The organism is Streptomyces sp. NPDC091271, from assembly GCF_044757505.1.
Classification (GTDB): Bacteria; Actinomycetota; Actinomycetes; order Streptomycetales; family Streptomycetaceae; genus Streptomyces.
The window spans coordinates 54,990-110,485 of sequence record NZ_JBIVVD010000002.1 but is presented as its reverse complement, the minus strand read 5'-3'; the positions used below and the strand labels follow the sequence as shown (position 1 = coordinate 110,485).

At 69.3% G+C, this 55,496-nt stretch carries 55 protein-coding genes and 3 pseudogenes (1 of these 58 only partly in view); 35 read left to right on the top strand and 23 right to left on the bottom strand.

What is annotated here, in order from left to right; genetic code table 11:
* Positions 1–22: 22 nt before the first annotated feature.
* Positions 23–913 (bottom strand): TIGR03620 family F420-dependent LLM class oxidoreductase, encoded by an 891-nt coding sequence (locus tag ACIQM3_RS07910; RefSeq protein ID WP_401620367.1) that lies wholly within the window; start codon positions 911–913, stop codon positions 23–25.
* A 217-nt stretch (positions 914–1,130) separates the two neighbouring features.
* Between ACIQM3_RS07910 and ACIQM3_RS07905 the strand changes: the two genes are divergently transcribed.
* Complete coding sequence (locus ACIQM3_RS07905; protein ID WP_401620363.1) at positions 1,131–2,204, top strand: glycerophosphodiester phosphodiesterase family protein; 1,074 nt, start codon at positions 1,131–1,133, stop codon at positions 2,202–2,204.
* Positions 2,205–2,228: 24 nt separating this feature from the next.
* On the opposite strand, the gene ACIQM3_RS07900 is transcribed toward ACIQM3_RS07905, so the two are convergent.
* Both ACIQM3_RS07900 and ACIQM3_RS07895 read right to left on the bottom strand, forming a co-directional pair.
* Entirely contained in the window at positions 2,229–3,461 is a 1,233-nt protein-coding gene (locus tag ACIQM3_RS07900) for an MFS transporter (RefSeq protein ID WP_401620360.1), read from the bottom strand.
* A gap of 344 nt (positions 3,462–3,805) precedes the next feature.
* Positions 3,806–4,414 carry a hypothetical protein gene (locus ACIQM3_RS07895; RefSeq protein WP_401620357.1) on the bottom strand — a complete coding sequence of 203 codons (609 nt, stop codon included), beginning with the start codon at positions 4,412–4,414 and terminating at the stop codon, positions 3,806–3,808.
* Between the two features lie 517 nt (positions 4,415–4,931).
* Between ACIQM3_RS07895 and ACIQM3_RS07890 the strand changes: the two genes are divergently transcribed.
* The 5 genes from ACIQM3_RS07890 to ACIQM3_RS07870 all read left to right on the top strand — a co-directional run bounded on the left by ACIQM3_RS07890 (position 4,932) and on the right by ACIQM3_RS07870 (position 8,606).
* Positions 4,932–5,135, top strand: coding sequence for a cold-shock protein (locus ACIQM3_RS07890; protein ID WP_031096051.1), 204 nt, complete (start codon positions 4,932–4,934; stop codon positions 5,133–5,135).
* Between the two features lie 109 nt (positions 5,136–5,244).
* On the top strand, positions 5,245–6,570 hold the full coding sequence (locus ACIQM3_RS07885; protein ID WP_401620353.1) for a geranylgeranyl reductase family protein: 1,326 nt from the start codon (positions 5,245–5,247) through the stop codon (positions 6,568–6,570).
* Between the two features lie 62 nt (positions 6,571–6,632).
* Entirely contained in the window at positions 6,633–6,941 is a 309-nt protein-coding gene (locus ACIQM3_RS07880) for a hypothetical protein (protein WP_362930869.1), read from the top strand.
* Positions 6,942–7,109: 168 nt separating this feature from the next.
* Positions 7,110–7,712, top strand: coding sequence for a chorismate mutase (locus ACIQM3_RS07875; RefSeq protein WP_401620350.1), 603 nt, complete (start codon positions 7,110–7,112; stop codon positions 7,710–7,712).
* A gap of 687 nt (positions 7,713–8,399) precedes the next feature.
* A complete protein-coding gene (locus tag ACIQM3_RS07870) occupies positions 8,400–8,606 on the top strand; it encodes a hypothetical protein (RefSeq protein WP_401620347.1) in 207 nt (68 codons plus the stop codon).
* A gap of 60 nt (positions 8,607–8,666) precedes the next feature.
* Here ACIQM3_RS07870 and ACIQM3_RS07865 read toward each other — a convergent pair whose 3' ends face one another.
* Both ACIQM3_RS07865 and ACIQM3_RS07860 read right to left on the bottom strand, forming a co-directional pair.
* Positions 8,667–8,981: a nuclear transport factor 2 family protein gene (locus ACIQM3_RS07865; protein ID WP_401620344.1), complete on the bottom strand. Its 315-nt coding sequence runs from the start codon at positions 8,979–8,981 to the stop codon at positions 8,667–8,669.
* A 91-nt stretch (positions 8,982–9,072) separates the two neighbouring features.
* The gene (locus ACIQM3_RS07860) at positions 9,073–9,984 is read right to left on the bottom strand and encodes a LysR substrate-binding domain-containing protein (RefSeq protein ID WP_401620342.1); all 912 of its coding nucleotides are present in this window, start codon (positions 9,982–9,984) and stop codon (positions 9,073–9,075) included.
* Between the two features lie 146 nt (positions 9,985–10,130).
* On the opposite strand from ACIQM3_RS07860, the gene ACIQM3_RS07855 reads away from it, so the two are divergent.
* Positions 10,131–11,141: an aldo/keto reductase gene (locus tag ACIQM3_RS07855; RefSeq protein WP_401620339.1), complete on the top strand. Its 1,011-nt coding sequence runs from the start codon at positions 10,131–10,133 to the stop codon at positions 11,139–11,141.
* 46 nt (positions 11,142–11,187) lie between these two features.
* Positions 11,188–11,604, top strand: a complete 417-nt coding sequence (locus tag ACIQM3_RS07850; protein ID WP_401620336.1) for an SRPBCC family protein — start codon at positions 11,188–11,190, stop codon at positions 11,602–11,604.
* 23 nt (positions 11,605–11,627) lie between these two features.
* Here the strand turns inward: ACIQM3_RS07850 and ACIQM3_RS07845 are convergent, their stop codons facing one another.
* Positions 11,628–12,923 carry an SGNH/GDSL hydrolase family protein gene (locus tag ACIQM3_RS07845; protein WP_401620334.1) on the bottom strand — a complete coding sequence of 432 codons (1,296 nt, stop codon included), beginning with the start codon at positions 12,921–12,923 and terminating at the stop codon, positions 11,628–11,630.
* 253 nt (positions 12,924–13,176) lie between these two features.
* Here ACIQM3_RS07845 and ACIQM3_RS07840 point away from each other — a divergent pair, with 253 nt between their 5' ends.
* On the top strand, positions 13,177–14,100 hold the full coding sequence (locus ACIQM3_RS07840; protein WP_401620332.1) for an SDR family oxidoreductase: 924 nt from the start codon (positions 13,177–13,179) through the stop codon (positions 14,098–14,100).
* A gap of 1 nt (position 14,101) precedes the next feature.
* The gene (locus tag ACIQM3_RS07835; RefSeq protein ID WP_401620330.1) at positions 14,102–14,968 is read left to right on the top strand and encodes a MaoC/PaaZ C-terminal domain-containing protein; all 867 of its coding nucleotides are present in this window, start codon (positions 14,102–14,104) and stop codon (positions 14,966–14,968) included.
* 75 nt (positions 14,969–15,043) lie between these two features.
* Here ACIQM3_RS07835 and ACIQM3_RS07830 read toward each other — a convergent pair whose 3' ends face one another.
* Both ACIQM3_RS07830 and ACIQM3_RS07825 read right to left on the bottom strand, forming a co-directional pair.
* Positions 15,044–15,835, bottom strand: coding sequence for a thioesterase family protein (locus ACIQM3_RS07830; protein ID WP_401620327.1), 792 nt, complete (start codon positions 15,833–15,835; stop codon positions 15,044–15,046).
* A 31-nt stretch (positions 15,836–15,866) separates the two neighbouring features.
* Complete coding sequence (locus tag ACIQM3_RS07825) at positions 15,867–16,505, bottom strand: TetR/AcrR family transcriptional regulator (protein WP_401620324.1); 639 nt, start codon at positions 16,503–16,505, stop codon at positions 15,867–15,869.
* 282 nt (positions 16,506–16,787) lie between these two features.
* On the opposite strand from ACIQM3_RS07825, the gene ACIQM3_RS07820 reads away from it, so the two are divergent.
* The 5 genes from ACIQM3_RS07820 (at position 16,788) to ACIQM3_RS07800 (ending at position 23,119) form a co-directional block, all read left to right on the top strand.
* Entirely contained in the window at positions 16,788–17,960 is a 1,173-nt protein-coding gene (locus ACIQM3_RS07820) for an acyl-CoA dehydrogenase family protein (RefSeq protein WP_401620321.1), read from the top strand.
* On the top strand, positions 17,957–19,111 hold the full coding sequence (locus ACIQM3_RS07815; RefSeq protein WP_401620318.1) for an acetyl-CoA acetyltransferase: 1,155 nt from the start codon (positions 17,957–17,959) through the stop codon (positions 19,109–19,111). The genes ACIQM3_RS07820 and ACIQM3_RS07815 overlap by 4 nt, the downstream gene beginning before the upstream one ends.
* 5 nt (positions 19,112–19,116) lie before the next feature.
* Positions 19,117–19,515, top strand: coding sequence for a Zn-ribbon domain-containing OB-fold protein (locus tag ACIQM3_RS07810; protein WP_401620315.1), 399 nt, complete (start codon positions 19,117–19,119; stop codon positions 19,513–19,515).
* The gene (locus ACIQM3_RS07805) at positions 19,512–21,638 is read left to right on the top strand and encodes an acetate--CoA ligase family protein (protein ID WP_401620312.1); all 2,127 of its coding nucleotides are present in this window, start codon (positions 19,512–19,514) and stop codon (positions 21,636–21,638) included. Before ACIQM3_RS07810 ends, ACIQM3_RS07805 begins: the two co-directional genes overlap by 4 nt.
* Positions 21,639–21,790: 152 nt before the next feature.
* On the top strand, positions 21,791–23,119 hold the full coding sequence (locus ACIQM3_RS07800; protein ID WP_401620309.1) for an MFS transporter: 1,329 nt from the start codon (positions 21,791–21,793) through the stop codon (positions 23,117–23,119).
* Here the strand turns inward: ACIQM3_RS07800 and ACIQM3_RS07795 are convergent.
* Both ACIQM3_RS07795 and ACIQM3_RS07790 read right to left on the bottom strand, forming a co-directional pair.
* Positions 23,094–24,620, bottom strand: a complete 1,527-nt coding sequence (locus ACIQM3_RS07795; RefSeq protein WP_401620306.1) for an MFS transporter — start codon at positions 24,618–24,620, stop codon at positions 23,094–23,096. The genes ACIQM3_RS07800 and ACIQM3_RS07795 overlap by 26 nt on opposite strands.
* A 147-nt stretch (positions 24,621–24,767) precedes the next feature.
* Entirely contained in the window at positions 24,768–26,147 is a 1,380-nt protein-coding gene (locus ACIQM3_RS07790; protein ID WP_401620304.1) for a cytochrome P450, read from the bottom strand.
* Positions 26,148–26,446: 299 nt separating this feature from the next.
* Here ACIQM3_RS07790 and ACIQM3_RS07785 point away from each other — a divergent pair, with 299 nt between their 5' ends.
* The 3 genes from ACIQM3_RS07785 to ACIQM3_RS07775 are packed head-to-tail and all read left to right on the top strand — an operon-like array spanning position 26,447 to position 28,847.
* Positions 26,447–26,971, top strand: a complete 525-nt coding sequence (locus ACIQM3_RS07785; RefSeq protein WP_401620302.1) for a hypothetical protein — start codon at positions 26,447–26,449, stop codon at positions 26,969–26,971.
* Positions 26,972–26,973: 2 nt separating this feature from the next.
* A complete protein-coding gene (locus tag ACIQM3_RS07780; RefSeq protein ID WP_401620299.1) occupies positions 26,974–28,185 on the top strand; it encodes a sensor histidine kinase in 1,212 nt (403 codons plus the stop codon).
* Positions 28,182–28,847 carry a response regulator gene (locus ACIQM3_RS07775; protein ID WP_401620297.1) on the top strand — a complete coding sequence of 222 codons (666 nt, stop codon included), beginning with the start codon at positions 28,182–28,184 and terminating at the stop codon, positions 28,845–28,847. Before ACIQM3_RS07780 ends, ACIQM3_RS07775 begins: the two co-directional genes overlap by 4 nt.
* Before the next feature lie 239 nt (positions 28,848–29,086).
* On the opposite strand, the gene ACIQM3_RS07770 is transcribed toward ACIQM3_RS07775, so the two are convergent.
* Positions 29,087–29,488, bottom strand: coding sequence for a MerR family transcriptional regulator (locus tag ACIQM3_RS07770; protein WP_401620294.1), 402 nt, complete (start codon positions 29,486–29,488; stop codon positions 29,087–29,089).
* Between the two features lie 114 nt (positions 29,489–29,602).
* Here ACIQM3_RS07770 and ACIQM3_RS07765 point away from each other — a divergent pair, with 114 nt between their 5' ends.
* Positions 29,603–30,511 carry an NADP-dependent oxidoreductase gene (locus ACIQM3_RS07765; RefSeq protein ID WP_401620291.1) on the top strand — a complete coding sequence of 303 codons (909 nt, stop codon included), beginning with the start codon at positions 29,603–29,605 and terminating at the stop codon, positions 30,509–30,511.
* 287 nt (positions 30,512–30,798) lie between these two features.
* Here ACIQM3_RS07765 and ACIQM3_RS07760 read toward each other — a convergent pair whose 3' ends face one another.
* Complete coding sequence (locus ACIQM3_RS07760; protein WP_401620288.1) at positions 30,799–31,248, bottom strand: CGNR zinc finger domain-containing protein; 450 nt, start codon at positions 31,246–31,248, stop codon at positions 30,799–30,801.
* Between the two features lie 14 nt (positions 31,249–31,262).
* Here ACIQM3_RS07760 and ACIQM3_RS07755 point away from each other — a divergent pair, with 14 nt between their 5' ends.
* Positions 31,263–31,703, top strand: a complete 441-nt coding sequence (locus ACIQM3_RS07755; RefSeq protein WP_401622332.1) for a LysE family translocator — start codon at positions 31,263–31,265, stop codon at positions 31,701–31,703.
* A gap of 142 nt (positions 31,704–31,845) precedes the next feature.
* Here the strand turns inward: ACIQM3_RS07755 and ACIQM3_RS07750 are convergent, their stop codons facing one another.
* A complete protein-coding gene (locus tag ACIQM3_RS07750) occupies positions 31,846–32,187 on the bottom strand; it encodes a DoxX family protein (protein ID WP_401620285.1) in 342 nt (113 codons plus the stop codon).
* Positions 32,188–32,352: 165 nt separating this feature from the next.
* Here ACIQM3_RS07750 and ACIQM3_RS07745 point away from each other — a divergent pair, with 165 nt between their 5' ends.
* The 4 genes from ACIQM3_RS07745 to ACIQM3_RS07730 all read left to right on the top strand — a co-directional run bounded on the left by ACIQM3_RS07745 (position 32,353) and on the right by ACIQM3_RS07730 (position 36,213).
* Positions 32,353–33,249: a LysR family transcriptional regulator gene (locus ACIQM3_RS07745; RefSeq protein ID WP_401620282.1), complete on the top strand. Its 897-nt coding sequence runs from the start codon at positions 32,353–32,355 to the stop codon at positions 33,247–33,249.
* Between the two features lie 167 nt (positions 33,250–33,416).
* Positions 33,417–34,307 (top strand): alpha/beta hydrolase, encoded by an 891-nt coding sequence (locus ACIQM3_RS07740; RefSeq protein WP_401620279.1) that lies wholly within the window; start codon positions 33,417–33,419, stop codon positions 34,305–34,307.
* 44 nt (positions 34,308–34,351) lie between these two features.
* Positions 34,352–34,810 (top strand): nuclear transport factor 2 family protein, encoded by a 459-nt coding sequence (locus ACIQM3_RS07735; protein WP_401620276.1) that lies wholly within the window; start codon positions 34,352–34,354, stop codon positions 34,808–34,810.
* A 65-nt stretch (positions 34,811–34,875) separates the two neighbouring features.
* Complete coding sequence (locus ACIQM3_RS07730; protein ID WP_401620273.1) at positions 34,876–36,213, top strand: MFS transporter; 1,338 nt, start codon at positions 34,876–34,878, stop codon at positions 36,211–36,213.
* Between the two features lie 57 nt (positions 36,214–36,270).
* On the opposite strand, the gene ACIQM3_RS07725 is transcribed toward ACIQM3_RS07730, so the two are convergent.
* Together ACIQM3_RS07725 and ACIQM3_RS07720 are read right to left on the bottom strand one after the other, a co-directional pair.
* Positions 36,271–37,173, bottom strand: a complete 903-nt coding sequence (locus ACIQM3_RS07725; RefSeq protein WP_401620270.1) for a LysR family transcriptional regulator — start codon at positions 37,171–37,173, stop codon at positions 36,271–36,273.
* Positions 37,174–37,436: 263 nt separating this feature from the next.
* Positions 37,437–40,025, bottom strand: a complete 2,589-nt coding sequence (locus ACIQM3_RS07720) for a glycoside hydrolase family 9 protein (protein ID WP_401620267.1) — start codon at positions 40,023–40,025, stop codon at positions 37,437–37,439.
* A gap of 496 nt (positions 40,026–40,521) precedes the next feature.
* Between ACIQM3_RS07720 and ACIQM3_RS07715 the strand changes: the two genes are divergently transcribed.
* Positions 40,522–40,737, top strand: a complete 216-nt coding sequence (locus tag ACIQM3_RS07715) for a DUF6243 family protein (RefSeq protein ID WP_401620264.1) — start codon at positions 40,522–40,524, stop codon at positions 40,735–40,737.
* 385 nt (positions 40,738–41,122) lie between these two features.
* Here ACIQM3_RS07715 and ACIQM3_RS07710 read toward each other — a convergent pair whose 3' ends face one another.
* Positions 41,123–41,290, bottom strand: coding sequence for a hypothetical protein (locus tag ACIQM3_RS07710; RefSeq protein WP_401620261.1), 168 nt, complete (start codon positions 41,288–41,290; stop codon positions 41,123–41,125).
* A gap of 77 nt (positions 41,291–41,367) precedes the next feature.
* Between ACIQM3_RS07710 and ACIQM3_RS07705 the strand changes: the two genes are divergently transcribed.
* Positions 41,368–42,309 (top strand): aminoglycoside phosphotransferase family protein, encoded by a 942-nt coding sequence (locus ACIQM3_RS07705; RefSeq protein WP_401620258.1) that lies wholly within the window; start codon positions 41,368–41,370, stop codon positions 42,307–42,309.
* A 258-nt stretch (positions 42,310–42,567) separates the two neighbouring features.
* Here ACIQM3_RS07705 and ACIQM3_RS07700 read toward each other — a convergent pair.
* Positions 42,568–42,723: pseudogene (locus ACIQM3_RS07700) on the bottom strand (helix-turn-helix domain-containing protein); the annotation flags it as partial.
* Positions 42,724–43,317: 594 nt separating this feature from the next.
* Here ACIQM3_RS07700 and ACIQM3_RS07695 point away from each other — a divergent pair.
* Positions 43,318–43,521, top strand: a pseudogene (locus ACIQM3_RS07695) (hypothetical protein); the annotation flags it as partial.
* Here ACIQM3_RS07695 and ACIQM3_RS07690 read toward each other — a convergent pair.
* Together ACIQM3_RS07690 and ACIQM3_RS07685 are read right to left on the bottom strand one after the other, a co-directional pair.
* The gene (locus tag ACIQM3_RS07690; protein ID WP_401620255.1) at positions 43,499–43,852 is read right to left on the bottom strand and encodes a hypothetical protein; all 354 of its coding nucleotides are present in this window, start codon (positions 43,850–43,852) and stop codon (positions 43,499–43,501) included. The pseudogene ACIQM3_RS07695 and the gene ACIQM3_RS07690 overlap by 23 nt on opposite strands.
* A gap of 610 nt (positions 43,853–44,462) precedes the next feature.
* Positions 44,463–45,371 carry a LysR family transcriptional regulator gene (locus ACIQM3_RS07685; RefSeq protein WP_401620253.1) on the bottom strand — a complete coding sequence of 303 codons (909 nt, stop codon included), beginning with the start codon at positions 45,369–45,371 and terminating at the stop codon, positions 44,463–44,465.
* A gap of 265 nt (positions 45,372–45,636) precedes the next feature.
* On the opposite strand from ACIQM3_RS07685, the gene ACIQM3_RS07680 reads away from it, so the two are divergent.
* The 4 genes and pseudogenes from ACIQM3_RS07680 to ACIQM3_RS07665 form a co-directional block, all read left to right on the top strand.
* A complete protein-coding gene (locus ACIQM3_RS07680; RefSeq protein ID WP_401620250.1) occupies positions 45,637–46,242 on the top strand; it encodes an NADPH-dependent F420 reductase in 606 nt (201 codons plus the stop codon).
* A gap of 52 nt (positions 46,243–46,294) precedes the next feature.
* Positions 46,295–47,230 (top strand): SDR family oxidoreductase, encoded by a 936-nt coding sequence (locus tag ACIQM3_RS07675; RefSeq protein WP_401620247.1) that lies wholly within the window; start codon positions 46,295–46,297, stop codon positions 47,228–47,230.
* A 17-nt stretch (positions 47,231–47,247) separates the two neighbouring features.
* Positions 47,248–47,967, top strand: a complete 720-nt coding sequence (locus ACIQM3_RS07670; protein ID WP_401622329.1) for an NADPH-dependent F420 reductase — start codon at positions 47,248–47,250, stop codon at positions 47,965–47,967.
* 297 nt (positions 47,968–48,264) lie between these two features.
* A pseudogene (locus ACIQM3_RS07665) lies at positions 48,265–48,495 on the top strand (MarR family transcriptional regulator); the annotation flags it as partial.
* A gap of 105 nt (positions 48,496–48,600) precedes the next feature.
* Here ACIQM3_RS07665 and ACIQM3_RS07660 read toward each other — a convergent pair.
* From ACIQM3_RS07660 to ACIQM3_RS07645, 4 genes are all read right to left on the bottom strand, one after another.
* Complete coding sequence (locus ACIQM3_RS07660; protein WP_401620244.1) at positions 48,601–48,999, bottom strand: hypothetical protein; 399 nt, start codon at positions 48,997–48,999, stop codon at positions 48,601–48,603.
* A 352-nt stretch (positions 49,000–49,351) separates the two neighbouring features.
* Positions 49,352–49,690, bottom strand: coding sequence for a transposase (locus ACIQM3_RS07655; RefSeq protein WP_401620241.1), 339 nt, complete (start codon positions 49,688–49,690; stop codon positions 49,352–49,354).
* Between the two features lie 417 nt (positions 49,691–50,107).
* Entirely contained in the window at positions 50,108–51,634 is a 1,527-nt protein-coding gene (locus ACIQM3_RS07650; protein ID WP_401620238.1) for a hypothetical protein, read from the bottom strand.
* Between the two features lie 4 nt (positions 51,635–51,638).
* Positions 51,639–51,935 carry a hypothetical protein gene (locus ACIQM3_RS07645; RefSeq protein ID WP_401620235.1) on the bottom strand — a complete coding sequence of 99 codons (297 nt, stop codon included), beginning with the start codon at positions 51,933–51,935 and terminating at the stop codon, positions 51,639–51,641.
* Between the two features lie 827 nt (positions 51,936–52,762).
* On the opposite strand from ACIQM3_RS07645, the gene ACIQM3_RS07640 reads away from it, so the two are divergent.
* From ACIQM3_RS07640 to ACIQM3_RS07625, 4 genes are all read left to right on the top strand, one after another.
* Positions 52,763–53,101: a MerR family transcriptional regulator gene (locus tag ACIQM3_RS07640; protein WP_401620232.1), complete on the top strand. Its 339-nt coding sequence runs from the start codon at positions 52,763–52,765 to the stop codon at positions 53,099–53,101.
* A gap of 361 nt (positions 53,102–53,462) precedes the next feature.
* On the top strand, positions 53,463–53,777 hold the full coding sequence (locus ACIQM3_RS07635; protein ID WP_401620230.1) for a hypothetical protein: 315 nt from the start codon (positions 53,463–53,465) through the stop codon (positions 53,775–53,777).
* Between the two features lie 32 nt (positions 53,778–53,809).
* Positions 53,810–54,232: a tail fiber domain-containing protein gene (locus tag ACIQM3_RS07630; RefSeq protein ID WP_401620227.1), complete on the top strand. Its 423-nt coding sequence runs from the start codon at positions 53,810–53,812 to the stop codon at positions 54,230–54,232.
* A gap of 794 nt (positions 54,233–55,026) precedes the next feature.
* Positions 55,027–55,496, top strand: partial view of a DedA family protein gene (locus tag ACIQM3_RS07625; protein WP_401620225.1) — the 5' portion only. It continues 13 nt past the right edge of the window; the window shows 470 of its 483 coding nt (coding positions 1–470); its start codon is at positions 55,027–55,029; the stop codon falls past the right edge of the window.

The window sequence follows — 55,496 nt, the reverse complement described above, 5'->3', positions numbered from 1 at the left end:
GGCACCCCACGAGAACGGCCCGCTACAGCTCGTCGCCGAACGCCTCTGCCAGCTCACGCCATTCGGCCCGCGGCAGGCCGCTGCCGCCCTCGTCGGCGGTGAGGATCTGGAGTGCCACGTGGTCGGCGCCCGCGTCGAGGTACTCCTGGGTCCGGGCCTTCACACGCTCGGCGTCACCCAGAGCGAAGAGCGCGTCGAGGAGACGGATGCTGCCGCCACCGTCGAAGTCGCTCTCCGCAAACCCCAGGCGAAGCAGGTTGTCCGTGTAGTTGGGCAGCTGGAGGTACCTCGCCAGCATGGTCCGTGCGGTGGTGCGGGCCCGGTCGGTGTCGGTGTCGAGGACCACCGAGAGTTCCGGGGCGAGCAACGCGTCGGGGCCGAGCGCCGTACGTGCCTCCGCGGTGTGCTCCGCGGTGACGAGATAGGGGTGCGCTCCCAGCGCCCGGTCGGTGGCGAGCTTCAGCATCTTCGGGCCGAGCGCGGCGAGGATCCGGCGTCCCGGGCCGACCGGGGGGTTCGCGGCGTCGAGCGAGTCGAGATAGGTGACCATCTCGCTGTACGGCTTCGTGTACTGCGGCACCATCGGGCCGTGGCTGACGCCCAGGCCGAGCACGAATCGCCCGCGCGCGCTCGTGTCGATCTCGGCGACCCGCGCCGCCACCGCCTCGGCGGAGTGGTCCCAGATGCTCAGGATGCCGGTGGCCACGGTGACCGTGCGGGTGGCGGCGACGACAGCCGCGGCGTCGTCGGCCGAGGGGCTGCCTCCGATCCAGAGAGTGCCGTACTTCAGCTCTTCGAGCTCAGCGGCTGCTTCCGCGATCGCGTCCCTGCCCGCGTCGTCCGTGCGTGACGCGTGCAGCGCGCCGCTCCAGATGCCGACCCGTCCGAATGTCTCACGCGTCTCAGAAGTCATGATGGTGACAACAGCCACCTGAACCCGCTATTCCCTGCCGGTCAGGAATTCACCCGAACGGAGGCCGGGAGGCGGGGTCACGGGGGGGGGCCCAGGGCTTCCTCGGGAGCGACCGTTACGCGTACGTTCATCATGTCCTTGCTGTGGGGCCTCGTGCGGGCCGAATCCCCAGGATTGGCTTCGCGGCGTCCAGTTCGACGCAACAGACGAGGCATACATGTCCCTGAGGCACGCAGTCGCCGGCCTGGCCCTTCTGCCCGCGCTCGCTGTCCCGGTGACCGCGCAGGCGGCCACGGCTCCCCACAAGCACGAACCGGTCCGCAGGGCCGCCTTCGACCTGCAGGCCCACCGTGGAGGCCTCGGGCTGACCACGGAGGCGTCCCTCGAGGGCTTCGCCAAGGCGATACGCATGGGGGTCAGCACTCTGGAGCTGGATACCCAGGTGACCAAGGACCGGAAGGTGGTGGTGACCCACGACCGTCAGGTCAGTGCCCAGAAGTGCAAGGACACCGGTCCGCTCACACCCGGCGACCCGATGTACCCGTATGTGGGCAAGTACATCAAGGACCTGACGCTCGCACAGATCAAGAGCATGGACTGCGGCTTTCAGCGGCTGCCCGGTTTCCCTGAGCAGGAACAGATCAAGGGCCACCGCATGGTCGAACTGAAAGATGTTCTCAACCTGGTGAAGAGCTACGGCGCCAAGCGGATCAAGCTGAACATCGAGACGAAGGTGGAGGCCGGGGCGCCGGAGCAGACCGCTCCGCGCAAGCTGTTCGTGCGCCGCGTCCACGAGGAGATCCGCCGTTCCGGCATCGGCAGGCAGGTGTCCGTCCAGTCCTTCGACTGGGGGGCGCTCAAGGAGATGCACGAGCTCGCGCCCTCCTACCCTCTGGTGGCGCTGACGAACTACGACTTCCTCGAAGTGGGGAAGCCCGGCGCTTCCCCCTGGCTCGGCGGCATCGACGCCGATGACTACGACGGTGACCTCGTGAGGGCGGCAGCGTCCGTCCCCGGGGTGACCGCGCTGTCCCCGAACTACGGGTTCCCGCAGAACGGAACGGTCGCGGACCCCGGTTTCCGGTTCTACCCCGACAGGAAGATGATCCGGGACGCGCACCGGCGCGGACTGGAGGTCATCCCCTGGACCTGTGACGACCCGGCCACCGTCGAGGCACTCATGGACATGGGCATCGACGGAATCATCACCGACTACCCCGACCGCGTACGGGACATCATGGCCGCTCGTGGCATGCCTCTGCCCAGGGCTTACCCGGTGCCGCGTCACTGACGACGACGGGCGGAGACGGATCCGTTACGTGCCCGACGGGCTGTTCGCGTTCCCGTTCCGCAGCACTCCTGCGAGGAGGAGTGCGAGCAGCCCGGCGAGTGGCACCACCAGGAGGCCCACCCGGAGACTCGTGACGTCGGTGACCAGCCCGACGACCGGGGGCGAGGCAAGGAAACCCAGGCGCATGAGCCAGGAGACGATGGCCAGCCCCGAGCCGGGCTTGAGGCCGGGCAGTTCGTCGGCTTCGTGCATGGCGGCGGGCACGAGTGTCGCCACCCCGAACCCGGCCGCGGCGAAACCCAGGATCGTGCCGGGTACCGAGGGCACCGCCAGCGCGAGGCCCATGCCGGCTGCCGTGATCAGGCCACCTGCCCGTGCCACGGTGCGCTGGCCGAACCGGTCGACGAGCCGGTCGCCGATGATGCGGCCGACGAACTGGGCTCCCACCAGGGCGATGTAGCCGAAGGCCGCCAGAGTGACCGACGCGTGCAGCGACCCGGAGAGGTAGAGCGTCGCCCAGGAACTGCCCGCGTCCTCGACGAGGGTCCCGGCCGTCGCGATGAGGACGAGGGCAGCCAGCACGTAGATGGTGCGCCGCCGGGCCGTCGCCTCATGGCCCGCCGCGCGGTCCAGGCGACCGTCGTCGGCCTCCGGTGCTGGGGCCGGCTCGCTCTCGGGGCCGGACAAGCAGTACCGCAGGGCGACGCACGCCGCGATCGCGAACACCACGGCAGAGATCGTCAGGTGCTGGCCCCTCGAGAGACCGAGCGCGATCGCGACGGCGGCCATGGACCCCCCGGCGACGGCGCCGATCGACCAGATCGCGTGGAAGGAATTGATGATGGAGCGTCCGTAGCGGCGCTGCACCCGCAGCCCATGGGCGTTCTGCGCGACATCGGTGACGGCGTCCATCGCCCCGGCCAGGAACAGTGCTCCCGCGAAGAGTGCGACCGAGTCGGCCAGGCCCGCGGCGAGAATGCCCGCACCGGTCAGCAGGGTGCCCGTCACCGCCGCCCGCGCCGAACCAAGTCTGCGGATGGCGGTGCCCGCCGCGAGACCGGCGGCGATGGCCCCTGCCGGGAAGGCCGCGACGGCCAGCCCGTAAACAGCGTTGCTCATGTCCAGATCGGCTTTGATCTGCGGATATCTCGGCAGCAGATTGGCGAAGAGGGCCCCGTTGGTGAAGAACAGCACGGCAACGGCTACCCGGGCCTGCCGCTCGGCCAGGGCGGGCCGGCTCGGCGCGTCAACAGTCATACGGAGACCATATAGTCCGAGCGTACGAACGTACACTCATAATCTTGTGTGGTGCACGCTTCTTCTGGATCGGGCCGGACGTGTCTTGTGGATAGGTCGGCCGTACCGGCGCGAGGCACCTGTTCCCGCAGCGACGGCCTGGGAGTCAGGTCGGGGGCGAGGCAGCCGGGAGGCGGAGCGAGGCGCGCCTCCCCGGCCGCCGCTTCGTCGACAACGCCGCAGGTGTGCGTGCCGGACCCCGCGGGCCCGGCATGTTCCGAGCCGGAGCGGCCGGACCACCGGACAGGCGGTCAACGGCCCGGGGCCGGGCCGGGACGTATGGGTCCTCAGCCCTTGAGTCGCGGCTACTCGGCCGCAGTTCCGGCGCCGCCGACGTTCGCGGCGGAGACGGGGCTGTAGTACACGGAGCGACCCTGCTTGGAGCGCTCCAGCAGCCCATGTGCGACCCCTTGCTCAAGGGTGTTGCGCACCACGGTGACCTGGGTCGTCCGCTGGGGGTGGGCCTCGCTCAGGGCGGCTGCCACCTCGGCGGCGGACCTCGGCTCCCTCTGATCCGTGAGATACCCCGTGACCAACTCACGCCACGTCGGCTCCCCGGCCTTCTTGGACGCCGTGGTCCGGTCGGAGGTGGACGTCTGCTTCTCGGCCTGAGACTTCGACCCGCTGCCGCTCTTCTTCGCCGCGGTCCTGCCCTTGGCGCGCCGCGCGGCCGGGACGGAGGCCGCAGCCTTTTCGGCCTTGACCTTGCGCGCAGCGGGCTTCCCGGTGCCGCCGAGCACCTCTTGCATCTTGACCAGGATGCGCTCACCCTCCTCCAACTGGACGAGCTCGTCCTGCAGTCGGGTCAGCTCGGTGCGCGTCCGGTCCTGCTCACTTCGGTTCGCCGCGAGATCGTCGGTGATCCGCTGTGCGTAGTCTGCGCTGATGCCGGATGTAGGAGTGTTTTCGGACATGCAGTCCTCGTCTTTCGCTGTGTGTCTCAAACGCCTATGGCGGCTGATGCTACCGACACCAACCTAGACAACCCCTCAGTGGATGCCGAATTCCCACGGATACGGGACTCGTCGGTGTGCTCGAACAAGGGGGATCGAAGCGTACGGCTTCCGGTGTGCTTACTTTCCGCGCCGCGGTGACTCCGCGATGTTGGCCCGAAGTTGTGCCTGGAGGGAAGTGACCACGAGGAACCGGACCTGGATCGTTCGCGGCTCCCCGCCGTGAGCAATCCGGTGACACACATCCGCAGTTCACGCCCAAATCGCTCCGCGGGAGTGAGCGGAGCGCACCGGATACACACATCGCGCCGTTGCTCTCTGGTGGGGGCCGGTTTCGCCATGTAGCGTCATCGCCAGATGTCGTGGTTCGCCGTACCTGCCCGCGCTTCGGTGCGGGCGCTTTGCTGTATCGGTGCGGACCCACGGCGCCTCCGGGACCGCGAGGTGCGGATCCGGATATCAAAGGGAAGGCACCAGCATGGCCAGCGGAACCGTCAAGTGGTTCAACGCCGAAAAGGGTTTCGGCTTCATCCAGCAGGACGGCGGCGGGCCGGACGTCTTCGCTCACTACTCCGCCATCAACGCGACTGGCTTCCGTGAGCTCCAGGAAGGCCAGGCCGTCACCTTCGACGTCACCCAGGGCCAGAAGGGCCCGCAGGCGGAGAACATCACGGCTGCCTGACGACGCAGGTCGAGATCGCTCAGGCCCTCGGGGAGCACCATCCGGGGGCCTGGCGTCTCGCACCCGCCCAACTCGCCGGCATTGGCCCCGCTCATCGAGGAGTCAGCACGTGGAGTCAGACAACGGTGTGCGGAGCGGCGATCACCAGGCACAGGTGATCGTGGTGGGTGCGGGACCCGCGGGTTCGGCGGCTGCGCTCCACCTGGCGCGGGCCGGCGTCGACGTACTGCTGCTCGAGAAGGGCAGCTTCCCCCGGGACAAGGTGTGCGGGGACGGTCTCACACCGCGCGGTGTGCAGCAGCTGGTGCGCATGGGCGTCGACATCGACGCTCCCGGCTGGATGCGGACCAAAGGCATGCGGTGGGTCTGCGGAGGGCGCCAGGTACACATCGACTGGCCTCGCTCCGGCAGCCACCCGGACTTCGGCCTCACCCGCTCCCGGCACGACTTCGACGACATCCTGGCCCGCCAGGCCGTGGCCGCCGGTGCGCGGTTGTGCCTGGAGACCAAGGCGACGGGCCCCCTGACCGACCGTGCCGGCCGCATCATCGGCGTGGGTACCGTCGCGGGAGCCGACAAGCAGCCGAGGAACTACCACGCCCCCATGGTGATCGCCGCCGACGGCGCCTCCGCCCGGACCGCCCTCGCCATGGGCCTGGAGCGCGATCCGAACAGGCCGATGGCCACCGCCGCTCGCCGCTACTACCGCAGCGAAGCCCGCACTCACGACCCCTATCTGGAGCTCTGGGCCGACCTCCTCTGTTCCCGTACCGGCCGTGATCTGCCGGGATACGGATGGATCTTCCCGCTCGGTGACGGCCGCGTGAATGTCGGTCTGGGCGCCCTTCCGCACCGCGGTCACGGATCCGTGGATCTGCGGGCCACCATGGACCGGTGGCTGACCCGGGTGCCCCAGCACTGGGATCTGCGGGAGGAGACCGCCGATTCGCCCATGCGCAGCGCCGCGCTGCCCATGGGGTTCAACCGCCGACCTCAGTACCGTCGTGGTCTGCTCCTGGTCGGCGACAGCGCGGGCATGGTCAGTCCATGGAGCGGTGAGGGCATCGTCCAGGCCATGGAGGCGGGTGAGGTCGCGGCCGAGACCGTCGCTCTCGCCCTGCACCGTCCGGCCGGCCCCGGGCGTGAGCAGGCTCTGCATCAGTACGCGAGTGAGGTGAACCGCCGCTGGGGACGCTACTACCGGCTCGGCAACACCGTCGCCGAGCTCGTGCTCGCCCGCTACGGATACCGTCCGCTCCTCAACTCCCGTGTCATGGCCTCGCCCGCTCTGGTGCACACCCTCGCCCGGTTGTTGACGCACGGAAGCGACGCACCTTCGGACGACCTGATCGACACACTCGTCCGAGGCATCGTACGGATGGTCCCGGCGCCCGGTCGGCGCGCACGAGGGCTGGGTGCGCGGCGTCCCCGGTGACCGCGGCACATCAGGGGTATCCGCAAGGAGACGTAGAACGATCGCGCCCGCGAGGAGCTGTCATGACCACATTTGTGATCACCGTGCCCGGCACATTCGTCACGGACATCACGGAATCGCGCCGTGCGTCCCTGGAGCGCAAACTGGGCGCCCAGCACACGGACGTGAGCGAGAAGGAAGGCCTCGACCTGCTCAGCCTCGGCGATGACGCCACCTTCTCCATCCGGTTGGAAGTCGATGCGCCGGACCGGTACGAGGCGGAGATGGACGCGGTGCGCCTCGTGTCGGCCGCCCTGCGGGAGACGGGCTTCTCCGAGGAGGACGCACCGCTGGGTCCGCCGGCCGTCACCGGGATCGACAGCGACCTCTGATCGCTCGTCCCGTCCCGTCCCGTCCCGACGCGGAGCGGTGCTGCTCCTGAGGCCGTCGGCGGCCATGTCCATGTCCACCGTGGTGGACATGGACCACTCGTGTGCCATCCCGCCCATACGCTCCGCGCGGGGTGCAGGGAAACCTACGCGGAACCGTACGATCGGCGCATGCAACCGATCGCGTCCGCTCGGCGCGCATTGACCGCCGGTGCGGTCGCCGCCGTCATCTGCACAGGCTCGGCCACAGCCGCCGTTTCCGCCCCCACGACCGGCCCCGACTCCTACGGTGAGCTCCACTCACTCGCCGACCTCTCGGCCCAGCGCCTCGGCACGGCCGAACTGGTCGCCGCGGCCAAGTGGGGGACGGGTGCCCCTGTCGACGACCCCGTCCGCGAGCAGCAGGTCCTCGACGCGGCGGCGCGCCAGGCGCGCGATGTGCAAGCCGATCCGGTGGCGACCGTGCAGATCTTCCGGGACCAGATCGAGGCGAACAAGCAGGTGCAGCGAGCTCTGCACAGCCGCTGGAACGCGGCCCCGGCGGACGCGCCGGAGGAGATCCCCGACCTCTCCGCGGTGCGCGAGAGGATCAACCGGCTGAACCTCGCCCTGGTTCGAGTGATCGCCGTATCGGCGGCGCCACGGGAGGCCCCTTCCTGCCGCGCCACGCTGACCGCCGCCGCGGTGCATGTCCGGCACGGCCGACGCCTCGACGGCGTCCGTACGACGGCTCTTGTCCGGGCTCTGCGTTCCGTCTGCGCCGGGGCGTCGTAGCTCTTTCGAAGCTCCGTGCGGCCGGGCCGAAGGCAAGGCCACCGACCAGGAACCAGGGATTCCACGGCAGCAGCGCCCACAGCCGTTGTTGCGCGACCACGGCTGTCTCCTGGCCTGTGGTGTCGATCGGCAGCAGCACCTGGACGACGACGGCGCGCACCGGCAGCACAGCGCAGGCGCACCAGCCCAGGACCGTGGAGACCAGTCCTGCCGAGCCAGCGGGCCCCGGCCGGGCGGAGAACCCCTCCCAGGGCGCCGCCGATGAGGCACAGCAGCCCCCCACTCCCCACAGCCCCACCACCACGAATCACACGGGGCGTTCCTCCGCGAGGGGCCCGGCCGAGACGCTGAGACCCCAGCTGCCACCAAGAGCCTAGTAGAAATGCAGCAGGGCGAACCCGACCGCCCAGGCGTCTACGACGTGGGGGCGGGTGGTGGAAGCGGCGGGTAATGCGGCGGCGGCGGAATCCGCGGCCGGGCAGGCGCCGCGGCGGGAGGTGGCGGGGGTCCCGAGGGTGGACGGCTCGGCCGCCGGACACCGGGCGGTGACGGAGCGGGGGCCGGGGGTGGTGGGCCCGGAGGCGGGGGAGGAGGAGGCTCCATAGCCGGCAGCAGCGGTCCGCCCGCGCGCAGCCGGGTGATGCTCAGTTCGTTGCGGCGTCGCGCGAGCGGGGAATCGTCGCGCTCGTGGACGAGTCGGATGCCGAGGCCGCCGAGGTTCTCGACGGAGACCAGCCGGTAGCCGAGCGCGTGGGCCATGTCCTCGATCCGCTGCCGCCTCGGACCGGTGGCGTGGCCCGGCATCAGTTCGACGCGGCCACGGCCGTCGAAGCGCGCGCGTATCTCGTCTTCCTTCACCTGGCTCCACTCACGGAAAGGCTCGGCAGCCCGTAGGCATCGGGCACCACGATCGTCCCACGCCCGGCCGGGCAAGTCCCGGCGGTCGACCGGGGTTCAGGCCTGCCCGGTGTCGAAGTGGCTGATCCTGTCCCCGGTCAGGGTGAAACGCCAGGCGGTTCGCATGGTGCCCCAGGTGTCATTGGTGAAGTCGGCCACCAGCGAGCGCCCGTTGTCCTTGACCGACTCGATCTTCATCCGGCCGTTGCTGCTGAACATCTCCTTGTCGGTCCACTCCGCGATGTCACGCTCACTGCCGTCGTCACTCATCGTCGCATCGTCGGTGAGCACGGCGAAGAGAGCATCGCGGTCACCGGCGTTCACCGCGTCGATGAACTCTGCCACCGCGGGATCCAGCTCATTGCTCATCATGTCTCCGTCGCTGTACGGCCTCGTCCTGCGGGCTCGGCTGAGCCCCGGCGGTTCAACGAGGCGGTCGGCCGTGGGTTTCGCCGTCGGCGTCTCACGGGGCCGGCGGTGGCGTGGTGCGATGGGTGAGGACCGTCTCGCGGAACGAGGCGACCACGGGTCGCAGGTCGGTGTGGTGCCAGGCCGCCCACAGGTACACGGACGCCCGGTGCCAAGGAAGTTCACGGACTTCGACACCCTCGGTGGTGCCATGGATCATGCTCTTCTGGATGAGCGCGAGTCCCAGGCCGGAGGCGACGAGCCCGAGGGCGGTCAGGGGGTCCGGCGCGTCGAGGCGGATGTCGGGTGTGAAGCCCGATGCCACGCAGGCGGCCACGAACGCGTCCCGGGCAGCGGGTTCGTGGGACGTGCTGACGGCGACCCAGGGCAGGCCGTCCAGGTCGTGTGCCGTGATGTCCTGTCGGTCTGCGAGCGCGTGGTTCGCCGGCAGGGCCAGGAGCAGCGGGTCTTCGAGCAGCGGGGCGGCCAGCAGGTCGGGATCGTCCTCCGCGGGGGGCTGCTGTACCAGCGCGATGTCGAGGCTGCGCTGCCGCAGACCTACGAACTGTTCCTCCGGCGTCAGGCTGTAGAGGGCGACGTGGATGCCCGGGCGCTCCTGCTGCAGTGTGCGCAGCGCTGCGGGGAGCACGCCGGTGTGCATGGCGTCGGAGACGTACCCGATGCAGAGGCCGCCTTCTTCGCCACGTCCCAGACGGCGGCCGAGGTTCTCCAGACGGTCGGCATGCCGTAGCAGTGCGCGCGCCTCGGTGAGGAAGACACGTCCGTCGGCGGTCAGGCGGATGCGTTGCTGGGTGCGCTCGAAGAGGGTCAGGCCCAGATTCTTCTCCAGCTGGGCGATCTGCCGGCTGAGGGGTGATTGCGAGATGTGCAGGTGTTCGGCGGCGCGGCCGACGTGCTCCGCCTCGGCCACGGCGATGAAGTAGCGAAGTTGTCGCAGGTCAAGCATGTAAGACCTCGGGGGACTCAACTCAGTCCAAGCGAGTCTTGGACAGTCTCAAGTATCGATCGTAGCCTCGAAGACGTCCAACCGGTGGACCTCGCATTCCGGACGAATCGATGCCACCCCCCACCCTCCCCGTAAGGAATCACCTCATGCCTGTCTCGCCGCTCCTGCCCGGACCGCTCGGCTTCGGCACCGCCCCGCTGGGCAACATGTTCCGCGCCATCCCCGACGCGGAGGCGGCCGCCACCGTCGAAGCCGCCTGGGACCACGGCATCCGCTACTTCGATACCGCTCCCTTCTACGGTGCGGGCCTCGCCGAGATCCGGCTGGGCGAGGTGCTGGCCGCTCACCCGCGCGACACGTACGTCCTCAGCACCAAGGTGGGCCGCGTCGTCCTGGACGAGCCGGAGGACCCCTCAACCCGTGAACTCGGGGAGAAGGGAGGCCTGTTCGAGCACGGCCGCCCCAACAAGATGGTCAACGACTACACGGCGGACGCGACGATGCGCTCCATCGAGGACAGTCTCGACCGGCTGAAGACCGACCGCCTCGACATCGTCTGGGTGCACGACATCGCGCAGGACTTCTACGGTGACGAATGGCTCGCCCGGTACGAGACCGCCCGCACAGGCGCCTTCCGCACGCTGGAGAAGCTGCGCGCCGAGGGCGTCATCAAGGCCTGGGGTCTGGGCGTGAACCGCGTGGAGCCGCTCGAGCTCACCCTCGACCTCGACGAGCCCACCCCGGACGCCTTCCTCCTGGCCGGCCGCTACACCCTTCTGGACCACGGCCGGGCTCTGCAGCGCCTGCTGCCCGCGGCCGCCGAGCGGAACGTCGACATCGTCGTCGGCGGCCCTTACAGCTCGGGGATCCTGGCCGGAGGGACGCACTTCGAGTACCAGGAGGCGCCCGCCGGGATCATCAGCAGGGTGGAGCGGATCAAGGCCCTCGCGCAGCGGTACGGCGTCGGGATCAAGGCCGCTGCACTGCAGTTCTCCCTGGCGCATCCGGCCACCGCTGCCGCCGTTCCCGGTGCCACCAGGCCCAGTCGTATCGCTGAGGACGTCGCCGCACTGGAGGAGCGGATCCCCGCCGCGTTCTGGACGGCGCTGCGCGAGGAGCAGCTGATCGCCCCCGGCGCACCCGTACCCACCGCCTGACCTCCGGCCTCCGCACCCCGGCCGACCACCCCGAGGAGAGACTCTCATGGCCACGACCACCGCATCGATTCGCATTTCCGTGTCGCCCGACCGTGTCTGGCAGCTCATTGGCGGCTTCGACACCCTGCCCGACTGGCTGCCGTACATCCCGAAGAGCGAGCTCGGCGAAGGCGGCAGGATCCGTAGCCTCACGAACCAGGAGGGCGGCCTGATCGTCGAGCGTCTCGAGGCCTTCGACGAAAGGGCCCGCACCTACAGCTACTCGATACTCCAGGCTCCGTTCCCGGTGACCGGTTACCTTTCCACCATCACGGTGCTCGAGAACCTCGACTCCGGCTGCTCCCGTGTCGAGTGGAGCGGTACGTTCACACCGGTCGGGATCGGCGACGACGAGGCGGTCGCCCTGTTCCACGGCATCTACACGGACGGACTCGCAGCGCTCCGAAGGACTCTCGCCGCCTGACCTCGGCTTGCAGCCACTCGGCTTCACCTCTCCAGGACGTCGGCCACCTCGTTCGCCATCACCCGGTAGCCGGCGTCGTTGGGGTGCAGCGCGTCCTTGTAGGCGTAGGCGCCATCGATGCGGTCCGGGTCCGAGGGGGCGGCGAGTGCCCTGTCGAAATCGACGTACGCGTCGAACTCGCCCGAGTGCCGGATCCAGTCGTTGACCTCGTTGCTGACCTGCGCCGCGTGCGGGCCCCAGTGGTCCGAGCCCTTGAAGGGCAGCAGAGTGGCTCCGACGACTTCGAGTCCCTTGTCGTGCGCGGCGTCTATCAGCGTGCGGTAGGCGGCGATGAGCTGGTGGGACGACACGACAGGGGAGGGCTTGTAGGTGGCGGGCGGATTCGGCCCCTTGGCGGCTTCGCTGAAGCCGATGTCGTTGACTCCTTCGAGGATGACGACCGTGGAGACGCCCGGCTGGTCCAGGACGTCACGCCTGAAGCGGGCGGTGGCGCGCTCACCGAACCAGGCGGAGTCGTTGAGCACCAGGTTGCCGCCGATGCCCTGGTTGACGACGGGCCGCCCCGTCAGCTCGGTGAGGGCGTCGGAGTAGCGCCGGTCGGTGTTGGGCGTGGAGCCGAAGCCGTCGGTGATGGAGTCACCGAAGACGGCGACGCCGCCCCCGTCGCCCGCACCTCGGGTGTACTTCCGGGCTGCCCCTGAGGGGAGCGCGTTCGCCGCGCCCCCTACCTCGACGCCGGAGAGGTAGTACCAGGACTGGGTCGTACCGGTGTACGCGGTGCCCGTCGTGTCGGCCCGGTGATCACCATCTGCCCGGTAGGTGTCGGCCCAGCCCTGGGAGTGAAAGGTGGCAGGGCCCGTGGTCCCCGCGAAGTAGAGAGTGACGGTCACCGACTCCAGGCTCGTCAGGTCCAGTTCCGCCGCGTCGCTGCGGAGTTCACCGTGCGCCGGTATCCAGGTCGACCGCTGGCCGTCGAAGGTGAGGTGGCGGACGGACCCCTTCTCGACCGCCGCGCCCCGGGTGGTGCGTGCGATCACCGCTCCCGTGATGTGCAGTGGCGAGGTCCCGTACGCGTTGGAGAGCCGGATCCTGGCCAGGTTGCCGCCCTTGGTGACACGGACGACCTGGCGCACGGACTGGTGGGAGAAGCCTTCCTGGGACCAGTTGGGCGTGAAGCCGGTGCTGGGTAGCTGGGGGGAAGCGCCCCAAGCGGCGGTCCAGGAGACGGGCGCCGCCTCGGCCGGGGCGGTCAGGATGCCGAAGGCGAGAGATCCGGCGAAGAGGGGTGCGGCGACGCGGCGTACGTAGGTGGTCTTCACGACGACTCCTAATGGGAATGTGGTTCCGTTAAGCTCAGGGGAACCGTAACAGATCGTCGAGGCTAATGGAACCACAGATCCGTTTGCCGGTCTCCTTGTCGTCCGTCCTCCGTGTGGGCCGACGACTGCGGTGCTGTCGTGAGGGGTTGACAGCGATCCGTCACGCCGAGACTCTTTTTAGAAAGTGATTCCAACATTGGCCGGCTGCGGGAACTCCGCCGGGCCAGGCCGGAGTTACGGACGGGAGAGGCTTATGGGCGGCGTCATGGACGGCCGGGTCGTGATCGTCACAGGTGCGGCCCGCGGCATCGGCCGCGGCCACGCGCTGGAATTCGCACGGCAGGGCGCGAGGGTGGTGGTCAATGATCTGGGCTCGGATGTCGACGGGACCGGGGCCGCCTCGGGCCCGGCGGGCGAAGTGGTCCGTGAGATCCGCGAGGCCGGGGGTGAGGCGGTCGCCAACGGCGACGACGTCTCCGACTTCGAGGGCGCGCGCAGGCTCGTGGAGTCCACGGTGGCGCTCTTCGGGGGCCTGCACGTACTCGTGAACAACGCCGGGATCCTGCGCGACCGGATGCTGGTGAACATGACAGCCGCCGAGTGGGACGCCGTGATACGGGTGCACCTGGGCGGCACGTTCGCTCCGCTGCGCCACGCGGCGGCGTACTGGCGGGCTCGGGCGAAGGCCGGCGACCGGATCGACGCGCGCGTCATCAACACGACGTCCTCGTCCGGCATCTACGGAAATCCGGGCCAGGCCAACTACGGCGCGGCCAAGGCCGGCATCGCCGGACTGACCGTGATCGCCTCGCGCGAACTGGAACGCTACGGCGTCGCGGTGAACGCCGTGGCGCCCGCGGCGCTCACCCGTATGACGGAGGGGCTTCGCCCGGCGCGGCCCGCCCCGGCGCCCGAGGCCTTCGACGCGTCGGCTCCGGAGAACATCGCCCCGCTGGTGGTCTGGCTCGGCAGCCCTGCCGCTCGCGGAATCACCGGGCGCGTGTTCAACGTGCGGGGCGGCACGATCAGCGTCGCGGAGGGCTGGCACGCCGGACCGGGGACCGACAAGCAGTCACGCTGGGAACTGTCCGAGCTGGACGAGGTGATCCCTGCCATGGTCGGCAAGGCCCGCCCCAACGCGCTGCAGAACGGCCTCGCTCCGGCAGGGGGCTCCTGACATGGCCCTCGACCACAGCGCGATCGGAGTCGAGTCCGCACCCGTGGAGCGGTCCTGGACCTCCGCGGACACCCTGCTGTACGCGGTGGGGGTCGGCGCCGGGCTCGACGACCCGCTGCGGGAACTCCCCTTCACCACGGAGAACACCCAGGGCGTGGAGCAGCAGGTGCTGCCGACGTTCGCCGTACTGGCCGCTCAGGGCGGCCACGGCCCCGGCATCGGCGTGTTCGACCCGGCGATGCTGGTGCACGCCGAGCAGTCGTTCGACCTGCACCGGCCGCTCGCACCGGCCGGGAGCGTACGCATCACATCCAAGGTCACCGGCATCCATGACAAAGGCTCCGGCGCGCTGGTGACCAGCGAGGCGGTGGCCGTGGACCCCCACAGCGGCGAGCCGCTGATCACATCGCGCAGCTCCGTGTTCATCCGCGGGGAGGGCGGGTTCGGCGGCGGGCGGGGCCCGCAGGCCGGCTGGCCGGAACCTGACCGTGCGCCGGACCATACGGTCACCTACCCGACAAGGCCCGAACAGGCGCTGATCTACCGGCTGTCCGGTGACCGTAACCCCCTGCACAGCGATCCCGCCTTCGCGGCGAAGGCGGGTTTCGAGCGGCCGATCCTGCACGGCCTGTGCACCTACGGCTTCACCGGGCGCGCGCTGCTGCACGCCCTGGCGGAATCGGATCCGGCACGGTTCGTCTCGATGTCCGGCCGCTTCAGCAATCCGGCGTTTCCCGGCGAGTCGCTGACTGTCTCCGTATGGGAGGACGGAGACACCGCACGGTTCCGTACCACCAAGGCGGACGGGACCGTCGTGATCGACCGTGGACGGGTCACCGTCCGCGCGGCGCCCGGATCGCCCCGTTGACTCTCCTCGCCGGCCGTGCGGGCCCGGCTCCGGTGTCCGCACGCGGCAGGGCGGAACCGGCTCCGGGCGGCGAGGTCAGGCGCGTTGGGGGTTGGCGACCGCGGTGGTCATGCAGTAACCGATCGGGCCCGCCGAGTCGTGCAGCGTGCAGTGCCCTACCGCCACGCCCTCCTCGCTGGTGTGGGCGCCGGACTCCAGGCCTATGACGTCACTGAGCGGCAGCCGGCTCAGGCACAGGGTGTAGTCGGCGTTGATGTACTGGAGACCCGCGTCGCCCGCATGGACGAGCGGACTCGCGGTGTCCGCGGCCAGTGCGGCCCGTACGAAGGGTGACAGCGGCTCGCCGGCCACCAGCTCGCGCGCCTCCCGAAACCATGCCCGGCGCTTGACGTCGCCGCGCCAGCCACCCTTCGCCGACTCGTTGTGCTCGTCGAACATCCAGGCCGTCCACGCCCCGTCGCGTGGCGTGAAGAGCTGTTCGGGGGGCGGAGCATCCCAGGGCGGCGTCGCGGGGACCCGGCCGGGCGGCTGCTCGCTGCGGCGCAGCAGGACGGCGCTCGCCCGCGCGACGACACCGTTCGCACCATGGACGGTCGCGTCGGCGACCCGGATCCGGCGTCCGTCGCGCACCCGGTGCGTCTCGACCCGCACGGGCGCCATCGGTGCGTTGCGGAACAGATCGACGGTAAGTCGCGTGAAGTGCAGCCCCTCCGCGGCGTGTTCCGCTTCCAGAGCCCTGGCCGCGAGGCCTCCGAGCAGCCGCCCGTGCATCATGCCTGGCGTCCACCAGCCGCGCGCGTGGACGGCGGGCACCAGCTCGCCGCCCACGCTCGTGAAGAACGCCTCCTCCTGCTCCGTCCCTGCCACGCGTGCTTCCCCTCTGTCGCCCTGACCGGGGTCAGGTGTCGATACTCGTGGAGCCGAGCCGGCGGATCAGGACGATCGCGGCTTCGGTGATCTTGTTGGCCTGGCGTTTCGACGAACTGGTGGCGATCTCGCGTCCCGCCTCGCCGATGATCGTGGTCAGTACGGCGACCGTGAGCCGCCCGATCGAGTCGATGCCGGCGCCGAGCAGCACCCCGTTCTGCCGGACCCACTCCCGGCTGCGCGTGCGTCTGACCAGTTCGAATCCCGGCGGAGCGTCACCGTCCATGAACAGCCGGGCCAGATCACGGCGCTCCCAGGAGCCCTCCAGGAAGGCGCGGGCACCGGCGATGAAGAGCTCAAGCGCGTCCTCGTCCCTGTCCTTGGCCTTGGCCCGCGCCGCGGCGACCGCGGTCACCGCGTTCTGCTCATGGGCGGCCTGGTGTTCCTCCCAGAGGGCGAGGAAGAGTTCGGTCTTGCCTCCGAAGTGGTGGTACAGACTGCCCACACTGGAGTCGGCACGCTCCACCACCGCCGCGACACTCGCCTCGGCGAAACCCTGTTCGCAGAACACCTCGCGGGCGGCGTTCAGCAGCACACGCCGCGTCTCCGCCGTGCGGCTCCACTGCCAGGCGTTTCCTCCGGACGCGGCGTTGCCGGCCTTTCGCGCCATGACGACCCTCCTCGCGTGCGGTCGACGGCCGTCGACACGGTCACCGTACCGAATCCAATCTTAGAATTCGGCACACTGCCGTGACGATGACGTTTCCCCGGCGCACCCGTCCTGTGTCACCGCATGCGGTCTGAGCTCCGTACATCCGGACCCTCTTGGTGGTGACAGGTGTCTTGACACGCCGCTCGGCCCGGGCACAGTCTGAACTGGTTCCTAGAGTTCCGTTCTAGAAAGGCGCGGCTGTCCCACCTCGCGCGCCCGAACAGGAAAGGACACCTCTCGATGGTCGATTTCTCCCTCAATGTCGAGGAACGTCAGATCCGGGACACCGTGCGCACATTCATCTCCAAGGAGGTGATGCCACTGGAGCAGGACGTACTGCGCAACGAACGAGCGGGCGCCCCGGCGATAACCCTCGATGTGCTCGACGAGCTCCGGACCAAGGCCCGCAAGGCCGGCTTCTGGGGGATGAACACGCCCGAGGAGTACGGCGGGATGAACCTGGGCGCCGTCATGTCCGCGATCCTCGCCATGGAGACCGGAAGGACGTTCGTCCCGTTCAGCTTCGGCGGCTCGGCGGACAACATCCTCTACAGCGCGAACGAAGAACAGAAGCAGCGCTATCTCGTCCCGACCATCGAGGGTGCGCGCCGCTCCTGCTTCGCCATCACCGAGCCGGGAGCCGGCTCGGACGCACGCAACATCCGCACCCGCGCCGTTCGTGACGGCGGCGACTGGGTGATCAACGGCGAGAAGACGTTCATCACCGGCGGCAACGAGGCCGACTTCGTGATGGTGTTCGCCGTCACCGACCCGGACGCAGGAGCGGACGGCGGGGTCACCTGCTTCCTCGTCGACCGGGACATGGGCTGGAAGTCCGAGCCGATCCAGACGATGGGCCAGTGGGGTCCTGCGGCGCTGGTGTTCGACGACGTACGCGTACCCGCCGAGAACGTACTCGGCGAGGTGGGCCAGGGATTCGCCCTCGCGCTGCGCTGGATCGGCCAGGGGCGCTACATGATCCCGGCCCGGGCGATCGGTTCCGCCGAGCGCATGCTGCAGATGGCCGTGGACTACGCCAAGATCCGGCACTCGATGGGTCACCCGATCGGCGACTACCAGGCGATCCAGTGGCAGATCGCCGACTCGCAGGTCGAGATCGAATCCACCAAGTGGCTCACTCTGTACGCCGCCTGGCGGGTCCAGCAGGGCATGGACGCCCGGCACGCCTCCTCCATCGCCAAGCTCAACGGAGCGCTGATGGCCAATCAGGTGGTGGACCGCGTCCTGCAGATCCACGGCGGCATGGGCTACACCAAGGAGCTGCCGATCGAGCGCTGGTACCGCGAGCTGCGGCTCCTGCGGATCTTCGAGGGCACCGACGAGATCCAGCGCCGCACCATCGCCCGCAACCTTCTGAAGGGCCACGTGCGGCTGGGCGGGATCGGCGAATGACCGGACGCAGGCGCGCCGCGATCGTCGGGGTGGCCGAGTCGGAGGTGGGCAGGACCCCGCACCTGACCGTGCTCTCGCAGCAGGCCAGGGCGAGCAAGGCGGCCCTGACCGAGGCCGGGCTCCGCCCCCAGGACGTGAACGCGCTCTTCGTGGCAGGGAACTGGTCTTGGGCGCCGGCGCTGACCCTGGCGGAATACCTGGGACTGCGACCGGACTACCTGGACGGCACCAACATCGGCGGGTCGTCGTTCGAGGCGCACCTCGGCCATGCGACCGCGGCCATCGAGGCCGGGCTGATCGACGTCGCGCTGATCACCTACGGCAGTACCCAGCGCAGCAACCGCTCCCGCAGTGTCCCCAGGCCGCCCGCGACACTGACCGAGCAGTTCGACCGGCCCTTCGGGCTTCCGCAACCGGTCGGCGCCTACGCGCTCGCCGCCAACCGCTACTTCCACCAGTACGGCGCCACAGGCGAGCAACTGGCCGAGGTAGCGGTCAGTGCCCGGCAGTGGGCAGCCCTCAATCCGGACGCCTACCACCGCGACCCGATCACGGTCGACGACGTGCTCGGCTCCCCGATGATCAGCGATCCGCTGCACCTGCTGGACTGCTGCCTGGTCACCGACGGCGGCGGCGCGGTGGTCGTGGCCGCGGAGGACCGCTGGCCCGACGTCGACACCCACCCGGTCGAGGTGCTCGGCCACGGCGAGACGACCACGCACAGCTCCATCGCCCAGATGCCCGACCTGACCGTCACCGGAGCGGCGCACTCCGGCCCGGCCGCGATGAAGATGGCCGGCATCACCCACGACGATCTCGACCTGCTGGAGATATACGACTCCTTCACCATCACCGTGCTGCTCACCCTCGAGTCCCTGGGGTTCTGCAAGCCGGGCGAGGCGGGGGAGTTCGTCGTCTCGGGCCGCACGGCCCCCGGGGGCGACATGCCGATGAACACGAACGGCGGCGGACTGTCATACACCCACCCCGGCATGTACGGAATCTTCCTGCTCATCGAGGCGACCCGGCAGCTGCGGCACGACTTCGCCTCCGACCCGCCGCGACAGGTCGACGGGGCACAACTGGCCCTGGTCCACGGCACCGGCGGGGTCCTCTCGTCCACGTCCACCGTTGTACTCGGAAGGAGTTGATCACCGTGGGGGACCTTGTGCCGGATGCGGAGACACAGCCGTTCTGGGACGGCATCTCCGCCGGTGAGCTGCGGCTCCAGCACTGCGAGGACTGCGACCGTGCCGTGTTCTACCCCCGGGCCCTGTGCCCGCACTGCTTCGGAGAGCGGCTGGACTGGGTCACCTCCCCGGGGACAGGCACCGTCTACTCGTACACCGTCGCGCACCGTGCCTTCAGCCCGTCCGCCGGCGATCCGCCGTACACCGTCGCGCTCATCGACCTCGACGAGGGCGTACGGATGATGTCGCGGATCGTGGGCGGCGCCCCGGTCCGGATCGGTGACAGGGTCGAGCTGGAGATCACCCGCCTGGGCGGCGAGGAGTCCCCCGCGCTGCCGTGCTTCCGAGTGAAGGAGAGCGCATGAGCGCGGCCACGACACCGATCCGCACCGAGGCGATGCACGCCCTCTTCGCACCCCGCTCCATCGCGCTGGTGGGTGCGACGGACAAATCGGGGTGGTCGCTGTCCACGTACGACAACCTGCGCACCAACGGCTTCCGCGGTCCCGTGCACCTCGTCAATCCCCGTACGGAGGTGGTGCACGGCCGGCGCGCCCACCGCAGCCTCACGGACATCGGTGAAGCGGTCGACATGGCCTACGTGATGGTCCCGACGCCCGCGGTGCTGCCGGTACTGCGAGAGGGCGCGGGTCTGGGAATCCGCAGCTACGTCGTGCTCACCGCGGGCTTCGGCGAAACCGGTCCGGAGGGCAGGCGTCTCGAGGAGGAGATCCTCGCCTTCGCACGCGAGAACCAGCTGACCGTGCTCGGCCCCAACGGCAACGGATACATCAACGCCACCGAGGGGACCACCCCGTACGGACTGCCGATCCCGCCACCGCTGATCAGCGGCCCCGTGGGCGTGGTTCTCCAGAGCGGGGCGCTGGCCAGCTCCATCCTGGCCTTCGCCCAGGCCCGCAATGTCGGTCTCAGCCTGCTCACCTCGATGGGCAACGAGACGATGGTCTCGGTCACCGACGTCATCGACTACCTCGTGGACGATCCCGCGACCCGGGTGATCGCGCTGTTCCTGGAGTCCGTACGCCGCCCCGAGGAGTTCGCCCGCGCCGCCTGCCGCGCCGCCCGGGCCGGCAAACCGATCGTGGCACTCAAGATCGGATCCAGCGCCCTGGCCTCGCACACCGCCCAAGCCCACACCGGAGCCCTCGTCGGAGACGACGCGGTCGTCGACGCGGCGTTCCGGAAGCTGGGGGTGGTACGCGTCCGCTCCCTGGAGGACCTGATCATCACGGCCGGGCTGCTGGCCCAGACCGGCCCGGTACGGGGACCACGGATCGCCGTGGTGACCCCTTCCGGCGGGGCCTGCGAGGTCATAGCCGACCGGGCCGAGCAGGAAGGACTGGAACTGCCTCCGTTCGCCCCGGAGACGGTGGCCCGGCTGAAGGAGATCCTGCCGGACTTCGCCACCGTCCAGAACCCGCTGGACGTCACCGGCTATGTGGTCGTGGACCGCACGCTCCTCAGCCGGGCCCTCGAGGTGGTGGCCGACGATCCGGGCGTCGACGCGGTCATGCTTTTGACCGACCTGCCACGGCTGCCACCCGCCGACCTGAACCTGACGCTGCAGCACTTCGCCGCGACCGCGCAGCGCATCCGCGACGCGCGACGGCCGGTGATCGTCGCAGGCAACGTGCTCACCGACATCACGGAGGTGGGCCGCCAGGTCCAGCGGGAGACGGGGTTCCCGTACGTGGTGGGCGGGATCGAGCACGCCATGACCGCGATCGGCGCGGCCGTCCGCTGGTCCCGCGCCCTGGGCGAGACCGACAGGACCGCCCCGGCCGAAAGGGGCGTGCCACCCGTCGTACGGGGCGAGACCACAGGGCTCTGGGCGGAGCACCGGGCGTCCCGGCTGCTCACGGACAACGGTGTCCCTGTCGTCCCTTCCGCCCTGGCCACCACCGAGGACGAAGCGGTCGCTGCGGCTGCCGCATTCGGGTATCCAGTGGTGCTGAAGGCCGTCGCCGATGGCCTCGGGCACAAGAGCGACATCGGTGGGGTGCGGCTCGGGCTGAACGGACCGCAGGCCGTGCGCGAGGCCCACGGCGAGGTGTCCGCCGCCCTGCGCGGCCGCGGACTGACCGGTGTCGGCACCCTCGTGCAGCCGCAGCGCAGAGGCGGAGTGGAACTGCTCGTCGGTGTGGTCCGCGATCCGGCATGGGGACTGACCATGGCCGTCGCTCTCGGCGGTATCTGGGTCGAGGTACTGCGCGACTCGGTGCTGCGGCTGCTACCGGTGGACACCGCCGGTATCCGCCGGGCCCTGGGCGAACTCCGTGGCGCCCGACTGCTGGAAGGGGCGCGCGGGACGGAGCCCGCAGACCTCGACAAGGTCGCCGAAGTGGTCGCCCGGATCGGGGAGCTCGCCGAAAGCCTCGGCCCGCGGCTGGAATCGCTGGAGGTCAACCCGCTCCTCGTCCGGGGAAGCGAGGTCGAGGCACTGGACGCACTGATCACCTGGAACTGAACCACCCTCGCGGCGCCACCCGAAGGCCGCCGCGGTCGCCTGCTGCGACCGCGGCGGCCTTCGGTCCCTCACGCCGGTCACGGCCGCTCGACGGGCGCCGCACATCGCTCGACGGACAGAGGCGGAACACGACTCGCAGAAAGGCCCGGGCAATGAGGCTCTCCTACGTACGCGAACTCGACGAGTACCCCACCGGCGGACGCCGGATACGCATCCTCAGCATGGCCGTGCTCGCCGTCCTGATCGGATCGTACGAGGGGCAGATCGCCCCCGTCGCCCCCCTGCTGCTCGAAGACCTGGACATGTCGCTGTCCACCTACGGCACCATCTCCGCGCTGGCCACCGTCGCCGGAGCCCTCGCCTCCATGGCCGGCGGCCGGCTCACCGACACCCTGGGCCGCGTACGCCTGCTCATCCCGCTCATGCTGCTCACCACCGTGTGCTGCGTGCTCATGACCACGGTGCACTCACCCACGCAACTGCTCCTTGCCCGGGTGGCGCTCTCGGTCATCGACGGCATGGCGCTCGCCGGCACCGCGCCGCTCGTACGCGACTTCTCACCACGCATGGGGCGCGCCCAGGCCTTCGGCTTCTGGACCTGGGGTCCGGTCGGCGCCAACTTCCTGGCCGCCGCGATCGCGAGTGCCACCCTGCCGCTCTTCCACGACTCGTGGCGCTCCCAGTTCGTCATCATGGCCGTGGTGTCGCTGGCCGCCTCCCTGGTGATCGCGTACAACATCGCCGACCTCTCTCCCGAACTGCGCGGACGCATCCAGCAGACGGAGGAGCGGGCGATCGTCACGGCCGGTCCCACCACGCCGCCCAGGGCTCGTGGCCTCCTCGCTCACCGCAACATGGTGGCGCACGTCGTCGGCATCGGGCTGTGGCTCGTGCTCTTCCTGACGCTCTCCCTGTACGGGCCGCTCATGCTGGGGGACTCGTTCGGCCTGAGCGCATCGACCGCGGCCGGGATCATGTCGGTCTTCTGGGTACTCAACCTGGTCACGGTCGTCGTGAGCGGCCGGATCTCCGACCGGCTGCAGCTGCGTAAACCCCTCTGTGTCGGCGGTACGCTCGCGGCGGTGGCGGCCACCGGCTACCTCGTGCACCTGATGGGGCGTCAAGATGTGTCGCACCCACACCTCATGATCACCGGCGCCCTGCTCGGCGGCGCGATGGGCGTGGCCTACGGTCCCTGGATGGCCAACTTCTCCGAGGACGCCGAGAACATCGACCCCCGTCTACAGGGCAGCGCCTGGGGCCTGTTCGGCTTCACGTCCAAGGCCGTGGCGGTGCTCGCGCTGTTCGCCGTGCCGCGTGTGGTCGAGCACGCGAGCTGGCACCTGTGGATGGTCATAGCGCTCGGCTGCATGGTCCTGTTCCTCCCGGCGACGCTCTTCTTCCACGGGCCGTGGCGACGCGCCGCCGTCGCGACGGCGAAGGCTCCTGAGCCGGTCACCCCGAGGGCGGCGGCGGACTGACACCGTCCGCTGCGGGGGACCTCCGCCCCGCCCGGCCGACAGCCTCGGCGAAATCCCCCGCCGCCCGCGGCCGGCCGAGCGAGGCGAGCACTGCCAGGGCGGAGATGACCGCCATCACGAGCAGGGCCAGCCGGTAGCCGGTGACCAGCTGGGCAAGTGCGTCCGGGGCCACGCGGGAGATCGTTCCGTCGAAGACGCGGTCGCGCAGCCCTGTCGGGAGAGCACTGGTGACGAGCGACATGGCCAGAGCCGTACTCACCACCACGCCCGTGTTCTGGATCATCAGGCGCATCGCGTTGACGATCCCGATCCGGTCGGGCGCGATTCCGTCCAGCATCGCCGTGGTGTTGGCAGGCATGAACATCCCCGAGCCCACCCCGACGAGCACCAGGCCGCAGGCGATCGGCGCGTAGGCCACGTCCACGGACATCTCCAGGAGGAGAACCAGCAGCCCCGCGGTGCCGACCGACGTGCTGAGCAGCACGATCGTGCGCGGTGCCAGCCTCGCGTGCAGCATTCCCGAGCACGCCGACGCGATCATCGCGGCGACCGGCAGCGGCAGGACCTTCAATCCGGCCGACACCGGGTCCTCCCCGTGCACCGCCTGGTAGAACAGCGCGATCAGCAGGACGACGGCCATCCGGGACACCGCGTTCAGGAACGACGTCAAAAGGCCCAGCGCGAACGGCACGTCCCGGAAGAGCCCGACGTCCACCACCGGGCGGGCGCTGCGCCGCTCCACCACGAGGAACACCGGCACCAGCAGCGCGAAGAGCGCCAGGCAGGCGACCACCACCGGATCACCCCAGCTCCGGTCACCGACCTCGGACAGGCCGATCAGCAGGCCTCCCAGGCCGACCAGAACGAGCAGATTTCCCGGCACATCGATTCCGCGGTCACCGCCCCGACCGGCGACCCTGCGCAACACCACGGCACCCCGGACCAGGCACACCAAGCCGATCGGCACGTTGTACCAGAACACCCACTCCCATCCGAAACGGTGCGTCAGGTACCCGCCCAGCGTCGGTCCGACCAGCTGCGCCACGGAGAACGACGCGATGTAGACCCCCATGCCACGCGCCATGTGCCGGGGCGGGAACGCGTCGGCCAGCAGCGCCGCACTGTTGGCCAGCAGCATCGCGCCCCCGGCGGCCTGGACCACCCGGAGGCCCACCAGGAACCACGCTCCCGGGGCGAAACCGAGGAGCAGGCTGGCCGCGGTGTACGTGGCCAGCCCGAGCAGATACATGGTGCGCCGCCCGAACATGTCTGCCAGCCGGCCGAACACGACCAGGAGCACCGTATTGGCCAGCATGTAGGACAACAGGATCCAGTTCGCGGCGGCGGCACCGGCGTCGAAGTGCCTCACCACGTCGGGGAGTGCGACGTTCAGCGAGCTGCTGCCGAGTGCGATGAGAATGCTCGCCATGCTGACAACAGACAACACGCGCCAGGCATAACGAAGTTGCTCTGCTTCCGCTGTTTCCCCGGTCCTGGACATGGAGCTCCCTACCGGTAGGCAGATATTGAATCAGGATACTAGAACCTGATTCGGTTGAGCCTGTTCCGCCTGGGGCCCCCGCGCTCCCGGCCGGCCCGGCCCGGGCAGTTCCCGGACCAGGCCCGACCCGGAAGGGCGTCGCCTTCGTCAGTCCCGCTCCTGCTTCCGCCCCGTGGAGGTCCGCGGGTGCGCGGTCATCAGCAGGGTGCTGGGCCGCACGGTGGCCCGGGCCACGGGCCGGACCGTCCGGTCCTGCGGGACCTCGAACCGCACTCGCCTGATGATCGTCGCGATGGCGGTGACCAGCTCGGTGAGGGCGAACCGGTCCCCGATGCACTTGTGCTTGCCGGCGCCGAAGGGGAGGAACGCCCCGGGCGTGAAAGCCTCGGCCTGCGCCTCTTCGAGCCAGCGGTCCGGAGCGAAGGTGAGCGGGTCGGGGAAGAGCGCGGGGTCGCGGTGCAAGGCGTGCTGGCAGTAGGCGAGTTCGGTGCCCGCGGGCACGGACCACGGTCCCAGTTGTGTCCGTGTGACGGTGCGACGGGTGACGAGCCATCCGGTGTGGTGCAACCGCAGAGTCTCCCGGATGACGCGGTCTAGGTAGGGCAGACGGGGAAGATCCTCGAACGCGACGGGCCGGCCGTCGAGAACGGTGTCGAGCTCGTCCAGGACCCTTCGTTCGACATCGGTGTCCCGGGCGATCTCGTAGAGCGCCCAGGACAGGACCGAGGCGGTGGTCTCTGTGCCCGCCACGGCCAGAGTGAGGATCTCCGAGCTGATCTGGTGCCCGGTCAGCGGAAGGCCGGTCTCCTCGTCCGTGGTGCGGAGCAGCAGGGACAGCATGTCACCGGTCTCCTGCCCCGATTCCTGGAGTTCGGCCACGGCATGGTCGATGGTGGCCCGAACCGCGTTCCGGGCGGCCGTGAACCGGCGGTTGAAGGGCAGGGGGAGTCTCTCCACCCAGTCGGGCAGCATGACGCGCGCCCCGACGCCGTTCATGACGACCGAGAGGTCCTTGCGCAGCTGACGGAACGTCGCGTCGTCCAGGCTGCCGGCGAAGACGGTCTTGGCGAGCATCTCAAGGGAGAGCTCGACCATGGCCTCGCGGACGTCGAGCTGCCTGCCAGGGACCCACGAGTCGACGGCTGCGGTCGTAGCGCCTCGCATGATGTCGACGTAACGGGCGATCTCCGGCCGGGCGAAGGCGGGTTGGAGCTGGCGTCGCCTGCGGACATGCTCCTGGCCCGCGGCGGTGACGACGGAGTCGCCCAGCAGCTGACCCATCTTCTCGAAGAAGCGTCCCTTGTCGAGACCGGGGCCGAGGTCGGTCAGCATGGTGCGGATGAGGTCGGGATCCTGGACGATCAGGGTGCGGGTGCCGGGCTGGAGAGTGATCTCGACCAGCGGGCCGTAATCGGCACGGAGTGAGGCGATGAAGCCGAGGTTGTCGCGTACGAGCTGTACCGCGTGACCCAGCAGCGGGACCGAGCCTGCTGCTCTGGGTATGGGGGGAGGCGCTACGAGCGTCACGAGAGCATGCCACCTTTCGAGCTGATCTTGGGCGTCATATGGCTTCCCTGATCGAACCTCGGGGCAATCCACCCGGTGACGTGGTATACGCCACGGAGAAGGACGTTTGGCGCATGCCGCCGAGGGACAGCACCCGGTGGGGCACGAGCGGTGCCCGACGTCGGGGCCGGGCCGGCATTCCGGGTGTTTCGCATCCGCCCCGCCGGTGGGGGCGGACACCCGGCGAGCGGCTGAACTCCACCCACGGTTCCACCCGTGGGTCCAGGTGCTACGAGCCCGGTCCCGGGATTCTTGAAGGCATGACAACGACCGAGTGGATCACCGACATCGTCCTCATCCTCGTCGTCTTCCGGCAGCTGCGGGAAGGCCGGCTCGACCTCAGGTCCTTCCTGATCCCACTGGCGATCGTGGCGTTCGTCGCCTACTCGTACCTGGACACCGTTCCCACCGGGGGCAACGACCTGGTGCTGATCGGGGCGCTGATGGCCGTGGGTGCTGCCCTCGGCACGGCCGGCGGCATCCACACCCGCCTCAGGACGGACGGCGAGCACATACTGATCAAGGCCGGAGCGGTATCGGCGATCCTCTGGGTCCTGGGCATGGGGGCGCGAATGGCCTTCCAGACGTGGGTCGAGCACGGCGGTGGCGCCGACGACGTCGGCCGATTCAGCGTCACCCACCACATCACCGGCGACCAGGCCTGGGTGGCGGCGTTCGTCCTGATGGCGCTCACCGAGGTGGTCACGCGCCTGGCCACGATCTTCGTACGGAGCCGGTCCCGGACGGTAACCCGCCCCGTGCCCACCCTCGAACGTACGGCCTGACCATGCGATATGTTCTGCCCGTGTCCGTAACCGAGAGCGTCCCGCCGCATGGAAAGGCCGCGGCGCAGGGGGCGGGTCCGCAGCAGGTCCCCGGGCGGGACCCGCGTGTGCAATGGGTGCTCACCCTTGCGGTCGTCGTGGCCGGAACCCTGACGATCCGGCCCATGGGCCTCAGCGGCCGAGGTCTGGCTGTCGCCGTCCTCTTCGTGATCAATTGTGCGGCGCTGCTGCCCCGGCGCCTGCCCGAGAACAAGGTCCCCAAGCACCTCGCTCTCGTATGGCTGACCCTCGGCATCGTCGCAGCGGCCGCCCTGATCGGTGTCAGCAGCAGCGGAACGAGCTACCTCTTCGCCTTCTTCCTCGCCGGCCACATCGGATACCGCCTCGAGACCAGGCCGGCCCTCGTCCTCGCGGGAATCTGCAGCCTGCTCTGCTGCGCCGTCCTCTACTTCGAACTCGGGCCCGGGTACCACGAGCTGCCCTGGGCCGTCGGTCTCGCCACAGGTGTCCCGGTCCTGGCCGGCATCGTCAACCGCAGTCAGCGCCAGGCCGTACTGGCCGCGATCGCGGCGGCCGAATCAGCCGAACGCGCCGCTCGCGCCGAGGCCCGGACCGCCGTGCTGACCGAGCGCAGCCGGATCGCCCGGGACGTGCACGACGTTCTGGCACACTCGCTGGCCGGGATCAACATGCAGTTGGAACTGGCCGACGCCTTGATCGACACCGGTGACCTCGACAGGGTCCGGGAGGCCAACGACAAGGCCCACAGCCTGGTCAGGAAGAGCCTCGAACAGGCGCAGTGGACCGTGCACGCCCTGCGCGAGGATTCGCTGCCGCTGCTGGAGACTCTGACCGCGCTGCTCGAGTCGTCGGGCCACCGTGACGTCCTCAACGTCACCGGGACCGTCCGTGAGGTGCCCGTCCAGGTGACCCAGAATCTGTTGCGGATCGCGCAGGAGGCGCTGACCAACGCCGCTCGGCACGCCCCCGGGGCAGATGTCGGCATGACGCTGACGTTCGAGGCTGCGTCGACCACACTGAGGATCCGCAACGGCCCCGCCACCCGTGCGGTGAACGCGGGTATCGGCAGCGGGATGGGGCTGATCGGAATGCGTGAACGGGTCGCGCTGCTGGGCGGAAGCGTCAGGGCGCGCCCGGTCACCGAGGGACCGGCCGAGGGCGGCTGGCAGGTGGAGGCAGTGATCCCGGGATGAGTGAACCGACCGAGAAGTCCCAGCCGTTGAGGGTGGTCGTGGCCGACGATCAGGCGGCCGTCCGGGAACCGCTTGCCGCGGTGCTCGGGCTGTCAGACGACATCGAGGTCGTCGCGGCCGCAGCGGACGGCAGCGAGGTGCTGACGGCGGTCGCCGCCGGGCCGGTGGACGTGGTGCTGATGGACCTGAGAATGCCCGTGATGGACGGGATCGAGACAACCCGTCGGCTGGGCGAGGAGTACCCGCACGTGGCGGTGGTCGTGCTGACCACCTTCGCCGACGACGACTCGATCCTGGGCGCGCTGAGCGCCGGGGCCCGCGGCTACCTGACCAAGAACGCGGGACGCCAGGACATCACCCGGGCTATCAGGGCAGCCGCCGCCGGTCAGTCCGTGCTCGACCGCGAGGTCCAGGACCGGTTGCTCGCCACCCTCAGGACCAGGACGCCTGTGGTGGGACAGTCCCTGCCCGGCACCCTCACACCCCGTGAACGAGAGGTACTCGCTCTGATCGGCCAGGGCCTGCCCAACCGGGGGATCGCCGAGAAGCTCTTCATCAGTGAGGCCACGGTCAAGACCCACATCAACAACCTGTTCGCCAAAGCGGGAATCCGCGACCGGGCCGACGCCGTCCGTCGCGCCATCGAGTCAGGGCTGACCTGACCCGGCTGAGGCACCCGGAGACGGAGGGGCGGGGCGGCTCACGGCCTCCGGCGGAGGCCCAGCATCATGTCGAGGGACAGCGAACCGTCCGCGCCGGCAAAGGAACCGACCGGCCGGAAGCCGTTCTTCTCGTCATAGCGAATGGCGGGAGCGTTGTCGGCGAGGACGCCTCCTCGCGTGGGTAGACCCGCGCGCGACGGGGACGTCGACCGCATGCCCGGGCAGGACGGCAACACCGGTCAACTGGGTGCAGCGCTGCGAGCCGGGCCCCCCGATGCCCGGCCGTGGGCGCACTCGGGTGGAGGGTTGCGTGTGGTTGCGATCACTCGGTCGAGCCGGTCACGCGCAGCAAGGAGTTCAGTGACGCGCACGCTGATTCGTGCGCGTTCGCTCTCCAGTTGGCCCAGCAGCCCCGGCTCCACCGTGCCGGAGTACACGCTGCGCAGCACCTCCCGTACAGATCTGCTCGGCAGCCCGGCGGCGAACAGCTGCTGGATCAGCTGCACCCGGTCGACGGCAGAGTCCGGATACTGGCGCTGCCCGCCGGAGCTGCGGTCGGCCTGCAGCAGGTCCTGCTCCTCGTAGTAGCGCAGAGCTCTCACGCTCACCCCGGCCTGGCGAGCCACCTCACCGATCCGCACGCGCCCTCTTCTCTCCCGGCAGAAACCTCGACTTGCACCTCACGTTGACGTCAGGTTTTAGCTTAGTCGACGTCAAGGCATACCAAGCCATCCGAACAAACAAGGCAGGTCATCATGCGCGCAGCCCGCTACCACGAGTACGGCGGTACGGAGACCCTTGTCGTCGAGCAGGCCCCGGACCCGCTGCCGGGGCCCGGAGAGATCCGCGTCCGTGTCGCGGCGGCCAGCGTCAATCCCGTCGACTGGAAGGTGCGTAACGGATCAGTGCGCGACTTCTTCCCGGTCGATCTGCCGGCCATCCCAGGACGAGACGTGGTAGGTCTGGTGGACATGATCGGCGAGGGGGCCACCTCGGTGGACATCGGGGACCGCGTCTTCGGTCTGGGCGGAGTGACGGGCGCGACGGCCGAGCTGGCGGTGCTCTCGGCCTGGGCTCCTGCCCCCGCTGCCTGGAGCGACGAGGAGGCGGCCGGGGCTGGCCTGGCGTCCGTGACGGCACTGGGCGGGCTGAAAGCGCTCGGCGGTCAGCTGGAGGGTCACACCCTGCTGATCGAGGGGGCCGGCGGAGGAGTCGGCGGCGCGGCGGTCGAGATCGCTCGCGCTATGGGGGCCACCGTGATCGGGACGGCCAGTGAGCGCAACCATGCGTATCTCGCGTCCCTGGGCGCCATTCCCGTCGCCTACGGCGTAGGCCTGGCGGAACGCCTCACCCGCCTGGCCCCGAACGGGGTCGACCTCGTTTTCGATGCCGCCGCTTCCGGCTCCCTTGCCGATCTCGTCGAGATCGCTGGCGACCCGGACCGCGTGGTGACGGTCGCCGACCACGTGAACGCACTGCGTCTGGGCGTCCGGGTGGCCAACGCGGTCAACGATTCCACGCTCCTGGCCGAAGCGGGCGCCCTCGGCGAGCAGGGTCGCTACGTGCCGCGCATCGATCAGACCTACCCGCTGGAAGAGATCGCGCAGGCGCACGCCCACTCCGAACGCGGGCACGTGCGGGGGAAGATTGTGGTCATTGTCTGACCTTCGGCAGCAGACCACCGGCGGCCGGCTCGTGACCAACTGCTGCCTACGACGATGCGGTTGTGAGCTATGGCCTTGCTGAGGGGGACGGCGACCGTCCACTCGACAACCACCAAGCGGGTTCGACCTACGACGAGCTCTACGAGGGCTACCTGGAGTCGGACGAATCACGCCAGCGACCCCCTCGTCTCGGCGTCCGATCAGGCAACAACGGCTCTATCCGCCCCCACCGCGCGTCAGCCAACGGCGCGGTCAGACCAACGATCCGATGATCGGAAACAAACGCCCTAGGTGCCTTCCCTGTCAGTCCTGACTCGATCACCCCGGTCGGGCGCTCGGCCGGAGGCGGCCGCCTTGCGGCTGCGGAACGCCGCCACGCGCGTACGGTTCTGGCAGGTCACCGAACAGAACCGGCGCCGCCCGCCGGGGGACTGATCGATGTAGACGTCGGCGCAGCGGGCCCCTGTGCAGATCCCGATGCGCGCGAAGCCGTGGTCCGCGAGGTGCTCGCGCAGGTCGATCCCCGCCGCCCCGGCGAGGGCCTGATCCGTGTCCTCCAAGCACCAGGCGGCCCGAAGTGTGCCGTCGGCCGCAACGTCTACGACGGGGTGGATGCCGATGTCGGACAACAGGCGCGTCAGGCTGTGTGCGCACGTCTCGCTGTCCGGGGAGGAGAAGACCTCGTGGAGGCGGTCCGCCGCGTCGGCCAATGCCTGTGAAGTGAGCCCGCCGCTCACGCGGGCTCGCCGTCCTGCTGCGCTCCATACCTGCGGTACTCGTGCTGGTGCAGCTGGCCGGTGGGCTCCATCTCGGCTGGCTCGCGGTGACCGCGGCCCGCTCCGCCAGGAAGGCACCGCCCCCCGAGACGCCGGACGAACGTCGGGTCCTGCGGCAGGCTGTCCTGACCAATCTGCTCAACCCGAAGACCGTGCTGTTCTTCGCCGCGTTCCTGCCGCGGTTCACCAGTGCGGAACACGGCCCGCTATGGGTCCAGTTGCTCACTCTCGGGGCGATCTTCCTGCTGGCGGGGCTCGCTTGGGACAGCGCGACCGGCCTGTGCGCCGGCCGACTGGGCCGGGGACTGGTGCGCGGCCGCCGCACGGCTGTAACGGTGGACATGGTCGCCGGGGTCACCTTGGGCGCCCTCGCGGCGATCCTGCTGAAGGACGCGCTGACCGCCCTCGTCCCATGACGACGGCGGCGGTCAGCCGCCTCCAGCCACAGGGCCGGGCAGTCGGGCTGATCTGCTCCGCCGGGGCGGAGCAGCGCGGGACCGGTATTCGGGCTCCCACGGGACAGCGGGTTCGTTCCTCCGGTCGGCGCTCGCCAGGCGGTCAGGCGAATCCGACCGCCAGGGTTGCCACGACCGGCGCGAGATACAGAACAGGGAAGGCGACCGTCTTGAACGAGCGAGCACGCAGGACCGTGATGACCGCCCCGACGAAGTACACGACCAGGCCGACCGCCGCTGTCACGCCGACAACCGGTACGACGAGCCCTGCCAGCAGGCCGACCGCACCGAGGAGCTTGGCGACAGCCAGCGGGCGCCACCACGCGCGCGGAACCCCGTAGGACACCAGGGGGTCGACCACGAACGGGGCCCGCCGCAGCAGGGAGACCCCCGAGAAGGCCACCCAGACAGCAGTCAGCACGGTGACGACAACGGCGAGAGACACAGTGATGCTCCTTGGCTCACGAGGACGGAGGCCAACTGCCCCCGCAGGAACCGAGCTTGCACCCGCACCGTACGAGCATCAACGGCGACTTCCGTGGTGATCCATAATCTGTACATTATGGATCGCGGACCCGGCGTTCGGCGGGGTGAAGGCAAGGGGTGGGAGATGGAGCTGCGTGACATCGAGATCTTTCTGACGCTCGCCGAGGAACTGCACTTCAGCCGGACCGCCGAGCGCCTGCATGTTTCCCAGGCCCGAGTGAGCCAGGCCATCAAGATGCAGGAGCGACGCCTCGGCGGGGCTCTGTTCGAGCGAACCAGCCGAACTGTCCGGCTCACTCCACTTGGTGAGCGGCTGGCGGAGGCGTTGCGCAGCGGATACGACAGCATTCAACAGGCCCTGGCCGAAGCCACAGCAGCCGCCAACCGGTTGTCGGGCGCACTGATTCTCGGCGTCATGGGAGCCCTAGGTCACGAACTACGCGCCATGGCCGCGGAGTTCACCGAACAGCATCCGGAATGCAGCGTGCAGTTCCGCGAGATTCACTTCAGCGATCCCCTGACCCCCTTGCGAAGCGGCGACGCCGACATGTTGCTCGTGTGGCTCCCGGTCGCGGAGCCGGATCTGACCGTGGGACCCGTGCTGTTGACCGAGGGCCGAGTCCTGTCCATCGCCAAGGGGCACGAACTTGCCGGTCGCACGGACGTGAGTATCGAAGTCCTCGCCGAGTACCCGGTGCTGAATCCGAGCTTCGGTCTTCCGGAACCCTGGGGCGCCGCCATGCTGCCCGCCCGCACCCCGAGCGGCCTGCCCGTCCTCGCATCCGGGCCCTCGGTGACAACATTTCACGAGGCACTCACCCAGGTAGCCGCTGGTGCCGGGGTCGCTCCGCTCAACGCACATGTACTGCGCTACTACACCCACCCCGGAGTCCTGTTCATCCCCCTCCCGGACGCCCCGCCCACCGAGTGGGCACTGGTGTGGCGCACCGCCGCCGAAACGGCACCGATCCGGGCCTTCGCCGAATTTGCTCAGACCATCGGCCCCAGAGCCCTGCACTAAGCCGTACTCAGACCGGAGCACCGTCCACCGCCTCGGCCGGCAAGCCGGCATCGAAGAGGCGACCTTTAATCCTGCTAAACCTGGCCTTACACATCGGGCGTTGTTCGAGGGGATGTCGACTGTCAGCCTAATGACATGCCTCGCATCCCTCTTCCCAGGAGTACTTCATGCCCGTTTCTGAACAGGTGAGCTGGGCCGGTGATGCCGGCAAGCTCGCCGGCCGTCTCTTTCTGCCGGACGTCGACGAATCCGCTCCGGTGTCGGGCGTCGTCATCGCCGGGACCTGGACATCCGTCAAGGAGCAGATGGCCGACCGGTACGCCGAGGAGCTGGCCCGACGCGGCTTCGCCGCCCTGTCCTTCGACTCCACCGGATACGGCGAGTCGGACGGCGACCCGCGCGACTACGAGTCGCCGACGCTCAAAGTCAGCGACCTGCGTATGGCAGCCGACTTCCTGGCCGCCCGCCCGGAGGTGGGTGACGGAGAACTGGGTGTGCTGGGCATCTGCGCCGGAGCGATGTACGCGAGTGCCTTCGCCGCCGAGGACTCCCGCGTGCGGTCGCTCGCGTTGGTGGCGCCCTGGCTGCACGACCGGCGCATCTGCGAGGAGAACTACGGCGGCCCGGAGGGCATCTCGGCGAAGAAGGCCGCGGCGCTCGAGGCCCGGCGCCAGTACGAGGAGACAGGCCAAGTCGTCTATGTGCCGGTGGTCAGCGGCAGCGACCCCGAGGCAGCAATGCCCTTCGACATCGACTTCTATCTCAACCCGCGGCGCGGCGGGATTCGGCAGTGGCCCAATCGGTACGCCGTCATGGCCTGGTCCGAGTGGCTGGACTTCGACGCCGTGGCGCTCGCGCCACGCGTGACGGCCCCGACGCTGCTGGTGCACAGCGAGGACGCCGCGATCCCGGACGGCGCCCGACGCTTTCACGCCGGACTGGCCGGGCCCTCGGAATTCCTGTGGACCCAGGGCGGCCAGTTCGACTTCTACGACCAGCCGCTGCAGGTCGGCTACGCCGCTGACGCGACGGCCGAACACTTCGCCCGCACGCTGTGAACGCCCCAGATGCCGCCCCCAGCCCTGACAGGAGGTCACCTGCCATGTCCGAGTCCGTAGTCCAGACCAAGTACGCGGTCGCCGAGACCTGCACCCGGATGGCCGTGTACGCGGATCAACGTGAATGGGAGCTGCTCCGCGGTCTGTTCGCCGACAAGGTGCTGCTCGACTACACGAGTCTGGCCGGCGGTGAGCCGGCTCAACTCACTCCGCAGGAGATTGTCGCTGCCTGGGCCTCGACGCTCAGCGGCTACGACGCCACCCAGCACCTGATCGCCAATCAGCTCGTCCACATCGACGGCGACCGCGCGCTGTGCACCGCCTCCTTCCAGGCCACACACCGCCTGGCCGACGCCCACGGATCGCCGCTGTGGACGCTCGGTGGCTCATACCGGTGGGAGCTGGCCCGTAGCGGCGACCGGTGGCTCATCGACACCGTCGTGATGACCGCGGTCTGGGGCGACGGCAACAGAGATCTGTCCGTCCGGGCGGCGGGTCGGTGATGACCACGTCCGCTGCTGGGCCGTCCGCGACCGAGTCGCCGTCCGCTGTCCTGGGCACGGGGCCCGTGGTGCTCGGTGCCGCGATGCTGGGCTTCTTCCTGATCTCCCTGGACGCGTTGATCGTTACCGTCGCGCTGCCCGACATGGGCCGCAGTCTCGGCGGCGGCATGTCGGGCCTGCAGTGGGTGGTGGACGGCTACACGCTGATGTTCGCGGCCCTGATGCTCTCCGCGGGCTCGCTGTCCGACCGGATCGGGGCACGCCGCGCGTTCGGTGGCGGGCTGCTGCTGTTCGCGGTCGCTTCGGCGGCCTGCGGGTTCGCGCCCGGGCTCGGTGTGCTGGTGGCCGCTCGGCTGGTGCAGGGGGCCGCGGCGGCGGTGATGCTGCCGGCCTCCCTGGCGCTGGTGCGACAGGGCTTTCCCGATCAGGCCGAGCGGGCACGGGCGATCGCCGTCTGGACCGTGGGCGGCGCGGTCGCGGTGGCGGCAGGGCCGGTGGTCGGCGGGGCTCTGACCGCCTCAGCCGGATGGCGGTGGATCTTCTTCGTCAATCTGCCCGCCGGTCTGCTGGCGCTGGCGCTGCTCGCCCGGGTCCCTGTCTCGACTCGGCTGCCGGCGCGGCTTGACGGAGTCGGGCAGGTGACGGCGGTGCTGGCGCTGGGCGGGCTGACGTACGGCGTGATCGAGGGGGGCGCCGAGGGCTTCGGCCATCCGCTCGTGGTGGCATCGCTGCTGGTGGCCGTGGCGGCGGCAGCCGCCTTCCTCCTCGCGCAGGCCAGGGGTGCGCATCCGATGCTGCCGCTGCCGCTCTTCCGTACGCGGGTGGTGGCGGTCTCCTTGGGCGTGGGCTTCATGCTCAACGCGGCCTACTACGGCGGCGTGTTCGTCTTCAGCCTGTACCTGCAGCAGGAGCGGGGGCAATCGGCGCTACAGGCGGGTGTCCTGTTCATCCCGATGACCGCGCTGGTCGCGGTGGTGAACCTGGCCTCGGCGCGGCTGGCGGCACGGTTCGGGCCACGCGTACCGATGGTCGCCGGGCAACTGGTCGGGACGGTCGGGCTGTTGACACTGCTGACGGTCGGCGGCCACACCGGTATGTGGGTGGTGGCGGCGCTGATGGTGCCGGTCGGGCTCGGCGGCGCGCTGGCGGTGCCGGCGCTGACCGCGATGCTCCTCGACGTCGTGCCGCCAGATCGAGCAGGCACCGCGGGCGCGGTGCTCAACACCGCCCGACAGGTCGGCGGGGCCATCGCGGTCGCCGTGTACGGCGCACTGCTGACGGGCGCGCATACGTTCCTGGCCGGGATGCGCTGGAGCGTACTGCTCGCTGCGGCCGGGCTCGCGGCGACGGCGGCCGCGACGTTGACGCTGCCGCGCGGCGGGCACGGGGCCGCCGGAACGTGAGGTGGGGCGGTCGCTCCGAAGGCGGCCCGGCCAGTGGCGAGCGGTGGGAGCGGGATGTCAGGACGGCGGACCCAAGGGCTGCGGAGCGAGCTCGACGACGGTCTGTACGAAAGCCCGCAGCCCGGGCGCCATACCCCCGTCGCGCCACATCAACGCGTAGTCGATGGGCGGTGCATCACTGAGAGGGACGTACACGATGTCGGGCCGGCCGTGGTACTGCTCCGCTCTGAGGCTGGCTATCGTAGCGCCCCGGCCGGCGCCGACCAGGGAGAGCACGCCCTCCCAGTCGGCTGCGGCCGGGCCGTGCTCGATACACCGGCCCTGGGGTGTGCGGCGCGGGAAGTGCGCCTCGCGCCACGCCTGGGACACACCGGTTGCCGTGATCAGCGGCAGATGGGCGAAGTCCTCAAGCGACACCGTCTCCCGTGCGGCGAGAGAGTGAGAGGCGGGCACCAGGAGGGCGCGGGGCTCACTGAACACCACCGGGCCCACCGTGACGCCCGGCCCCTCGACCGGCGGTTCCGCGATCACCAGGTCGACTTCCTTCTCCCGCAGAGCGTCGAATACGGCGTTGTACGTCGCGCCCTGCAGCTCCACGGCACAGCGCGGATAGCGGCGCGAGAAGGCATCCGCAGCCTGCACGAGGAGCCTCCCGGACCACGGGGCGGTGAAGCCGACGCGCAAGGCACCGCTGACCTCCTCGCTCGCTGCCATCGCATGGGCTATGGCCTGCTGCATCCGCCGGTACGCGGGCGCCAGGTCGGCACAGAGCTGCCGTCCGACCGGTGTCAGGGCGACATGACGGCTGCTGCGCTCGAACAACGCGCCGCCGATGCGCCGCTCCAGCGCCTTGATCGTCTGGCTGACCCGGCCGGGCGAGATGCGCAGACGCTGAGCCGTCCGCGCGAAGTGCAACTCCTCGGCCAGAGCCAGGAAGATCTCGATCTCGTGCCGCTCCACCGCCCTCCCTCCCCACCAGTGCCGGAATGTGCCCTCCGCCGCCCAGCCGTCGACTGCTTTCAGAGCCTGGCGCCGGCCGACCATAGGCCGCATCGACCGTAGTGGTCCAGCGCGACAGGGCGACTCCGGGCATCAACTCGGGCACGATGCAGCCGCCTTGAACAGTGCCGCGACGCAGGACCGCGCCCAGTAACCGTAACCACCCGGGAGCGGCATCCCGCGAAGGGCCGCCGCACCCGGGCTCGTACGCACCTGTTTCGCGATCAGCCCGACGTGCAGGCCCTGCCGTTCAACTTGAACGACCCCGGATCCGGCGCCGGGCCCGCGGCCGAGGTGTTGAAGCCGAAGTCGACCGATGCGCCCGGGGCCAGGGCCCGGTTCCACGAGAGCGGCCTGGCGCTGACCGTCCGGCCGGACTGGTCGAACTCCGCGCTCCACGTGTGGCTCAAGCGCTGCTCGCCGGAGAACAGCCAGGTCAGCGACCAGGGCGAGACAGGTTCCGAACCCGTGTTCTCGACGCGGACCGTCACCGTCGAGCCGCTGTTCCACGGGTGTGAGGAGTAGGCGACCTTGCAGGTACGGGCCAGGTCGGCCTGCCCGTCGCCCACGTCGTCCAGGTAGGAGGCGATGAAGGCCAGCGGCGCGTTCCAGTTGATGGTGATCTCGTTGGTCGCCCAGGAGCCGATGTCGTCGATGTAGCACATGGCCGGGGCGCAGCCGCTCAGCTTCTCCGCCGCCACCGGATCGCCGGATGCTCCCGCGGTCAGGTTGGGCCCGCCCGCTACGGAACCGGGTGCCGGGTGCGGCAGAGCGGGGTCGTTCTGATGCGCCCAGAACCGGTGGTGCTGGTTCCGGGAATCCCGCTCGCCGTAGCCGGTGACGTACGACTGGTTGAGGGGGTTGCGACCGAGGAGGTAGTCGGCGCCCCGCAGGACGGCGTTCTGGTAGACGGCGTCACCGGTCAGGTCATGGGCCGTGGCCAGCACGGTCATGTTGTTCAGGACCTGACTGTTGGATCCCCAGATGTAGTTCTTGCCCTTGGGGGCGTACGGAAGTCCGTACACCTGCGCGCGGGACTGCTCGGCGTAGCGGTCGGCGGCCGCGGTGACCACCGAGCGGACCTCGCCGAGCTGCGCCGACGTCAGACCGTTCGGCACGGTGGCCAGGGTGAGCACGCCCAGCCCTCCGGTGGATCCCCACGAGATGCCGCCGCCTGCCGGGAAGACCGCGTCCGTGTCACCGTGCAGGTCGGAGGAGAGCACCGCCTGGCGGTAGGTGTCCTTGCCCGTCGTGGTGAACAGCTCGGCGGCCGCCCAGTAGAACTCGTCCGAGACGTCGTTGTCGCTGTACGCGCCGCCGCCGATGCCGTCGTTCGGATCGGCGAGCACGTCCGGGTGTTGTTCCGCCGCGGCCCAGGCGGTCTCTGCGGCCCGCAGGCAGCGGTCCGCGAAGTCCTGGTCGAAGGGGGCGTAGAGCCGGGCGCACTGGGCGGCCGAGGCTGCGAGATTCAGCGTGGCCGCAGTCGACGGCGGATGCAACTCACGCTGCTGGGGATCGAGATGCGGCTTCATCGGCAGCCCGGTCCACTCGGCGTCATGCATCTTGTGGTGCGCCATCCCGGCCAGCGGCTCGCCGGCCGGGACCTGCATCTTGATCAGGAAGTCCATCTCCCAGCGCGCCTCGTCGAGGATGTCCGGCACCCCGTTGTCACGTTCGGGCACCCGCAGCTCACCGTCGCCGAGCTCTGCCGACTCGGCGTTCGGGGCGGTCAGGGTGCGCTCGTACGTGGACATCAGCTGGGCCACCGAGATACCGCCGTTGACCACGTACTTGCCGTGGTCGCCCGCGTCGTACCAGCCGCCGGACACGTCCAGCCGGTAGTCGCATTCCCCCGTCCGGCAGGGGACGTCGGTGTCGCCCTTGTTGGGCGCGACACCGATGTGGCCGGCCGGGCGCGCGTACTCCTCGCCGACGAGGTCCGCCTCGATCGGGGTGCCGCTGCGGTTGTGGTAGAAGTACGCCAGCGCGTCGGAGCGCAGTCCGTCGTACAGGTCACCGCGGATGGAGAACGGCTCGCTCACCTCGCCGTCGACCTCCACGGTGTAGCCGTCGCCCGCTGTGGTGAGGCCGCCGAAGTCGAAGGTGTGGACCCGCTGGCGCGAGCTGGTGTCCTCGCCCTTCGGAACGGTCGTGCCGGTGGCGGCCGTCGACCCGTCCTCGGCCTTCACCGTCCAGGTCAGCGGCGCGTCGGCGTCGGTGACCACGGTGCCGCTCTTAGGACCGTGGGGCAGGTACCCGACCTGGTTGACGCGTACGGGCGAGCCGGTGTCCGGTACGTACACGGGCGGTTCGGCCCCGCCCCGCAGCGATACGTCGTCCAGACAGAAGTCCGTCGCCCGCTCGCCGCTGCCGATCTGCAGCTGCACCGACGCGGCGGGCAGGTCCGCAGAAGCCGTGAACGTACGAGTCACCTGTGTGACCTCCGTACCCACCGGGTCCGCGGTGCCGAGCACTGTGGTGTACGGCTCCACCGCCTCCTGGACCCGGGTCTGGACGGTCAGCGGGACGGTCGAACTGGCCGTGTAGGACAGCTCGTAGCTCTCGCCCGCGACGATCGGAACATCGTTCTGGCCGACGATGACGTCCCATGCGTTGGCCGTGCCGGCGGGCACCTCCGCGCACAGTCGGCCGTCCGAGACGGCCGCCGGCGCGTTCGCCGTCCACCACCAGGGGGCGGTACCGGCGGCGAAGTCGCCGTTGGTGATCTGTTCGGGGCCGGGTTCGGCTGCCAGGGCACCGGAGGTGCCGGGCACCGCCAGTGCCGCCGCGAACAGTAAGGCGGTGGCTGACATCCCGAACACGCGTCTCCCGTACCGGGGACGTATGCGCACGGGCCGTGCGGAGAGTGGTGAGGCATTCACCGGGAAGGCCTTTCGTCGACAGAGGTGGTGAGCGTGGGGGAGTGGCTGAATGGGAGCGCTCCCATCGCATTGTGGGGGGAGATCGTCCGTTCCGCCAGGGTCATGACAGCTCTAGGTCGTGAGAAGACGGCGTCAAGGCCGAAGAGGGCCGCCCCGGCCTGTGAGGCTCAACACCCCACGTCTCCCTGCCCCGCGCAAGACGTCCGGGACGCTGCCCCCGGGCGCTCGCTGAAAGCCCGGCCGACGCCGGGGAACCGGAAGGGTGGTGTGCGGGGCCGCCGGAACCGGGTAACGTCTTTGTCATGTTCTTCCAGACGCCGATTTACGAGTGAGCGCGTGATGGGCCCCTGCTGACGTCTTTCGACGTTGCCGCCCGTCCCCCACCGATGAATCCGTAGATCACTTCACATCACTACCGGGAGAACCCGTGACCGTGAGCAAGAACATCAACAACCCCGTGGGCATGGGCGGCGGCAAGCGCAAGAGGCTGTCCCGCGCCGAACGGCAGAACAACGGTCCGCACCGCAACCTCGACCGCCAGGGTGCAGCCGACCAGAAGGCGGAGCTGGTACGCAAGATGCGCGAGAAGGCACGCGCAGCCGAGGGCGCCGGGCAGGCGGACGACGCCACCGCACAGAGCTGACGCACCGCCGCCGCAGGGCGGCACCGCACGGCAGCAGGGCCCGGACCGCGACGCGCGGCCCGGGCCCTGCTGCCGCACCGGGCGCCTGGCCCGGCTCACCTCTCGGCCGACCACCCGCTTCTCAGCTGACCACCCGGGGCGGCCGGACGTTCGGCAGCCCCGTCACCGCACCGCCCCGAGCTGTTCCAGGAGCTCAGCGCGTTCCCCCTACCCGGCCCGGGCCGACACCGCGGCTAAGGCCTGCCCTGTGCGGTGGCTGCGGCGCACACCGCCGCCGTCGGCGACATGATCGGCGGGTCCGCCTGAGCACAGTCGTCGCCGCACCCGGCGTGCGTAAGAGTGAACAGGAATTGTTCGTCGACCGCCGATTCGTCCCCGTCGCCGGTCAATGCCGTGGCCTGAGCAGCGCAAGCTGGTCCACCAGGACGAGGTCCTCCTTGGCGCGGAAGTGCCGGTACACCGTTACGTGCCGGGCCTCGCCGAACAGCCGACGGGCCGCCGGATCCACTTTCGGCACACGCTCCGGTGCTCCAGCTGTAGAGCGTTTCTTCATGTCGGCATCGTGGCTTGCCTCGCGGGACCGGCTCGGGCTCCTGGCGGCCGCCCGGGGCTGGTGCGTAAAGTTCCCGGATGTTCGAGACACCAGAGGCTTTCGCGCGCGGCACCATCGAGCGCGAAGGGGAACGCGGAGCGGCGTGGCTCTCCGAGCTGCCCGGAATCGTGGATGAGCTGCTGGAGCTCTGGGGGTGCGTGCCCGACGGGGAGGTCATGCACGGCGGGGTCGGAGTCGTCGTCCCGGTGCGGCGGAGAACCGGGGACACCGCTGTTTTCAAGGTGTCGTTTCCGCATCCCGGCAATGTCCATGAGCCAGATGCTCTGTCGGCGTGGGGTGGGCGTGGAGCCGTTCTGTTGCACGAGCGCGACGATGAGCGGTTCGCGATGCTGCTCGAACGTGCCCAGGCGTCAACGCTGGCCGAGGTCGAAGACGCCGAGGAGGTAGTGACGGTAGCAGGGCGGATCAGCCACCGGCTGGCCGTCCCCGCGCCGGCCGGCCTGCCCCGGCTGCGGGAGCAGGCCGACACCTGGGAGGAGCAGATGCGCACGGACGCCGACGAGCTGACGCACGCACTGTCGCCTTATGCGGTGGACGCCGCCTTGGCGACCATCCGCGAGCTGGGTCGAATTCAGCCGGACGCCCTCATCCACGGGGACCTCCACGCCAGAAACATCCTGCGCGCCGACCGCGGGCCATGGCTGGCAGTCGACCCGAAAGGGTACGCGGGAGACCCGGCGTACGACGGCGGCACGCTGCTGAAGTCACGCGCACTGACGCTCCTGGGACGGGACGACCTGCGCCGAGCTCTCCAACGCACCTTGGACGTCTTCACCGAGGCCGCGGAACTCGACCGCGAGCGCACTCGGCGGTGGGCCCAGTTCCACGCCGTCCAGGCTGCCTTCTGGGCGCGCCGTCATAGATTCCGTGTGGCGCGCGGCGGGCCACGCTTGGACCGGCTCACCGAATTCGCGGACCGCATGGCGGAGTTGCTCACGGCGCCGCGCTCGGGCTCGTGACCCTTCCGGTGGGCTCCAGGACCGCTGACTTCGATGACGTGAGCATCGCGCGTACAGCCGACCGTGGTTACGCTGTCCACGCAGAGGATCTTGGGGGACATGCGGACGCTGCCGCACTGTCTGTGATCTGCGCGGCACTCCGCGGACCCAGACCGCCGGTCTGCAGGGAGAGTCCACCATGTCGCCGGCGGTAGCGATCCTCCTCCTGCCGCTCGTGCCGCTGATCGGAACGCTCTGGCTTGCCTGCGCTGCATAGAGGGCAGCGACGTCCGTAGGCCTGAGCAGAGAGCGTCCGGTGAGGCAGGAGACGCGGTCGAGGCGGTTGCGCCCCGTATTGCGGTGGCAGTACAGAATCTCCGCGATCTCGGACGTCGACCCCGTTTCCGAGTCCAGCCACGCGGTGAGCGTCTCCATGAGATCCATGCGGTCGGGCGTCGCCAGGCGCAGGGCATCGGTGCTCTCGCCGAGCCTGGTGCAGGCCGGGCTGAGACGCACGCCCCGTCACCGCGGGGACGACGGCCGCCAGGACCGAATTGGGTCCCGGAACGTGCGCGGAGCCGGCGGCGAGGGCCGGGCCGGGCAGCGCGACGATGCCGGCCAGGCCGTCGGGGGGCCTGCTGCTGCGAGGTCCTCTCAACCGCCTCGCCGACTCCCGGCCGGCCCGGACGTTGATGTACGAGTTCGCGTGACGCTCGCCCGTCCTGGAACTGGGCGCGTGCCACGCGCCGGAGATCGGATGCGCCTTCGACAACCTCCGCCACGACGAGGCGCTCAGCGGGCCTGACGCCCCTCAGCCGCTCGCCCGTGCCATGCACCGGACCTGGGGCGCCTTCTCCACCACGGGAGACCCGGGTCGGCCTGCCTGGGATGCCCGCCGCCCGGGCGTGGTGTTCGACCATCCCGGCTCGCACGGTGCTCGCGCTGCGACAGGAGGGACTGGAGGCCTGGCTCTGAAGGGCGTTGCAGAAGCGGATCCGTGACGAGTGCGGTGGCAGATGGTCCTTCGCCCAGGGCGCCCGAAGGCGGATCACCGGTTCGGCCAGTGGCAGGGCATTCATGGCTGGAGTCGAGTCGACCATCAACCGGCTCAAGAACTCCCGTGCGGTCGGCACCCCTTACGACAAGAGGGCCTACATCTTCCACGGAACCGTCGCTGTTGCATCGATACGCCCTCTGGCTCGCGTCGTGATCAGCCCGCTTCGCCGGGACTGAGGGCATCGGCTCGCCTCACCATGTCAGCTGCGATGTCGTCCCAGTCCGGGCCATGCATCCACAAACTCTCCGCAGCCTCACGCAGCAGTGCCGGCTCATCCGGTCGTAGCAGGAGCACCAGCCGATAGGCCAGGTTCCGGATCCAGACGGGCAGGTGGCCATCGACCACATGCGGGCTGAGCTGATGGAGCATGGCGAGGATCGATTCAGCGTCGGCGAAAGTCAGCTCCTCGACGAAGTAACGCTCTTGGTGCTCGAGTTGGCACTCCGGTGTGGATCGGTACTCATCTCCGTAGAGACACCGGGCGTGCTCGGTCAGAGTGCGGTGCATGACTTGAGGCTACGGCGCAGTGTTCCGCCGGACAGCGCCTGGGCCTGCACCACGGTGCGGGCGGATCAGGCCTTCCAGCCTCCCGCTCAACCACGGGGATTCGCCGAGCTGTCCACGAATACTTTCTCCCGGCTCCGTCGCAGGCCGTCGGCCGATTCGCGGGCCCTGGCCCGCCGCCGGAAGTGCCGCTCGGATTGTCCGGATCTCGGGCACCGCACCCGCCCGATGTCAGTGGTGTGGCACGGGTGGACGCGACGGCGCCGCCCTGCGGGGAGCCGGTGTGGTGACGGGATTCGCTGCGGAGGCCGAGTAGATGCTGCGTGCGGCCGGGTGGTTTCCCTGACGGCACGCATCCGTTGAGCTGCGGCGCGAGCGACTGGAGGAAAGCGGCGAAGTGCGCATGCACGAGGCTGCTACAAGCTTCCTGGCGGAGTTCGGCGGCGTGAGTGTGTGGGTCGGCGGGCCGGACATGACGTGCGCCAAGCGCCCTTCAACTTCGGAACTTCGACAGGGTGCCCCTCTCCGGGCACATCCGGACTGAACGCGAGCCTTTCCGGAACACGCCTCTCGCGTGGTTGAAAACCGGGTGTCCGACTCGCTTTCTCTGAGATCATTTCATTGAAACGGCATCGCCTCCCAGCTGCCACATCTCATAGTTCCCACATTCTGCCGTGATCTCGGCCGCCGTCTGAGCCGCGGTGAAGAAGTCATCGACCACCGGCGAGGTGTGCGATGCCGCCATCGCGAGGCACACCTGGTCGGACGCCAGATCCGGGACGGGCACGTAGCTGATGTTCGGATGTGAGTAGAACACGGTCGCCGAACGGGCCAGGAACGAGATGCCCCGGCCGGCCGCGACATGCTCGAGCGTCTCGTCCACCCCGCGCACCAGGTACCCGGCGTTGGGGTGCGGCCGCCTGGTGGGCTGCGTGCTCGTGTCCATATGCCAGACCAGTGGCTCGCCGGTCAGGTCGGCCTCGGTGATCTGCTCTCGGCCGGCCAGTTTGTGGCCGGTCGGCAGCACCGCCACCCGCGGCTCGGCGTACAGCGGGGCGACGCGCAGGCCGGCCTCGGCCATGGGCAGCCGCACATAACCGACGTCGATGCGGCCGTCGAGCAGCATCGGGGCCTGGTCGTCCCATTCGATCCGCTGCACGTCCACCAGAACGTCAGGGTGCCGGGCGGCGAACAGCCGTATCGCCGGGGCGACCGCGATGCCCGCCCGGAAGCCGACCGTTATTCGCCGGCTGCCCCGCGCGGCCACGGTCACCCGGCGGCGGACCGCGTGCGCGGAGGCCAGCAGAGGACCGGCGTCGGTCAGCAGCTGCCTGCCGGCGTCGGTCAGCGCCACGCCGTGGCTGTCCCTTGTCAGCAGCGGGGTGCCGAGGTCCTGTTCCAGCGCGCGGATCTGCCGGCTGAGCACGGGCTGCGCGATGTGCAGCTCATCGGCGGCGCGGCCGAAGTGGAGTCTGTCTGCGACGGCGACGAAGTAGCGCAACTTGCGCAGGTCCAGATCCATGGAGCCTCCCGGTCCGGCGATGCCTTCAGGGTATCGCAACAGCTGAAAGAGGTCTTGGACACCCACTCACGCCAAAGGCATCCTGAACAGGTACCCGATGGGGCCGGAGTGAATTCGGCACAAGACAGCAGGGCCCGTAACCAGAGTGGGCACATCGCGAATTGAGCCAGGCCCATCGCGTCATTCGACGACGTCGACGACGCAATCGTCAATAACGACGGGGTGGGGTTGGTGTCCTGTCCAGATCCAGAAAGCAGCCACACCAATGAGCAGCGTCAGCATTATCGGCTTGGGGAACATGGCCGGTGCCCTGGCCGGCCGCAACGCCGTCGAGATCATCGGCCGCGACCCGGCCAAGGCCAAGGAGTTGGCCGCCGCACTCGGCGACGCCACTGCCGGGACGGCCGGCACCGCCCCGGCCGGGGACATCGTCATCCTCGCCGTGCCGTACGCAAGCGCGGCGGCGGTGGTCGGCGAGTACGGGGACGCACTGCATGGCAAGATCATCATCGACATCACCAACCCCGTCACTCCCGATTTCAAGGGCCTTGTCACCCCCGAAGGCAGTTCCGGCGCGCAGGAGATCGTCAAGGTCGCCCCCGCCGGCGCGCACGTCGTGAAGGCGTTCAACACCGTTTTCGGTCACATGCTGGCACAGGGCAACCCGCTGGACGTGCTCATCGCCGGCGATGACACCGAGGCCAAGGCGACTGTGTCGGCATTCATCGAAAGCCTCGGGCTGCGGCCAATGGACACCGGCTCCCTGGAAATGGCGCGCTGGCTGGAGGGAACGGGCCTGGTGATGATCGGTCTGGGCCGCTTTGGCGCGGGGAGCTTCGACTTCACCCTCGGCGTCAACACTTCTGCCTGAGCGTGCCCGCACGACCACTTCTCGCGCCACATCAATCACAAGGACCAGTAGCATGCGCGTTTTCGTCACCGGCGGGACCGGCCATTCCGGTTCGTACATCATTGCCGAGCTCATCGCCGCCGGACACGAGGTCACCGGCCTGGCCCGGTCGGACGCGGCCGCGGCGGCGGTGTCCGCGCTCGGCGCGAAGGTACGTCGCGGCGGCCTCGAGGATCTCGACGGGCTCAAGGAGGCGGCCTCGGATTCCGACGGCGTCATCCATGTCGCGCACAGGCAGGACCTGCTTCCGTCCGGCGGGATCGACGCCGTGGCCGCCGCGGAGCTCCCGATCATGCTCGCGTACGGCGAGGCACTCGCGGAAACCGGAAAGCCGCTGGTCGCGGCGGGGAGCATCGGCTCGCCCGGGAGCCTGGGCCGGCCGGTCACCGAGGAGGACCCGGCCCTTCCCGGCGGCGAGGAATACAGGGGCACCCTGCGGGTTCGTAACGTCGTGGAAGCCGCCGTAATCGGCCTCGCCGAGCGAGGAGTGCGATCTTCGGTCGTGCGGATTGCCAACATCGCGCACAGCACGACCGATCGGGCCGGCTTCCTCGTGCAACTGATCGCGCTCGCGAAGGAGAAGGGCTTTGTCGGCTACCCCGGAGACGGCGCGAACCTGTGGAACGCGGTGCACGTCCGAGATGTCGCCTCCTTGTTCCGCTTGGCGCTGGAGGAGGGGCCGGCTGGCAAATACTGGCACGCGGTTGGGGACGGGGCCATCCCGCTCCGCGAGATCGCCGAGGCCATCGGCAGCCGTCTGGGCCTGCCCGCCGTGAGCGTTCCCGCGGACGTACTGATGGTGCCGGGATACTTCGGGTTCCTCGCGAACATAGTCACGCAGAACTACCCGGCGTCCAATCTCATCACCCGCCGGACCCTTGGCTGGGAACCCGCTCAGCCCAGCCTGCTCGCCGATTTGGACAACGGCCATTACTTCTCCGCCAACTGACGGCAGGAACCCGAATTATAAAAAGTTCGGCAAGTGACGAGGGTACGGCTCTTCTGGAGAGACGAAATATGACGACTGTGGGATTCATCGGAAGCGGCAACATCGGCAGTACCGTCGCGCGGCTTGCCGTCGAGGCCGGGCACCATGTCGTGCTCAGTAGCTCGCGCGGTCCGGAAACGCTCGCGGACGCTCTCGCGGAACTGGGGCCGCGGGCTTCCGCGGCGACGAGCGGGGAGGCCGCGGCGGCCGGTGACATCGTCGTGGTCACGGTGCCGGTCGACGCCTTCCCCAAGTTGCCCGCCGCGCCACTGGCCGGGAAGACGGTCATCGACACGTGCAACTACGGCCCTGAGCGTGACGGGCACATCCTCGAGCTCGACAGCAAGTCGCTCACCTCGAGCGAGCTGCTGCGGCGGTACATCCCGGACGCCATGCTCGTGAAGGCATTCAACAACATCTTCTTCAAGCACCTGCTGTCCCTCGCCCGCCCGGCGGAGACGGCCGACCGTTCCTACCTGCCGATCGCCGGGGACTCCGCGCCCGCGAAGGCGGCGGTGACCGAATTCATCGAATCCATCGGGTACAGCGTGGTGGACGCGGGACCGCTGGCCGACAGCTGGCGCCAGGCGACGGGCACGCCGGTGTGGGGGACCCCGTACGGGCCGTTCTCGAACGAGAAGGGCCGACCGGTCGGCGAGGACGCCATCCGTGCGGCGCTGGCCACCGCAACGCGGTAACCGTGAGTTGGGGCGGGCCGCGGTACCCGGTCCGGCCGTGTTATAGCCCCGTCCGGTAGGCATCGGGCGGGCCATGACACAGAACTGGTTGCCGTCCGGATCCGCCGAGACGTGCCACGTCCAGCCGTTCTCGCGGACCGGACGCCCGCAAGTACGGCCGCTCAGACTCCGAGGCGTGATTACACCGGCCACACCAAGACCGTGGAGGCTGACCTGGAACATCGCGGCTCGGGAAGACCTGAGTCCGAAGGTTTCGCGGATGTCGCTGTCGTCCACGATGAACGAACACTCGGACATGTAGCCCTGCTCGGGCGCGCCCGAGCGGTCGCCCTGCGCGCCGCGTCCACTGGTGCCACGACCGGCGAGATCGCCCGTGCCGCCGGATTCTCGGCATCCTCCGCCAGCAGACATGCCACGGTGCTCCGTGACGCAGGCCTCATCACCACCATCCGGAATGGCCCCACCGTGCTGCACACCCTCACCCCGGCGGGGGCGTCCTTGCTGCGTGCGGTGAGCCCGAAGAAGTGACCAGCGCTGGTTCGCCGCCTTCGGCACGAACACGAAGCGGGCCCGCCGACTGTCCACCGGCGGGCCCACCCCTTTCGTACCGCCGAGTCAGTGCGGTAGTTGCGGTCAGGCGGCGTATGAGCCCGACGCGGAGCCGGTGGTCTGGAAGAAGAACACGAACTGCTGGGAGTCGCGAACGTCGGTGGCGATCACCTTCCAGGAGCCCGAAGGGGCCCACTTGTAGTTGCTCTGGCAGTCGAAGGAGCCGTTGCTGAGCTTGAAGCACACCTGCACGTAACGTCCGCCGGAGCCCATCTTGAGATTGATGTCGTTGCACCTGGTCGACGTCTTGAACACGCTCGTCGTGCTCCGGCCGGACGCCTTCGAGAAGGACGAGGCCCCGTCGTAGCAGCTGACCTGGGCGCTCACGTCGCCCTGCGGAGCGGCGACAGCCACTGTCGAACCGCCGAGTGCCAGAGCAAGACCGCTGGCGGCCACGGCGAGCGTCTTGAAGTTCTTCTGCAAGTTTTCCCCTAGGACTGTTGTGCATGGAGAGACCCACTCTGCTGAGTGGCACCGCGTCCGGCCATGCTGTTGCGGCGGGTCGCGAAAGCCGAGTTCATCGGGGGTGAACGAGATGTCGGGAGTCCGCTTCGGTGGCAGAGGCGGGGCCCTTCTTCACAAAGCCGTATCGTCCACGATCAACACGCCACCGTCGGTGCCAAGGTGGTCGGCGACGTAGGAGTGGATGTAGTCGCGGACGTGCGTGGTGGCTGCGCGGGTGGAGGCGCTGCGGTCGAAGGCGGAGCGGCTGGCTGGCCGAGCAGGCGCCTGATCCGTTCACGCTGCCCGCGGTGTGGCCGGGCCAGGCGCCGGGTCATGGCCATGTCGTCAGCCAGTAGGCCATCGCCTCGGCACTGGCGGTGCGGCACTCGTAGTCGCGGGCCGGAGGGCGGCTGCTCATCAGGTGGTGGAAGAGGCGTTGCGAGGTGGCCACCCGCGCCAGAAGGACCTGCGCGGCGTTGCGATCGCCGATTTCGGCGCTGGTGACCATCACGCCCAGCAGCGGGCCCAGGGTGTCGACCACGACGTGCCGCTTGCGCCCGTTGATGCGCTTGCCACCGTCGTAGCCGCGGCTGTCGGCGACGACGACGGCGTCCGCCTTGACCGACTGCGAGTCGATCACCCCGGCGGTGGGCCCCGCATCCCGGCCCACCCTCTCGCGGACCTCGGTGCGCGGCCGGTCGTGGAACTCCCTGACCAGGCCATGGTCATAGGTGACCTTGTGAAACGTGGGCGTTGATCGCCGTGGTGCTATACGAGGTTTCGGCGCCGGGTCGGACCGGTGCGATGGACGTGCGACAGACGCGCGGTCGGCACGTCTGGCGCGGATGAGCCTCTTGTGATTGAACAGCACTGCCCCGGCCACGTGGGTGGCCGGGGTACGGGTGGTTGTGCTGTGTGTGGGGGCCACTGCTCCGGGTCCCAGGCCACCGGCTGGTCGAAGATACGCCCGTTGCCGTCGAGCTTCAGGGAGTTGAACGGTATGAGTGGCTCCGTATCTGGCGTATCGACGTCAGTCAATGGTCCAGGGAGGCCGCCGTGTCTGTGATCGCTGCGTGGGTGTCGTCTGTCAGCTCCGGACGGTCCCCGGCGGCGTGGCGGCGCCGTTCAGGCAGCTCTCCAGGAGCGCGTGCAAGCGTGGAACAGGGAGAGTCGGATTGGCCGCCGCGCCCTCGGCTGTGCGGGGGTCGGTGAGGAGGGCCTCCAGGGCGTCCGGTGCCAGGCTCGGGTTGGTGGCTGCCGCCCGGCGCACCGCGTCGTTGAGGTCGTCCACTGGAGGGTCGGGCAAGGCGGGGTCGGCTGCGGCAAGGGCCCGTACCTCAGGATCCGGGTGGCCGATGAGGTGAGCCCGGCCTTTGGGAGGGAAGGCGGGCAGGGTGAGCAGGTGCGGACGGTGGGCTGGGCGGGTGACGAAGACGTCCAGGAGGAGGTGCGGTGGAGCCAGCGGGTGGTGGCAGGCCAGCCGGATCCTCACGTCCTCGTCGTCGTCCTGCGCGAGCGTTTTGACGAGTTCCGCCGACAAGCCCGGCCAACTCGCCGCAATCCGGCGGAGTATCGGTTCCTCGGACACCGCACAGGCGGCGAACCAGTCGGGCGACGGCCCGACGTCCGGCTCAGTGTTCGACTCGGCAAGCGGCTCGGTGATCGGGCAGGTGCAGTCAGGGCCGTGGTCGGTGATCCTGTGGATCATCTCGTACTCGGTCCAGGTGCGTGAGAAGGAGTGGAGGCGTGCGCGCGTCCGCACGTCCTCGTCCGGGTCCATCCTCAACTCAGCGGCCAGATCCGGCCCCAGGTCGGGCCGGGTGGCGACCATCTTGCGGACCTTCGCCTCAGGATGCCGGGCGAGCCGGGCGACGGCGTCGGCCGGAGTGTGGGGGTTCCAGGCCAGGGGGTGCACCGTGTCGTCCGCGAAGCACTGCTCGACGAGCGCGGGCGACAGAGCGCACCTGCCGAGAACGAACGGCCTGCTGCTCGGGCGCATGGACGGCAGCTCGGCCTCCACCCGTTCCGGGTCCAGCACCCAGTTCCTGTCCTGCGCAGCTGCACGGACCGCGGGGTCTGGATCGACGAGCAGCCCCGCCCGCTGCGCCGGGGTGAGCGACTCCCACCTCCAGGTGGCCCGTATCCGGAGTTCGGGGTGCTCGTGGTCGGCCATGCGACGGAAGAAAGACAGAGGGATCTGCCGGGACGATTCGAGCTCTCCGATGATCTCGTTCTCCGTGACCTTGCCGTCCTCGCCTCCGTCCAGCGCGGTCAAGAGTGTCACGAGGATGTCGTCCGGCAGCGGTCGGACCCATCGAGGGTAGTGACGGGGGCCGCTGGCCAGGGATGCGCGGACGAGCCCCGACGGGTCCGTCGCCAAGGGGGCGAGTCGCGCCGGGTCGACGTACTGGTTGCGGGCGAGCGCGCGGCGGATGACTTCGGCCGGGTGGCGCAGGGCGGCGTCGATGACGGCGTGGGGCAGGTCACGACCCTCGCACATCAGCCGGCCGGTCTCACCTGCCGCTCGATCCAGCAGGCCTACCAGCACGTCGGAGGGCGCCGCCGGATTGAAGGCGATGCCGCGCAGCCATAGTTCACGCAGAGAGTCGAACACCGTGTCATCCTGCCACCTCGCCTGCCGAACCGAACCGCCCGACCGGCGCCGCGGCGGCGCTTGCGGCGGCTCCGTCCGCAGGGCTTCGGAGCACGTGGCGAGGGCCTTGCTCATCATGCGCCCACCAACTGTGGCGCAACACGTTGGTGACGACCTCCGAGACGAAGAGGATCACGCTGTCGGCGGCCTCGGCTGCGATCGGACGTACGAGACGCTCGAGGAAGGTCCGGGCGCTGTCGCGTGCGTCGGCGACGGACGTCGCGGGGCGGGCGAATGCAACGGTGACGCTCACCGTGCCCATCAGGTCAGGACACCTGGTCTCTGCATCGTCATACCGGGTTCTGCCTGGATGGTGCTTCTGCCTGGCTGTGCCCCGGCAAACGCTGCGGCATCACTGTCCGATGCCGGTTTCCTCATTACCGAACACACGAAAAGCTATGTTGGTCAGAGTAGACATTGGGCTGTGGCGTAGCTATGGTTTCTCTCGTAGCCCAGGAAGTCAGCAGGGCCTGGCAGGGACGAACTGCCAGGCGGCGGTATCAGTAGTTGCAGTTGGCAGGACGGCACGGTGGCGGAGTTTCGAAGCCAGGGTTGTTGCAGGACGGCGACGGGACTGGCGACCGGACCGGGTGGCACGCAGTGATCAGGGGCCGCCGTGAGCAGTATCCGTAAGAGCAGGACGCAGTACCCAGCAGCAAAGTCACTGAGCAGCACCTCGGTAAAGGCGTCGGCTGCGGACGCACGTACCGGGAAGTTCGGCAGCGGGGTTCCAAGCCAGAGCGGATGCAGGACAGGCGACGGGGCTGGCTGTTGAAGGCGGTGCTACAACAGGCCACGGAGTATGACCAGCAGTACGCAGTTGATCATCAGAGGGAAGAACGGAGGAGCCAGGCGCCATCAGGATCGCCCGGGTGGAAATCTTGAGCCCGGGTACCGCAGGACATCGATAGTGAGGTGGTCTCCGGTCAAGCAACCGCGATCCCCGCTTCCCCGACAGGATTCCCGTCGGGTCAGCGGACACAGTAGGCCGACGCAGTTCCAGGGTCGGCAGATGGTGTAGCAGTTCCTTCGGGGCCCTGGTGCCATAAGGCACCAGGGCCCCTCCAGCGCGTTCCACAGAGAGGTGCAATGCCCGCAGACGACACCTTCGGCCGTCTCGACGACGACGACTATCCCGCCTACACGATGGGCCGGGCCGCCGAAATGCTCAACACCACCCAAGGCTTCCTCCGCGCCATCGGCGAAGCCCGCCTGATCACCCCGCTGCGCTCCGCGGGTGGCCACCGCCGCTACTCCCGCTACCAGCTTCGCATCGCCGCCCGGGCCCGGGAACTCGTCGACCACGGGACCCCGATCGAGGCTGCCTGCCGCATCGTCATTCTCGAGGACCAACTCGAGGAAGCCCAGCGCATCAACGCCGAACACCGCCGCGCCGACGAACCACCAGGTCCACCCGGTACGGTCTGACGAAGATCTTCAACAGCCTTGACCACTGAGCGGCCGGGGCCTCCGTGTGCCCCGTGGAGGCTGGCGCGTCCCTGAGCCAGAGCGCGAATTCGGGAGGCCGTAGACCGTGCCGGCCCAACGCGGGGGTTTCCGGTCGGCGCACGCGAACGCCCCGGTTGCCGGCGCCGCCTTCCTCTCCGCCGGTGGGAGATGGGCGATGGATGACTGTCAACGCGCTCATCTGCCCAGGGTGTGACTCCAGGCTGGACGGGGTGCGTCGGGCGCGGAATCGGAAGGGGCCTGAAAACTACGTGCCTTTTGGGGCGATAGGCCGTTAGGGGTGTCGCGGACGCACTCGGCGTCCCGTCCGGAAGGATGCTTGATGTCCACGAAGCGCGTTGCCAGCCGTCTGCTGGTGCTGACAGCCACGGCGGCTGCCGGGACGGGTGCGTTGAGCGTTCCGGCCGTGGCGAGCACGAACATTCTCGCGGCCGGTAACGCCGCTTACGACACCGTGATGATCAATACGGAGCGTGAGGTCACGGCGGTCGGCGTGACGACATACAGCAGCGGGGTGGGCAGTGGTCTGGTCCAGCTGCCGGTGAGCAGCCCTGAGAACCGCGGCGGTGGGGGCAGTCTGCTCTTTTCTGATCGTGAGCTGAAGACCGAGGTCACCGCGGTGGTCTGGGAGCGATGAGTTGCCGGCGGTGGAAAGATTCGTTGGCCGGGATGCTGATGCAGACCCTGGTCAGGATGCGCCTGAGGCGGGGTGTTTCTGCGGCCGGTCTGGCTTCCGATGCAGTGTCCGGCGCGGTGCGCGCTGGCGATCCGGTCAACGGTTACCGGGTACTGGAGCAGGTGGTGCAGCTTCCGGTCAGCACGTGGCGGTATCACTGGGACCCGCCACACGTACGCCACCTGGGCCCCATGGCGCAGGACTGGTGGAAAGCGTTCGGGGTCGGTGAGAATGACCGGACGATCTGCTGCACTGATGCCAACGGAGTGGCCATTGTCGCCATCCAGGCACTGCACCGGGAATTGACCGAACTACGGGGCGAAGTCGCGGCACTCCGAGCCGAGAGTTCACGAAAAGCACAGCCGAACCGCGCACCTGCGCACACGAAATCCGAGAACGCCGCAGATCGGGCGTAAGTGTCCTGCGTGCCCACCGCTACTAGGTGGTGCCACCTCAGCTTCACTGCCTTGCAGCGCTGCGCGACCGCTGGCCGCAACGCCAAGGCCTGGGGGTGGAGCTCCCCGCCCATTTCACTGCGTTCGACGTGTTCTGCGGAGCGACGGACAGGAGCTGCTGGATTAGCCGTCCGTGCGCCGCCGCGAGGCTTTGGAGGCGCTGTCCACCTCATACTGGTTTGCGCCGCCGTGGACGCTGTGCCCGTCGACCACGAGCCCTGCGGTCGCGGGGGAGTGGCTGCGTGAGTGGACCGACGTCCCCGCTTCGAGGGCGTAGGGGCAAGACTCCTGACGGGCCGGTACCGGCCAGGCGTGCGTGGGTGGTCGAAGGCCCGGTCGCAGAGATTCCACCGAAACGCTCATCGCCGGCGGGACGGGTCCCTGCGGCGCCCCAAGCCCTGCTGCTGGGCTGCCACGACAGCATCGGTCGTCTACGGCTCGTGGGGGAGAACACCCCGCTGCAATGGTGCCGGAGGACGTCGACCTCCGGCACCTGCCGATTCTGGGGCAACCAGGTGCCCTACATTTACCGTATGCACGTTCGGTTAGGCTGACCTTGCCTAGTATGGCGCTCCGGGAGTACGAGTTCCGGTTCCAGTGCCACGACGGGAACCTGGCGGACAAAACAGGCAGAGGCAGGGCGCAGGTGAGAAGCGATAACCGGGCACGTGAGCGACACGCACCCGGCGGGGCGAAGCCGCCCACGTGGGTAATGAGGGGCGTGAGTCCCCGCACAGCGGCCGAGACGAGGCATCGTGGATGAGATCGCGCTCACAGCCGGAACCTTGTATGTGATCGTCCTGCTTCGCGCCGGAGGGACGTTCGCCGTCGGATGGCTCGCCGGCGCTGGTACCCGGCGCAGCAGCTTCGCCAAGAGAATCTCTTCGGCGAAATTCCGGCGCGCCGAGCGGGCCATCCAGCGGTGGGGCGCACCGGTAGTGGCCGCCTCCTTCCTGACAGTCGGTTTCCAGACCGCCGCCAACTTCCTCGCGGGCAGCATGCGCATGCCCCTGCCGCGTTACCTCCCTGCCCTGCTCCTGGGCGGAGCCGCCTGGGCGCTCATCTACGCGACTGCGGGGCTCGGCGTCCTCGAAGTGCTGGGAAGGCTCTTCGCCGAGCGGACGGCCCTCGGGGTATCCGCCGTGGCCGTCACCCTCTTCGCGGCGTGCGGGGTAGTGGTGTACCGCAGAAGAAGGGCGACCCTGACCTCCGGCGCCACCGCGGC

Bases quoted from the DNA above. Each gene is read 5' to 3' on its own strand.
- ACIQM3_RS07910 (WP_401620367.1), bottom strand. From the start codon at position 913: ATGACTTCTGAGACGCGTGAGACATTCGGACGGGTCGGCATCTGGAGC.
- ACIQM3_RS07905 (WP_401620363.1), top strand. From the start codon at position 1,131: ATGTCCCTGAGGCACGCAGTCGCCGGCCTGGCCCTTCTGCCCGCGCTC.
- ACIQM3_RS07900 (WP_401620360.1), bottom strand. From the start codon at position 3,461: ATGACTGTTGACGCGCCGAGCCGGCCCGCCCTGGCCGAGCGGCAGGCC.
- ACIQM3_RS07895 (WP_401620357.1), bottom strand. From the start codon at position 4,414: ATGTCCGAAAACACTCCTACATCCGGCATCAGCGCAGACTACGCACAG.
- ACIQM3_RS07890 (WP_031096051.1), top strand. From the start codon at position 4,932: ATGGCCAGCGGAACCGTCAAGTGGTTCAACGCCGAAAAGGGTTTCGGC.
- ACIQM3_RS07880 (WP_362930869.1), top strand. From the start codon at position 6,633: ATGACCACATTTGTGATCACCGTGCCCGGCACATTCGTCACGGACATC.
- ACIQM3_RS07875 (WP_401620350.1), top strand. From the start codon at position 7,110: ATGCAACCGATCGCGTCCGCTCGGCGCGCATTGACCGCCGGTGCGGTC.
- ACIQM3_RS07865 (WP_401620344.1), bottom strand. From the start codon at position 8,981: ATGATGAGCAATGAGCTGGATCCCGCGGTGGCAGAGTTCATCGACGCG.
- ACIQM3_RS07860 (WP_401620342.1), bottom strand. From the start codon at position 9,984: ATGCTTGACCTGCGACAACTTCGCTACTTCATCGCCGTGGCCGAGGCG.
- ACIQM3_RS07855 (WP_401620339.1), top strand. From the start codon at position 10,131: ATGCCTGTCTCGCCGCTCCTGCCCGGACCGCTCGGCTTCGGCACCGCC.
- ACIQM3_RS07850 (WP_401620336.1), top strand. From the start codon at position 11,188: ATGGCCACGACCACCGCATCGATTCGCATTTCCGTGTCGCCCGACCGT.
- ACIQM3_RS07840 (WP_401620332.1), top strand. From the start codon at position 13,177: ATGGGCGGCGTCATGGACGGCCGGGTCGTGATCGTCACAGGTGCGGCC.
- ACIQM3_RS07835 (WP_401620330.1), top strand. From the start codon at position 14,102: ATGGCCCTCGACCACAGCGCGATCGGAGTCGAGTCCGCACCCGTGGAG.
- ACIQM3_RS07825 (WP_401620324.1), bottom strand. From the start codon at position 16,505: ATGGCGCGAAAGGCCGGCAACGCCGCGTCCGGAGGAAACGCCTGGCAG.
- ACIQM3_RS07820 (WP_401620321.1), top strand. From the start codon at position 16,788: ATGGTCGATTTCTCCCTCAATGTCGAGGAACGTCAGATCCGGGACACC.
- ACIQM3_RS07815 (WP_401620318.1), top strand. From the start codon at position 17,957: ATGACCGGACGCAGGCGCGCCGCGATCGTCGGGGTGGCCGAGTCGGAG.
- ACIQM3_RS07805 (WP_401620312.1), top strand. From the start codon at position 19,512: ATGAGCGCGGCCACGACACCGATCCGCACCGAGGCGATGCACGCCCTC.
- ACIQM3_RS07800 (WP_401620309.1), top strand. From the start codon at position 21,791: ATGAGGCTCTCCTACGTACGCGAACTCGACGAGTACCCCACCGGCGGA.
- ACIQM3_RS07795 (WP_401620306.1), bottom strand. From the start codon at position 24,620: ATGTCCAGGACCGGGGAAACAGCGGAAGCAGAGCAACTTCGTTATGCC.
- ACIQM3_RS07785 (WP_401620302.1), top strand. From the start codon at position 26,447: ATGACAACGACCGAGTGGATCACCGACATCGTCCTCATCCTCGTCGTC.
- ACIQM3_RS07780 (WP_401620299.1), top strand. From the start codon at position 26,974: ATGCGATATGTTCTGCCCGTGTCCGTAACCGAGAGCGTCCCGCCGCAT.
- ACIQM3_RS07775 (WP_401620297.1), top strand. From the start codon at position 28,182: ATGAGTGAACCGACCGAGAAGTCCCAGCCGTTGAGGGTGGTCGTGGCC.
- ACIQM3_RS07765 (WP_401620291.1), top strand. From the start codon at position 29,603: ATGCGCGCAGCCCGCTACCACGAGTACGGCGGTACGGAGACCCTTGTC.
- ACIQM3_RS07745 (WP_401620282.1), top strand. From the start codon at position 32,353: ATGGAGCTGCGTGACATCGAGATCTTTCTGACGCTCGCCGAGGAACTG.
- ACIQM3_RS07740 (WP_401620279.1), top strand. From the start codon at position 33,417: ATGCCCGTTTCTGAACAGGTGAGCTGGGCCGGTGATGCCGGCAAGCTC.
- ACIQM3_RS07735 (WP_401620276.1), top strand. From the start codon at position 34,352: ATGTCCGAGTCCGTAGTCCAGACCAAGTACGCGGTCGCCGAGACCTGC.
- ACIQM3_RS07720 (WP_401620267.1), bottom strand. From the start codon at position 40,025: ATGTCAGCCACCGCCTTACTGTTCGCGGCGGCACTGGCGGTGCCCGGC.
- ACIQM3_RS07710 (WP_401620261.1), bottom strand. From the start codon at position 41,290: ATGAAGAAACGCTCTACAGCTGGAGCACCGGAGCGTGTGCCGAAAGTG.
- ACIQM3_RS07705 (WP_401620258.1), top strand. From the start codon at position 41,368: ATGTTCGAGACACCAGAGGCTTTCGCGCGCGGCACCATCGAGCGCGAA.
- ACIQM3_RS07690 (WP_401620255.1), bottom strand. From the start codon at position 43,852: ATGCACCGCACTCTGACCGAGCACGCCCGGTGTCTCTACGGAGATGAG.
- ACIQM3_RS07685 (WP_401620253.1), bottom strand. From the start codon at position 45,371: ATGGATCTGGACCTGCGCAAGTTGCGCTACTTCGTCGCCGTCGCAGAC.
- ACIQM3_RS07680 (WP_401620250.1), top strand. From the start codon at position 45,637: ATGAGCAGCGTCAGCATTATCGGCTTGGGGAACATGGCCGGTGCCCTG.
- ACIQM3_RS07675 (WP_401620247.1), top strand. From the start codon at position 46,295: ATGCGCGTTTTCGTCACCGGCGGGACCGGCCATTCCGGTTCGTACATC.
- ACIQM3_RS07645 (WP_401620235.1), bottom strand. From the start codon at position 51,935: ATGGGCACGGTGAGCGTCACCGTTGCATTCGCCCGCCCCGCGACGTCC.
- ACIQM3_RS07640 (WP_401620232.1), top strand. From the start codon at position 52,763: ATGCCCGCAGACGACACCTTCGGCCGTCTCGACGACGACGACTATCCC.
- ACIQM3_RS07635 (WP_401620230.1), top strand. From the start codon at position 53,463: ATGTCCACGAAGCGCGTTGCCAGCCGTCTGCTGGTGCTGACAGCCACG.
- ACIQM3_RS07630 (WP_401620227.1), top strand. From the start codon at position 53,810: ATGCTGATGCAGACCCTGGTCAGGATGCGCCTGAGGCGGGGTGTTTCT.